Here is a 57671-nt window from a genome sequence, read left to right on the forward strand (position 1 = left end):
GGCTATAGCCAAGCGGTAAGGCAACGGACTTTGACTCCGTCATGCGCTGGTTCGAATCCAGCTAGCCCAGCCATTTTTGCGGAAGTAGTTCAGTGGTAGAATACAACCTTGCCAAGGTTGGGGTCGCGGGTTCGAATCCCGTCTTCCGCTCCATTTAAATTTCATATGGCGGCATAGCCAAGTGGTAAGGCAGAGGTCTGCAAAACCTTTACCACCGGTTCGAATCCGGTTGCCGCCTTTATTATTGTGCCGATGTGGCGGAATTGGCAGACGCGCACGACTCAAAATCGTGTTCCTTCGGGAGTGTCGGTTCGACCCCGACCATCGGTATCGGTGACTTGATAAAAAGGCTCTAACATTATTGTTAGAGTCTTTTTTGTTTTTTAGACATACCTAATGTTACTGGAGCATTAACTAACCTCGGAGATCTTCCTGAATAGAAATAAAGGGAAATAAAAAACTTCTATTTAGGAAGTTTTTTATTTTTGTTGTTAAAAGATGTTATTTGAGTGTTAAACTCGTAATAAACTTAGAAATTCATGTATAATATAATTTGTTGAATGAACAAAATGATAGTGATTTATATTATGTCAGTAATATGAATCAATAATGAACTTTTTACATTTATTTTAAAAAAGTGTTGAATAAACATTATATTTCATATTAATATTTTTATGTAGATTTAAAACGGGAAAGAGAGTGGAAAGTATGGGCCGTAAATGGAACAACATTAAAGACAAAAAAGCATCAAAAGATGCAAATACAAGCCGTATATACGCGAAATTTGGACGTGAAATTTATGTGGCAGCAAAACAAGGTGAACCAGATCCAGAATCAAACCAAACGCTAAGAGTTGTATTAGAGCGTGCGAAAACATACAATGTACCAAGAACCATTATTGATCGTGCGATTGAAAAAGCAAAAGGTGGTTCAGAAGAAAACTACGATGAGCTTCGTTACGAAGGGTTTGGACCAAATGGATCTATGGTAATTGTGGATACACTTACAAATAACGTAAACCGTACTGCAGCAGATGTACGAGCTGCATTTAGCAAAAACAGTGGTAACATGGGCGTAAACGGTTCTGTAGCTTACATGTTTGATGCGACAGCTGTTATTGGTCTTGAAGGTAAAACATCAGATGAAGTTCTTGAAATTTTAATGGAAGCAGATGTAGATGCGCGTGACATTCTTGAAGAAGAAGATTCTGTCATTGTTTATGCTGAACCTGATCAATTCCATTCAGTACAATCTGCACTTAAAGATGCTGGTGTTGAAGAATTTACAGTTGCAGAATTAACAATGCTTGCACAAAGTGATGTAACACTTCCTGAAGATGCTCAAGTACAATTTGAAAAAATGATTGATGCATTAGAAGATTTAGAAGATGTACAGCAAGTTTACCACAACGTAGACTTAGGAGAATAATATAAGACAGAAGACCCTTTCGTTTAACGAAATGGGTCTCTTTTTTATTGAATTAATTAAGATGATAAAGTTTTAAAGGTGTTTTGTTGTAGTTAGGGAATATGGTTATAGATTGTATATGAAATAATCGTATTTCTAGGAGGTATTTATGTGGAGCATAAAACACCAAAGCATATTGTTGCCGTAGCAGGTTATTTGACAAATGAGAAGAATGAGGTACTTTTAACGAAAGTGCACTGGCGAGCCGATACGTGGGAAATGCCTGGAGGACAGGTAGAAGAAGGGGAAGCACTCGATCAAGCTGTTTGTAGGGAGATAATGGAGGAAACGGGTTTAACTGTGAAGCCTATCGGAGTTACAGGGGTTTATTATAACGCTTCTATGCATATTTTAGCTGTTGTTTTTAAAGTGGCATATGTTAGTGGTGAAATAAAAATTCAACCTGAAGAAATAAAAGAAGCCAAATTTGTTGCTTTAAACGAAGAGAACATCGATGAGTATATAACGCGTCCTCATATGAAATCAAGGACACTTGATGCGATGAAAGCAACGCATTTCATTCCATACGAAACATGGGAGGTTCAGCCGTATAATCTTATAGGAAGAATGTAAAGTTTAGGTTAGTTATTTGAGGACATCTCAAATTGCTAACCTTTTCTTTATGTATACTGTTTCAGAAAAAGGTCAAAATGATAAAGTGAAACTTTAATCAGTGGAGGGTGTTCATCCCCCACTGATTATTAGCCCGTACCAATCGGGCTTTTAGGGGGAGTCTTACTGCCCGCAAATAGCGGGATAATACGAAGGATATTCTTGATTTTAGGAACGTTTGTTCTGTATAATGATAATATATCGTATATAATTAGATTGCTAGATGTTTAAAAGTAAAAATTTACAGCTGATATAATAAAAGAATAAAGTATATATTAAGAGGCTTTTATAAGGGACTTAGTGCTGTCTTAAGCTCTTTACTTTGAGTGGTTATTAAGGGAAACACTACGCCTACAAATAATGAGGGAAATAATGTATATTCAACATTTCATATGAGTAGTAGATAAAAAAGGACTGTGATACAATACATTTTTATACCTTACAATGTTGTAAGGTAGGTGTAAGAGAAATCGATGGGATATTCTTTTACAACAAGGTATTCTTAAGTTAAGAGTTATATATGCTGTGTGGAAAAGAGGTGTTCAAGATGAAAGAACGAGTATTATCTAGAGTGAACTATCATCAAAAAGTTGCATTGAATCCAATAACTAAATTTCTTTATAAAGCCATCATTTTATTATTATTGTTAAGTTGTACATTATTATTCATTGGAAATGTAATGATTGAGCGAAGTGATATTAGTAAATTGCAAGTACCCGCTAAGTTAGAGGTGCCAGAATCATTAACACACGCATTTATTGCGACGGAAGATAAAAGATTTTATCATCATAATGGTTTAGACTATATAGCAATTATTCGAGCGTCTATTGAAAATATAAAAGCTGGTGGTGTTGTGCAAGGAGGAAGCACGATTACACAGCAGTTATCTAAAAATGCTTTCTTATCTAATGAACGTACATTTTCTCGTAAGTGGAAAGAGATTTTTTATACGAAAAAAATTGAACGTACATTCACGAAAGATGAGATTTTAAAATTATATGTGAGTAATATTTACTACGGAGAAGGTGCATGGGGAATTGAAAAAGCAGCAAACCTTTACTTCGGTAAAAAGGTGGATCAATTAACGTTGGCTGAGAGTGCAATGATGGCTGCTGTAGTAAAAGCGCCAGCTTATTACTCACCTGCACAAAATTATGATAAAGCAGTAGAGAGACGAAATGTAGTTTTAAGACTAATGGAGAAAGAAGGATATATAAAACATGATGAATATGTGCAAGCAGTTAGTGAGAAATTGGTAATTCGTCATGATATAAAAACAGAGCAGTCCGTGTTAAAAAATGCCCGTGAAAAAGCAGTAAGTTAAAAGAAGTTCCTATAGAGGAGCTTCTTTTTTTGAATAAAATGTGACAAATGGCGACACAATATTGTCACAATTGTTGTGTTTTTGTAATTTATGTGAGCGTGTTCATTGCGTGACCTATGAAAGTATTGATATTATGTGTATTGTGTACAATGATGTATACAGAATATGAATTTAAAGAGGAATGTATATGAAATCATCAAACAAACTCATAGCTCTTGGTATAGTTTTTTCTATCGCAGTATTGATTGTAATCGGGACGATTGTGTATAGCATCATAAATGACAAAAAAGATAAAGGGAATGAGATGTTTGCTTATTCTACGCAACAATCTTTAGGGAAAGATGATGCTCCAGTTAAGGTAGTTGAATTTGGCGACTTTAAATGCCCAGCTTGTCGTACGTGGGATGCAACAGTATTACCACGATTAAAAGAAGAATATATTGATAAAGGCAAAGTACAGTTATATTTCGTTAACTTCCCATTTATCGGAAAAGATTCTGATTTAGGTGCAGCTGCTGGTGAAGCAATTTATAAACAAGATAAAGATTCATTCTGGATTTTCTATGATGAGATTTATCAAAGTCAAAAGAAAGATACGGAAGAATGGATTACAGAAGAATTACTTCTTAAGATTGTGCAAGACAAGCTTCCAAAAATTAATGTAGAGCAATTTAAAAAAGATTTACACAGTAAAGAAATTAAAGAAAAAGTACGTAAAGATTCAGATCGTGCTAAAAAATTAAATGTTCAAGGTGCTCCTTCAGTATATATAAATGGAAATCTTGCAAACCCTGATTTCGATAGTATGAAGAAGGCAATTGATAAAGAATTGAAAAAGTGATGAGTATCTCATCACTTTTTCGACTTTTTTCGATAAAATTCTTGCTTCGTATTTTTTTACATGCTATACTACTTTACATAAGTTATTTCAATATCTTATATTTAGTTCATATTTGCGGGTGTAGTTTAGTGGTAAAACAAGAGCCTTCCAAGCTCTGGTCGAGAGTTCGATTCTCTTCACCCGCTCCAAATTTTATTTAATGTTTTTCTAATAAATTGTGATCAACGCAGTGTTTCGTTTCCAAGATAAACGAGGCATTGCGTTTTTTAATGTTTGAAAATCATAATTGTATGCGAAAATAGAAGTAAAGAATATTATTCCAAAAGTGAATTGCTAACCAATATAGTCGTTACATAAGGGATGGTTCATCGGAGGAGGCGATTAAGAATGGATTTTGAACAATTAAAGCAAGAAGTAATTGCGTATAGTAAAACAATTGGTATAGATAAAATAGGGTTTGCCAGTGCGTCACCATTTGAGGAATTAAAGCAGCGGCTAATCCAGCAACAACAATTAAATTATCAGTCTGGATTCGAAGAGCCTGACATAGAGAAGAGAACTAATCCACAGCTATTGTTACCTGGTGCGAAATCGATTATTGCGATTGCTTTAGCATATCCTTCAAAATTAAAAAATGCACCGTTAAGTAAGCGGGGAGAACGACGTGGGATTTTTTGTCGTGCTTCTTGGGGACAAGATTATCATCTTGTTTTACGAGATCGTTTGCAAAAGTTAGAGGCATATTTAATCGAAAAACTTCCGGATATAGAAGTGAAATCAATGGTTGATACAGGTGAGCTAAGTGATCGAGCTGTTTCAGAGCGTGCAGGTATTGGGTGGAGTGGTAAGAACTGCGCTATTATTACGCCTGAATTTGGTTCGTATGTATACTTAGGAGAAATGATTACGAATGTTCCATTTCCTCCTGATCAGCCAATAGAAGATCAGTGTGGAAGTTGTACGAAATGTATTGATATTTGTCCTACAGGTGCTTTAATACAAGGTGGACAGTTAGACTCGAAGAAATGTATCGCCTTTTTAACACAGACAAAAGGATTTCTGCCTGAAGAATATCGCGATAAAATAGGAAATCGTATATATGGGTGTGATACATGTCAGACTGTTTGTCCGAAAAATAAAGGAATGGATTTTCATAACCATCCTGAAATGGAGCCAGATCCTGAGTTAGTTAAACCGTTATTAACACCGCTTTTAACAATTAGTAATCGTGATTTTAAAGAGAAGTATGGAATTATGTCTGGTTCATGGAGAGGTAAAAAGCCATTGCAACGAAATGCCATTTTAGCACTTGCACATTTTAAAGAAACAGCAGCAATTCCTGATTTAATTGGTGTTATGAAAGATGACCCAAGGCCAGTACTTCGCGGAACAGCAGCATGGGCACTTGGAAAAATTGGTGGAGATGGAGTAGGCGAAGCCATTGAAAAAGCGATGGGACGCGAGAAGGACGAAGAGGTTCTTCATGAAATGAATCGTGGGCTTGAATTGTTAGCGCAGAAAAAAGAGTAGATAATATCTCCCTTTTTCATATTGTAATATGGGAGGGAGACTGAATGGTTGTAAAAGCGAGTGTTGAAAAGCAAGTGCAACAGTTTTTAGCATATATAACAGAGAAACGAACCGATGTGGACGGTATTGCAGAAGATTTATTACAAATGGTACAGAGAAAGAAACAATTGTTTCAAAAACGTAGTGCAGATATAGTGAAAGCGACTGCGGATATTTCTTTCATTAGACAATTAAATAGTAGTGAGCATCAAGAAATTGATTATCAAATACACTTGAAATATTTAATTAAGCATAAAGAATTATTTTATATCGAAGAGGAACAATTAAAACGACGAGTCTGTTTAAGCAATAGCCGTATAATAGATGATTATGCTATTGAAGTGCAAGAAGAGAGTGGAATAGGCGAGACGTTAGAGCGGGAAGTCACGAAAGAAAAATACGGTTCATATCAATATAATCGTTTAGAAGCAGTAAAATATGCAGAGCGCTGGTGGGATGATCGAAATCCTGCGTATCGTAATTTCCCTGATAATTGTACGAATTATATTTCGCAATGTCTTCATACTGGAGAAGTACCAATGAACGGGTATCCTAATATCCGTAAAGGATGGTGGCAAAGAGAAAACCAGTGGAGTTGGAGTTGGGCTGTAGCACACTCGTTTTATTGGTATTTGTCAGGCGCTACAACTGGTCTTCGAGCAGAAGCAGTAGAAAAGCCAGAAGACCTTATTCTTGGTGATGTAATTGTTTATGATTTCGAGGATGATGGTAGGTGGAATCATACGACGATTGTAGTAGCAAAAGATGCAGATGGGATGCCGCTTGTAAATGCACATTCAGCGAATAGCCGTCGGCGTTATTGGAATTATGAAGACTCTAGTAAATACACACCACAAATGAAATATAAATTCTTTCATATTATTAATGGGTAGAGATTTTTCGTTCAAGTGGTATAATACGTAGTAGACAAAAAATAGAGGTGAATATCGCGTGGGAGTACATGTTGTTTTATATCAACCAGAAATTCCAGCAAATACAGGAAATATTGCACGTACTTGTGCAGCAACTGGAACAGAATTACATTTGATTAGACCGCTTGGATTTTCAACGGATGACAAAATGTTAAAGCGTGCAGGATTAGATTATTGGCAGCACGTAAAAATTACGTATTATGATTCAATCGAAGAGTTTTATGAGAAAAATAAAGATGGTGAATTCTTCTATTTAACAAAGTATGGCGAGAAAGCTCATACAGCATTTGATTATAGCAAACGTGAGAAGGATTACTATTTCGTGTTTGGAAGAGAAACAAATGGATTACCAGCTAATGTAATTGAAGAAAACTTCGATCATTGTTTACGTATTCCAATGACGGATAAAGTACGTTCATTAAATTTATCTAATACAGCAGCAATTTTAATTTATGAAGCGTTCCGTCAACAAAATTATCCAGGATTAGATTTAGAAATCGTTTATTAAAAGTCGCCATTTGGCGACTTTTTTATTTAAATAAAAATAATATGTAATCATACATTTTAAAAAAGGTACATATTCATATAGAATGAGATATATGAATAAAAATAGAGAAGACAGGTTGAGATAAATATGAAAGAAAAATATAACAGTCAAAATACCTTTTTAAGTATGATAGATATGGATTTAATAAGACAAGGATTGTTACATGCTATTCAAGATTTAGTATTCATTGTGAAAGTTATTGATGATGAAACTTTTAAATATATATATGTGAATAAAATAGGGATGGATCACGCTAGGCTAAGCGAAGAGTGTTACGGAAAAACTTTTGCAGAAGTACTGCCAGAAGGTACGGCGAGAATATTACAAGGGCAATATGTAAAAGTAATGAGAGAAGCGAGAGCGCATACTTTTTGTGATGTAATCAGTTTACCAACTGGTGATATCCATTATGAATCTTCACTTAATCCAGTATACGATGTGGAGGGAATATGCCAGTTTATTATTTGTATTACTAGGGATATTACAGCACAGGTTGAGGAAAAGGTGGAAATAGAGGAAAAACAAATGTTATTTAAGTCATTACTAGAATATAATAATGATTCCATTATATCTGTAGACTCTATTGGGAGAATTACATATGCAAATCCAGCAACGTATGAAATATTTGGATATAGATATGAAGAGCTAAGTAATCAATTTGTTTTTCAGTTTATAAATAAGGAATATGAAGAAGCTTTTCAAGCTATATTTAAGGGGGCTTTACAGGGAAGGGCAAAACAAGTCGTTGCAAAGAAATATGTTCATAAAGAAGGATATGAGCTTTATATTTCTGTGAGAACTATCCCGATTATTGTGAATGGTGAAATTGTTGGGGTATATATTGTTACGAGAGACGTTACAATGCAAGTATTAAATGAAATGAAAACAGAATATTTGGCTTACTATGATCAGTTAACAGGGCTAATGAATAGAATTTCATGTACAAATAAATTAAATGTTCTTTTAAATGATAATAAAGAGTTTGCTCTTGTTTTTATAGATTTAGATGAATTTCACCTAATTAATGATACATTTGGTCATAAAGAAGGAGATCAAGTATTAAAAAAAGTCACGGAATACTTACGAAACCAACAAATAGAAGGTATGCACTTATTTAGAGAACACGATGATCAATTTGTTATGTTAATAGAAAATATAACGAAAGAATGCGTAGAGGAAGTTGCACAAACTATACTAAAGAAAATTAGTGAGCATTTTGTAATAGAGGAAGAGGATGTTTATTTAAGTGCATCAATTGGGATTGTAATGGCCCCAAAAGATGGAGTGGATGAAAAAATGCTTTTCCAAAGAGTCGACGCAGCTTTGGAGAAAGCAAAAGAAAAAGGAAAAGGGCATTATTATTTTTATTGTAATGGATTAGATTGTGAACGTGAACAAAGGTTTGTAATAGAAAACCAGTTGCATCGTGCTATAGAGAAAAAGGAATTTTTCCTATATTATCAACCTCAAATCAATATTGAAACAGAAACGATAGCGAGTATGGAAGCTCTAATAAGGTGGGAGAATAAGGGGCTGGGTCTCGTCCCACCAAATCAATTTATTCCACTTGCTGAAAGAACAGGGTTTATTATTAAACTTGATGAATGGGTAGTACATCAAGTTTGTAAGCAAATACGTGAATGGTTAAATAAAGGATATGAAGTTGTACCGATTGCAGTTAATATTTCGGCCAGACATTTTCGTTCTATTACATTAATAGAGATGATTACACGAGCTTTAAAAAAGTACAATGTGCCACCTCATTTATTATCAATAGAAGTTACAGAAGGGGCCCTTATACATAAAGATTTATCGAAAAGAGTGTTATTACAGTTAAAAGAACAAAATTTAAAGATTCATTTAGATGATTTTGGAACGGGATATTCATCTTTAAGTTATTTAAAAACATATCCAATTGATACGTTAAAAATTGATCGTTCTTTTATGGAAGGTATATATAAAGATGAAAGAGATACGAATATTACGGCTGCAATTATTCATTTAGCACATACTCTAGGATTAAATGTAATTGCAGAAGGAGTGGAGAAAGCGGAACAAATACAATTTTTAAAGGAGAAGAATGTGAAACTCGTACAGGGTTATTATTATAATCGCCCTTTATCGATATGCGATGTGGAAAATATTTATTTTAAATAATTTAAAAAAACGAGAAAAAAGTGATGTGCTAAAAAGCACATCACTTTTTATGTGTACCTGGTTTATCGTTATAACCGGATGTGAAAATAGCTGTAAGAAATGTAATTGATACACCTAAAATTAATAATAACTTCATACTAATTTCCTCCTTACTTTTTCGGTTGACGAATTCTATTTATTAATCGAAATGTATGTAAGGTTCTTAGAAGAAAAGAATTTAATAAAAATGAATAGCAAGTTAAAAACGTTAATACCTTTATTATACAGAATTTTCTTTGAATTTTGGAGAGAATTTTATAGCGCTATTATATATTTCGTTTTGATTTAAAGAATGTTTAAGGACATCCTAGCATACCTTTTATAATAATCCGATTGAACAAGGAGATGGGGGAGGAGCTATAATGGATATTCTAAAGAAAATTGAACAGCATCGAGAAGCAGAAGAACGTTTACAATGGGAAGGTACGTTTGCGGAGTATTTGGAGCTTGTGAAAGAAAGACCATGGGTGGCTCAAACAGCACACTCTCGCATTTACAATATGATAAAAGATGCTGGTATTGAAGAAGTTGATGGTAGAAGAAAATATAACTTCTTTAGTAATCAACTATTTGGATTAGAGGATGCCTTAGAACGCCTTGTGGAAGAATATTTTCATCCATCTGCAAAACGATTAGATGTTAGAAAACGTATTTTATTATTAATGGGTCCTGTTAGTGGAGGGAAATCAACACTAGTTACGATGTTGAAACGAGGATTAGAAACATATTCACGAACAGATCGTGGAGCGATTTTTGCAATAAAAGGCTGCCCGATGCATGAAGATCCACTTCATTTAATTCCGCATCATTTACGGGATGATTTCTTTGATGAGTATGGAGTAAGAATTGAAGGGAATTTATCACCATTAAATGTTATGCGTCTAGAGCAAGAATACGGATTGAGAATTGAGGATGTAGTTGTAGAGCGTATTTTCTTCTCTGAAGATCGTCGTACAGGGATTGGTACATTTAGTCCGTCTGATCCAAAATCACAAGATATTGCCGATTTAACAGGTAGTCTAGACTTTTCAACAATTGCAGAATATGGTTCAGAATCAGATCCACGTGCGTATCGATTTGATGGAGAATTAAATAAGGCGAACCGAGGTATGATGGAATTCCAAGAAATGTTAAAATGTGATGAGAAATTTTTATGGCATTTATTATCGCTTACGCAAGAAGGGAATTTCAAAGCAGGAAGATTTGCGCTTATTTCAGCAGATGAATTAATTGTAGCGCATACGAATGAAACAGAGTATCGTTCCTTCATAGCAAATAAGAAAAATGAAGCATTGCATTCACGAATTATTGTAATGCCAGTTCCATATAATTTACGGGTGAGTGAAGAGGAACATATTTATGAAAAAATGATTCGTGAAAGTGATGTATCCAATGTCCACATTGCACCACATACACTTCGAGTTGCAGCAATGTTCACTATTTTAACTCGTTTAAAAGATCCGAAGCGTCCGGATATTGATTTAATTAAAAAGATGCGTTTATATGATGGAGAAACGGTAGAAGGTTATAATGCGATTGATGTAGAGGAGCTGCAACGCGAATATCAAGATGAAGGTATGAAGGGTATTGATCCTCGATATGTCATTAACCGAATTTCTTCTACAATTATTCGAAAAGAGGTACCATCTATTAACGCGTTAGATGTACTTAGATCTTTAAAAGATGGGTTGGATCAGCATCCATCGATTAGTAATGAAGATCGAGAGCGTTATATGAATTTCATCTCATTAGCGAGAAAAGAATACGATGAAATTGCTAAGAAAGAAGTACAAAAAGCGTTTGTTTATTCATACGAAGAATCAGCTAAGACACTTATGGATAATTACTTAGATAACGTCGAAGCGTACTGCAATAAATCAAAATTACGTGATCCGTTAACGGGTGAAGAAATGAGCCCGGATGAAAAACTTATGCGTTCGATTGAAGAGCAAATTGGAATTTCAGAAAATGCTAAGAAAGCATTCCGTGAAGAAATTTTAATTCGTATTTCTGCTTATGCACGTAAAGGAAAACGCTTTGATTATAATTCACACGAACGTCTTCGTGAAGCGATTCAGAAAAAACTATTTGCTGATTTAAAAGATATAGTGAAAATTACAACATCAACGAAAACACCGGACGAAAATCAGCTTAAGAAAATCAATGATGTTGTTGCACGCTTAATTGATGAGCATGGCTATAATTCTTCATCTGCAAATGAACTGTTACGCTATGTAGGTAGTTTGTTAAATCGATAGTCTGATAATAAAAACGCTGTCTCTTGTTCTCGGGACAGCGTTTTTTTATCCACTGATATTTGTAAAAAGTGTCATAGCTTGTCCAAATATAATAAATTAAGATGCAATTTCATGAATTTATTGTCAATTATTTTTACAATATGCATATGATAGAGTAACCAACCATTCATACGAAAAAAGCCAACACAATACAATATGTTGCAAAGCGGAGATGTGTGCAACAATGAGTTGTGTTTCTTTCTTATCAACGGCTGAATGTTTCTTTCTATTATGTGAGTGGCAAAATTTTGTTTAAGATGCTCGGAGTATTGTGCGAAAAATAATTGATATGTTTATGGGGTAAGTTTCGATGAACAGTTACTTTTCAAATATTCTAGTTATGCACACTAGAAAACAAAATTATAGATTGCTGTTCATATGAAAGAAAAATACAGTAAGGAGGGAAAGGCATGGGCGAAGAAAATCAACCAAACTATACGATTTCACAGGAAAACTGGTCCCTCCATCGCAAAGGATATGACGACCAACAACGCCATCAGGAAAAAGTACAAGAAGCAATTAAAAATAATTTACCAGACCTTGTAACAGAAGAAAATATTGTTATGTCTAATGGTAGGGATGTTGTGAAAATACCGATTCGTTCTTTAGATGAATATAAGATTAGATATAATTATGATAAAAATAAACATGTAGGGCAAGGAAACGGTGATAGCAAAGTTGGGGATGTCGTTGCGAGAGATGGATCAGGTGGTCAAAAGCAGAAAGGACCAGGAAAAGGGCAAGGAGCGGGAGATGCAGCTGGAGAAGATTATTATGAAGCGGAAGTTTCAATTTTAGAATTAGAGCAAGCGTTTTTCAAAGAGTTAGAGCTACCTAATTTAAAGCGAAAAGAAATGGATGAAAACCGAATTGAGCACATTGAATTTAATGATATTAGAAAAACAGGATTATGGGGAAATATTGATAAGAAACGAACGATGATATCCGCATATAAACGAAATGCAATGCGCGGTAAAGCATCTTTCCATCCGATTCACCAAGAAGATTTAAAGTTCCGTACTTGGAATGAAGTGTTAAAGCCAGATTCGAAAGCTGTTGTATTAGCGATGATGGATACGAGTGGATCGATGGGAATATGGGAGAAGTATATGGCACGTAGCTTCTTCTTTTGGATGACAAGATTTTTACGCACAAAATATGAAACAGTTGATATTGAGTTTATTGCACATCATACGGAAGCGAAAGTCGTCACAGAAGAAGAGTTTTTCTCAAAAGGTGAGAGCGGCGGAACAATATGTTCTTCTGTATATAAAAAAGCACTTGAGTTAATCGATAATAAATATTCACCAGATCGCTATAATATTTATCCATTCCATTTTTCAGACGGTGATAATTTAACTTCGGATAATGCTAGATGCGTAAAGCTTGTGGAAGAGTTGATGAAGAAGTGTAATATGTTTGGTTATGGGGAAGTGAACCAGTACAACCGCCACAGTACGCTTATGTCGGCATATAAAAATATTAAAGATGAGAATTTCAGATATTATATTTTAAAGCAAAAAGCAGATGTATTTCATGCAATGAAAAGCTTTTTTAGAGAAGAATCCGGAGAGAAAATGGCATAACCCCTTAAAAGGGGTTAATTTTTTTGTAAACTTTTTATTTTTTAGTCTACAATGAGAAAAATTATCATTTATTCAAGGAATGATTACATTTTGATTTATATATTTATGAAGGAAATGAAATTATTGAACGATTAAGTGATACAAATAAATTATTTGTAAGTAAAGAGAATGATAAGTTAGAAGGTTATGTATATGTTGAAGTAAATCCGCAGTTTCATGAAGCAAATATAGAATTTATTGCAACTGCTGTAAATAGTAGGAGAAAAGGTGTTGGAGAGTGTTTATTACAAGCTGCAATTCAGTATATTTTCTCCTTCCAAGGGATGGAAGAGATAGAACTATGTTTGAATACGAATAATGAAAGTGCTATGAAATTGTATAAGAAAGTAGGTTTTGAAGAGAAGTCATGTTTACAGCACTATATAATAGAGTAAAAAACCCATTCGTATGAAAATTACATTTTATACGAATGGGTTTTTTTAACTTACTTTTCCACTTTCAGTAATAACGGATTCAGGACTAATTTGAGGCACGAATTCTTCTTTTAAATGCTTGTCATATAGCGTGTGGAGGAAGTTTTCTTTACCTAGTTTTTCAAGCTCTTTATTTACCCAATCATGCAAAAAGTTCGTTCACTATATGGTCAAAATGTATAAAGAAATAATATGAAATATTGCATTTTACATTATTTTATATGGATAATATGTTAACTTCTTGAATGGAATATTTAAATAGGAGGAAATAGTGTGAACAAGAAATCAAAGTTCAATAAAGTGATGCTTAGTATTAGTACAATGGCTCTATCGTTAGGAGCAATTCAAACTCATGTGTCAGCGGAAGAAAAAGTACCATATAACGTGTTGAAATCGAAACCGGTCGGAATTGAAAAAACAGTAGATGAGATTGGACATGCTTCGAAAGTTGATGAAACATTATCGTTTCAAGAACGTTTAAAAGTAGGAGACTTTTCACAACGTCCAGCACCTATTATGAAAAGTTCAGTAAGAAAACAAGTTAAAGAAAACTATTCAATGGCTGATTTAAACAAAATGAGTCATCAAGAGTTAATTGAAACGTTAGGGAGTATTAAGTGGAATCAAATTACAGATTTATTCCAGTTTAATGAAGACGCAAAAGCTTTCTATCAAGACAAAGGAAGAATGCAAGTAATTATAGATGAATTAGCTCATAGAGGTAGTACATTTACGAAAGATGATTCAAAGGGAATTCAAACATTTACTGAAGTATTACGTTCGGCTTTTTACCTTGCATTTTATAATAAAGAATTAAGCGATTTAAATGAAAGAAGCTTTCAGGACAAATGTTTACCAGCGTTAAAAGCTATTGCAAAAAATCCAAATTTTAAGCTTGGAACAAATGAGCAAGATGCAGTAGTATCTGCATACGGTAAATTAATTAGTAATGCTTCAAGTGATGTTGAAACGGTTCAATACGCAACTAGTATTTTAAAGCAGTATAACGATAATTTTGCTGCATATGTTAGTGATCGTATGAAAGGACAAGCAGTATACGATATTATGCAAGGCATCGATTATGATATGCAATCTTATTTATTTGAAACTCGTAAAGAAGCAAAAGATACAATGTGGTATGGGAAAGTAGATGGATTTATTAATGAGATTAATCGCATTGCTCTTCTAAATCAAGTAACATCAGAAAATAAGTGGCTTATAAATAATGGAATTTATTTTGCTAGTCGTTTAGGAAAGTTTCATAGTAATCCAAATAAAGGCTTAGAAGTTGTAACACAAGCAATGTATATGTATCCACGTCTAAGTGAAGCTTATTTTGTTGCGGTAGAACAAATTACAACTAATTATAATGGGAAAGATTATAACGGAAATACGATAGATTTAGAAAAGATACGTGAAGAAGGAAAACAGCAGTACTTACCAAAAACGTATACATTTGATGGTGGATCTATTGTATTTAAAACAGGAGATAAAGTATCAGAAGAAAAAATTAAGAGATTATACTGGGCAGCAAAGGAAGTAAAGGCGCAATATCACCGTGTAATCGGTAATGATAAAGCTTTAGAACAAGGTAATGCAGACGATGTATTAACGATAGTAATCTATAACACTCCAGATGAATATCAGCTAAATAGACAACTGTACGGATATGAAACAAACAACGGTGGAATTTATATTGAAGAGACAGGCACATTCTTTACATATGAGCGTACGCCAGAACAAAGTATTTATAGTTTAGAAGAGTTATTCCGTCATGAGTTTACTCATTATCTTCAAGGAAGATATGAGGTTCCAGGTTTATTTGGAAGAGGAGATATGTATCAAAATGAAAGATTAACTTGGTTCCAAGAAGGGAATGCGGAATTTTTTGCGGGATCTACTCGTACGAATAACGTTGTACCGAGAAAGAGCATAATTAGTGGCTTATCATCTGATCCTGCAAGCCGTTATACAGCAGAGCGTACACTATTTGCTAAATATGGTTCTTGGGATTTCTATAACTACTCGTTCGCATTGCAGTCTTACTTATATACGCATCAATTTGAAACATTTGATAAAATTCAAGATTTAATTCGTGCGAATGACGTGAAAAATTATGATACGTATCGTGAGACTTTGAGTAAAGATTCGAAATTAAATAAAGAGTATCAAGAGTATATGCAGCAGTTAATTGATAATCAAGATAAGTACAATGTGCCGGAAGTAGCAGATGATTATTTAGCTGAACATGCACCAAAAGCATTAACAGCAGTAAAGAAAGAAATTAACGATACGTTGCATATGAAAGATGCAAAAATGACAAAGCATACATCCCAATTCTTCAATACATTTACATTAGAAGGTACGTATACAGGTAATGTAACGAAGGGTGAATCAGAAGATTGGAAAGCAATGAGTAAAAGAGTAAATGAAGCTTTAGAACAATTAGCGCAAAAAGAATGGAGTGGCTACAAAACTGTTACAGCATACTTCGTCAATTATCGTGTGAATGCTTCAAATGAATTTGAATATGATGTAGTCTTCCATGGTATTGCAAAAGATGAAGAAGAAAATAAAGCTCCGACGGTTAATATAAATGGTCCATACAATGGGCTTGTAAAGGAAGGCATTCAATTTAAGAGTGATGATTCAAACGATGAAGATGGAAAAATCGTTTCTTATTTATGGGACTTTGGAGATGGGAATACAAGCACAGAAGTTAATCCATTACATGCATATGAAAAGGCAGGAACATATAAAGCAACATTAACAGTGAAAGATGATAAAGGAAAAGAAAGCAAAAGTGAAACAGCGGTTACGATTAAAGATGGGAGTTTAATAGAATCCGAACCAAACAATCGTCCAGATGAAGCAAATCGTATCGGACTAAATACCACTATTAAAGGTAGTCTTATTGGTGGGGATCATACGGACGTTTATACATTTAATGTGGCATCAGCGAAAGATATCGATATTTCTGTTCTAAATGAATATGGAATTGGGATGACATGGGTGCTTCACCACGAATCAGATATGCAAAATTATGCAGCTTACGGTCAAGCCAATGGAAATCATATAGAAGCAAAATTCAATGCAAAACCGGGCAAATATTACTTGTATGTATATAAATATGATAATGGTGATGGAACGTACTCATTATCAGTAAAATAAGTGTTCTTCCAATGTATGTTTTACTTTACTTTTTGTGGAAAATAATATATTATATAGATATATAATATATCGGTTATTTTCTAGGAGGAGCCTGTCACAATAGGTTTCTCCTGTTCTTTTTTAGAGACCTGTCTTACAGGTTTTTCTTTAAAGGATAAATAACTGAAAATTAAGATTAATAATCTTTGAAAGAGGTGGGGCATACACATAACAAAAAAGGATTGTTTAAGAAAGGGGGATAAGAAATGGTCTTGTTTGGTTATCCACTTGAAACAATTTATTTATACGGATTTATAATTGCTACTATACTCACTGTTATTTATATCTTCTTTGGAGATATATTTGAATCAATATTTAGTTTTGGAGGCGGATCTGTATCCGTTGTTACTTTATTACTTAGTTTTTTCGCCATGTTATGTGGACTTAGTTATATAGGAGAATATTTATTTTCCTTTAATAGCATTATTATTTTTGGGGGCTCATTTGCTATATCCTTTATCGGTGTTTTCATAATGAAAATATTAATTTTAAAACCGATTGCAGAGGCAGAACAAAACACTGTGCAACGTATGGATGAATTCATTGGTTGTAAGGGAGAAGTCATTACGACAATTCCTACAGAAGGGTTTGGTGAAGTATTAATCTCCTCTCAATTTGGAAGTAATGCAATTCTAGCTAAAACAATTGGGAAAAAAGATATTCCACAAGGAACTGAAGTTATTATCGAGGGAGTTCAAGATGGTGTTTTGCTTGTACAGAACATCGCTTATTCTTTAAAGAAACCAAAATTATAAGGGGGAATTTACATGACGATTCCATTAATTATCGGTGGAGTTTTACTCGCAATTTTAATTCTACTCATTTTAGTATTCATTACGAAGTATCGTACAGTTGGCCCAGATGAAGCATTAATCGTTACAGGGAACTGGCTTGGTGGTGGAAAAAATGTTGTTACCACTGATGATGGAAAGAAGATTAAAATTATTCGTGGTGGCGGTACTTTCGTAGTTCCAATTATGCAAAGAGGAGAGCCTCTTAGCTTATTAAACTATAAATTAGAAGTTGGTACGCGTGATACGTATACGAAGCAAGGTGTTCCTGTTACGGTAAATGGTGTTTCTATTATTAAAGTAGGTTCTACCATTGAAGAAGTATCTACAGCAGCTGAGCAATATTTAGGAAAAGAAACAGAAGAGTTAAAAGTTGAAGCGAAGGAAGTTTTAGAAGGGCATCTACGGGCTATCTTATCTTCTATGACAGTGGAAGATGCTTATAGCAATAGAGAGCAATTTGCTCAAAAGGTGCATGAAGTAGCTTCGACTGATTTAAAGAAGATGGGTCTTCGCATCGTTTCCTTTACAATTAAAGAAATAATGGATAAAAACGGGTACTTAGATGCACTTGGTCAGCCACAAATTGCAATGGTTAAGCGTGATGCAACAGTTGCGAATGCAGAACGTGAAAAAGAGGCACGAATTGAAAAAGCTCGTGCTGAGAAAGAAGCGAAAGAAGCTGAATATCAACGTGATGCACAAATCGCTGAAGCTGAAAAACATAAGGAATTAAAAGTGCAATCTTATAAGAGAGACCAAGAACAAGCTCGTGCAGATGCGGATCTTTCTTACGAATTACAACAGGCGAAAGCGCAACAAGGTGTTACAGAAGAGCAAATGCGGGTTAAAATCATTGAGCGTGAAAAGCAAATTGAGTTAGAAGAAAAAGAGATTGCACGTCGTGAAAAGCAATATGATGCAGAAGTAAAGAAAAAGGCAGATGCAGATCGCTATGCTGTTGAACAATCAGCTGAAGCGGAAAAAGTAAAACAAATGAAAAAAGCAGATGCGGATCAATATAAAATTGAAGCAGAAGCAAGAGCACGTGCAGAAGAAGTTCGTGTGGAAGGTTTAGCAAAAGCAGAAATTGAAAAAGCACAAGGTCAGGCGAAGGCAGAAGTACAAAAGGCACAAGGTACAGCGGAAGCAGATGTTATTAGGTTAAAAGGTTTAGCAGAAGCAGAAGCGAAACAAAAAATTGCAGAAGCATTTGAATTATATGGGCAAGCCGCGATTATGGATATGGTCCTTAAAATGCTTCCAAGTTATGCGAAAGAAGTTGCGAGTCCACTTAGCAACATTGATAAAATTACAGTCGTTGATACAGGCGGCGGTGGCAAGAATAGCGGCGCCGGGAAAGTTGCAGGGTATGCGACAGATTTAATGGCAACAATGCAAGAAACTTTAAAAGCTTCTTCTGGTATTGATTTAAAAGAATTACTAGAAGGATTCGCTGGAAAAGGTGCTGTGCAGCAACTATCAAATGATAAACCTGTCGTATCTGTAGTAGAAGATGAGAAAAAAGAAGTAGAAAAAGATAGAGAATAGTAAAATAGGAAGAACCTCTAGTAAATATGATACTAGAGGTTCTTCCGTGAAATATAATATTTCGAATAATACAACATTTTTATATAGTGTTTTAATTATTTAATTTCTATAGAATGAGAAATGTATGCAAAAATTCTTCAAATGTAGAGAAAGATGAGGAAAAGAGATAGAGAGTCTCATCAATGTAATTGTATCGTATAATTTATATAAGGGGATTAAGAGTAAAATAATTGCATTTAAAACGGTATGGAGGGACAGAAATATGTTTCAAGGAAAATTAAGGAGTAGTGGTTTAAAAACAAAGTTATTTGTATCATTTATTATTATTTTAATTCTTCCAAGTATTGTAATTGGTTGGACGTCTTATCAACAGGCAAAGACAAATTTTAATGAAACAATTTTACAATCAGCAAAAGATAACATAAAGATTTTAAATAATGTAATTAATAAAGAGTTAGATAGTAAGAAAGTAGACGTAGCATACTTTACAAAGCTATTTACTGGGGCGAGTTATCAAGCTGATCAGCTTCAAAACGTGCAAAATAAATTAGAAGAATATAATAAATTACATCCAGAAATGGAAGCAATCTACACGGGATCTAGTAATGGACAATTTGTTCAATCACCAGCTATTCAAATGCCAGAAGGATATAATCCTACAGAAAGAGAGTGGTACAAAGAGGCAGTGAAAAAAAGCGGAGAAGTGATTATCACAGCTCCATATAAATCAAAAACGACAGGAAATATTGTTATTACAATAGCAAAACAAAATGAGGATAAAAGTGGCGTCCTCGGTATTGATTTAATTATTAATGATATTGTAAATACTGCAAAAATGGTTAATATCGGTAAACAAGGGTATGCTGCAATTTTTGATCAAGATAAAAATGTGGTAGCACATCCAACGCTGAAGCCGGGGGATAAGGTAGAAGAAAAACTTGAAAAAGAGCTGTACAAACAGGAAATAGGTGATTTTAAATTTTCATTAGATGGTGAGGATCGCAATATCACTTTTAAAACGAATAAGATAACTGGATGGAAAATAGCAGGAATTATGCCTTCAAAAGAAATTATTGAAGCGGCTGAACCTATTTTCTATAAAACAATAACTGTTCTTGGAATTTCATTAATAATTGGTGGAATTGTAATTTACTTCATAATTGCTTCTATAATTAAACCGTTAAAACAACTTGTTATATCAGCAAGGAAAATTAGCGAAGGTGACTTAACGGAATCAATTACTGTTCGTTCGAAGGATGAAATTGGACAGTTAGGAGAAAGTTTTAATGAGATGGCGGCATCATTACATGATGTAATTTCAAATATTAATACTTCAGCTGGTCATGTAGCAGCTTCTTCGGAAGAATTAACAGCTAGCATGAAGCAAGCAAGTGAAGCGACGGAACAAATTACACAAGCAATGGAACAAGTATCGAGTGGAGCAGAAATACAAACGCGGGAAGTTGAAGAAGGAGCGGCTTTGTTAGAAGAAGTTACAGAAGGAATTCAGCGTGTTGCGGATAGCTCTTCATTAGTATCTACAGCATCTATGTACACGAAGCAAAAAGCTGAAGATGGTGGAAAGTTGGTTGAACAAACTGTGAATCAAATGCAATTAATTCATGAATCTGTTTCACAGTCAGACAAAGTCATTTCTTTATTAGATGATAAGTCGAAGCAAATTGGAGCTATTCTAGAAGTGATTCAACATATTGCAGAGCAGACAAACTTATTAGCATTAAATGCTGCAATTGAGGCTGCAAGAGCTGGAGAGCAAGGAAGAGGTTTTGCAATTGTAGCGGATGAAGTGCGGAAATTAGCAGAACAATCGGGACAGTCTTCTACGGAAATTGGCAAGCTAGTGAAAGAGATACAATTTGATATAAAAGAAACTGTAAGCTCTATGAATCAAGTTGGGACAGAGGTACAATCAGGGCTTGTAGTTGCAAATGAAACGAAACAAAGCTTTGTAGAAATATTGAAATCTACAAATGATACAGTTGTACAAATTGATAGTATGGTAGAAGTAGCGAAACGAATGACGATAGATGCAAAACAAGTAAGTGCATCTATTAATGAAATTGCAGCAACGATTGAAGAAAATGCAGCAAGTGTTCAAAATATTGCTGGCTCCTCTGAAGAACAAGTAGCTTCAGTAGAAGAAATAAATTCAGCAGCAGTTCACCTATCGCAAATGGCTGAAGAATTACAAGAGATGATCGGTAAGTTCAAAGTATAATAACAAATATTAAGAAACGAGGTAGTAGTTTTACTTCGTTTCTTTTTTTGTGACGACGATCATGAGATAAATTGAAGAAATATATAGTAATCGTGTTATGATTAAATACGGAAATAAAAGACAGTATTTTCTTTAAATTCTATCTTTATCCCGCTATTTGTGGGCAGTAAGACTCCCACCTCAAAATTCGGCTGTAAAGCAAAGGAGTTAGGTGAGAGATCAACTGCCCGTAAAAGCCCGATTGGTTCAACTAATAATCAGTGGGAGATGAACAAAACCCCCACTGATTAAAGTTTCACTTTATCTATGTTAGGGGAATGGTTTTGAAATTTGAAAAATTAAAACTACAACCGAGAATTACATTAACTATTAGCACGCTTATTCTTGCTGTGCTTCTGTTAACGAGTTATTTATTTTACTATATATTATCTGAAACGGTAGAAGAGCAAATTGGCAAAAGAGCATTGTATGTTGCAAAAACAGTTGCCACTATACCAGAAATTCAAGAAGCTTTCCAAAAGGAAAATCCAAGTTCTATTATTCAGCCAATTGTAGAAAAAATTCGAATCGAAACAGATGCTGATTTCATTGTAGTTGGAAATAAAGATGGCATTCGTTATGCACATCCTAAGCGAGATAGAATAGGAGAAGCAATGGTTGGTGGTGATAATAAAGGCGTATTATTGGAAGGGAAGTCTTATATTTCAAAGGCTACTGGATCATTAGGACCTTCATTACGCGGAAAAGTTCCAATACGTAATCAAGATAATGAAATTATTGGAGTAGTATCTGTTGGTTTTTCGATGGACGATGTTTATCAAGCTGTAGAAGTATATGGTACGCGTGTGTTTTGGATTGCTATAGCTGGTTTATTGTTAGGCATAATCGGCTCTATATATTTAGCAAGAAGCATAAAAAGGATGATGTTTGGGATGGAGCCAGAAGAAATTTCATCCTTATATGAAGAACATAGTACAGTTATTCAATCTGTACGTGAAGGGATTATAGTAATCGATAAAAATGGAATTGTTAGTTTAGTAAATCAAGCGGCATATGACATTCTTTCTTTAGAAAAACAGCAAAATATAATTGGAGAATTTATTTTAAATGTTATTCCTAACTCATCGATACTAGATGTACTTCAAACTGGTGAGGGACAGTTTGATCGTCAATTAAATATAAAGGGAAAGGCTGTTATTGCTAACCGTTTACCTATTAAAGTTAATAATAAAGTAACTGGTGTTGTATCCAGTTTACGTTTGAAATCTGAAATGGACCAATTAACAGCAGAGTTGTCTCAAACGCGGCAATATACAGAAGCATTACGAGCACAAACACATGAATATAATAATTTGTTGTATACGCTTTCGGGTCTTATCCAATTAGAGTCATATGAAGATGCTTTAGAGCTTATTCATAAGGAAACGGCAGTATATCAAGATTTCGTTCAATTTATTATGAAACGAATTCAAAATCCATGGCTAGGTGGAATTTTAATTGGATTTTATAATAGAGCAAGAGAGTTGAAAATTGATTTTGTGTTAGATCGAGAAAGTAGTTTAGAAAAGTTAAGTCCGCATATTGATAGTAATTATGTTGTTTCTATTTTGGGAAATTTAATTACGAATGCATTTGAAGCAATTGAAAAAAATCAAGAGTATGACAAGAAAGTTAGAATGTTTGTAACGGATATTGGAGAAGAAATATTAATTGAAGTGGAAGATTCAGGACACGGGATTCATGATGAAATAATAACAAGCATATTCTATAAAGGTTTTTCGACGAAAGAGGGCGAAAAACGTGGATATGGATTAGCAAAAGTGAAAGAGTTAGTGGAAGATTTAAATGGGAGCATCGCAATCGAAAAAGGGGATTTAGGTGGTGCGTTATTTATCATTGCATTACCGAAAGAGAGAGGCGAATTGTAATGGTTGAGGGGATTGAAGTATTGATTGTAGAAGATGATATTCGGATTGCGGAGATTCATCGTCGTTTTGCTGAAAAAATTGATGGATTTAAAGTGATTGGAACGGCAACGACTGGGGAAGAAGCAAAGGAATGGCTAGAGCTTGTGAAGCCACAGCTTGTTTTATTAGATGTATATTTACCCGATATGCAAGGAACTGAACTCATCACATATATTAGGCATAATTTGCATGATACAGACATTATTATGATTACAGCCGCATCAGAAACAGATGTAGTGCGGCATGCTTTACGAGGTGGGGTAACAGATTATATCGTAAAGCCACTTACGTTTGATCGATTTAAAACAAGTTTAGAAAATTACCAAAAGAAGATCATGAAGTTAAAGGAAAGTGCTCAATTATCTCCAGAACAAATTGAACATCTATGGTCTCAAAGAGGAGTGCAGGCAAATCAAATAGAATATGCCCCAAAAGGGATAGATCCATTAACGTTAGCAAAAATAAAAAAGCATATGCTAACTGTTAATGAAGAGGGAATTACTGCAGAGATGCTAAGCTCAATGGTAGGTGTAAGTCGATCCACAGCGAGGCGCTATTTAGAGTATTTGATTTCTGGAAAGAAAGTGCATGCAGAGCTTATATATGGGAGTGTGGGGAGGCCAGAAAGAAGGTATTTCCGTATTTCTTCATAGGAGACTTTCATAACAATAAAAACAGTAGAGGATTACATTTCCTCTACTGTTTTTTCTAGTGTCATCTTATATTGGAATAATCCCAATTACAATTCCAGTAATCAACATAACCATTGTCGTTCCAACAGCCCAAAGTAAAGTAAAGCGTTGGTGTTCACCAAAATCAACTTTGGCCATTCCGACTAATAAATAAGTGGAAGCGACGAGAGGGCTTAGTAAGTGAACAGGTTGCCCGAGTAACGAAGCGCGTCCCATTTCAGCTGCGCTAACTCCATAAGCAGCTGCGGCTTTTGTTAAAATAGGTAATACCCCGAAGTAAAATGCATCGTTGGACATGAAAAATGTAAACGGCATACTTAGAAGAGCTGTAATAATTGGCAGCTGGGGTCCAAGTGCATCTGGTATGAGAGTAACTACACTTTGAGCCATTGCATCTACCATTTTTGTTCCAGATAGAATACCTGTGAAGATTCCAGCAGCAAATACGAGAGAAACAACTGCTAATACGTTTCCAGCATGAGACGCAATACGTTCTTTCTGTTGTTCTAAGTTTGGATAGTTAATCATAACAGCAATTGCAAAAGCGACTGTAAATAAAACAGGTAACGGCATAACTTCTAGTATGAGACAGACGAGTAAGGCAACAGTTAATAAAAAGTTAATCCATAGCAGCTTAGGGCGTTTATGTACTTCAGCTTCGACTGTTGCAGCTTGCTCATCCATTGTTTGCATTTGTTTTAAATACTGTACATCCATAATTCCTAAACGTTTTCTTTCTTTTTTTCCAAGATAGTAGGCAACGAAAACTACCCAAATTGCACCAGCGATCATTCCTGGTATAAGTGGTGTGAAGAGCTCTGATGCATCAAGACCAAGTGCACTCATAACCCGAGCAGTTGGTCCACCCCAAGGTGTAAGATTTGTCACACCTGCTCCTAACATAACAACGCCAGCTAATATAAGCGGATTCATTCCAAGACGTTTATACAGTGGATACATTGCGGAAACAGTAATCATATATGTTGTTGTTCCGTCCCCATCTAATGAAACGATAATAGTAAGGATAGCCGTACCAACAACAATTTTTAACGGATCACCTTTTACAAATTTTAAGATTTTACTAATGACAGGATCGAATAAACCACTATCAATCATAATTCCGAAATATAAAATGGCGAACATAAGCATAATACCAGTAGGTGCTAGCTTTTTAATCCCCTCTAGCATCATAGGGCCCATATTTGCATAAAAGCCACCAATTAATGCAAAAATAATTGGAATTAATATTAATGCTACTAATGCTGACATACGTTTAGTCATAATCAAAAACATAAAGACAAATACCATTACAAATCCGAGTAATGCTAACATGTAATCTCCCCCTCAAAAATGATTGCGCTTTCAAAATAAAGTAAAAATTCAGATAAAAGGTTTTTTATTTATAATAAAAGTTTCAATTCAAATGGTAAATAATTAAAAAAATAACATCATTAGAAGCATAATCTTTATTTTGATCATTTTGTTCACGAGGGTAATTTTGAATTTTTAAAAAGATAATTTACTTCGTACAAGAATGGTAGAATAAGGTGAAAATAGTGAAGTGTGAAGTAGGGAGTAGATTTTGAATGAAAAGAAGAATAGAAGAAATTTATAGTTCATGTGAAGGAAGAGTAGAGGAGATTTTTATTAATGAATCCTCTTACGTATATGAATGGGAAAAATTAATGATGATCCGAAAACACGATGGTGAGCTTGAAAAAATCGGGATAGGGATCAGTGGAAATATAAGGTTAGTGAATGTAGAGGTTGGACAGGAAATTGATACGGACACATTATTAGTTAAGCTAGAAGATGATTTGTTAATTACTGGTTGTGAATGATGAGAGATGTGTAGAAATAGCTACACATCTTTTTTGTTCCATATATTACAAAAGATATATTGTTTTTTCACAAACCTCACACAACTTTTTGATATGCTCTTAGTTGAGTATAACGAATAGATTTTTAAGAATAATTTATTATTACTAATGGGGAGTATATTGTTCTTTTTAGGGAGGAAATCTGGATGAGAGTAAAGTATGCTGTGCTTGTTATATGTTTATGCTTCTTATTTACAATAGTAGGATGTGGGAAAAAGGACATAGAAGCTATTGCAGTTGATGAGAAAAATGATAAGTGTGATATTTGTCAAATAGGGGTAATGGATAATCAATTCGCAACAGAAATTATTTTAGAGAATGGAAAAGTCTTAAAGTTTGATGATATTGGCTGTATGCATAAATGGATGGATAATAATAAAAATGAGAAGACGAAAGAAAAGTTTGTACGAGACTATAATACGAAAGATTGGGTTCCAATGCAGGACGCAACTTACGTATATGATAAAACAATAACAACACCTATGGCTTATAACGTCATCTCGTTTAAAGATAAAAAAGATGCGGAAAGTTTTGTATCTAAATATAAGGGGAAGGTCCTTTCCGACAAAGAATTATCAGAGCATAAGTGGGAAATGAACAAAGAGATGATGGGGAAACCGAAAAAAGGGAATAGCGGAGGACATTCTCATTAATACGAAGAAGTAGCTAGAGCAAGGACAACCACCCCAAGGTTGTCTTTTTCTATTGCCAGTGAGATGAAAATAGAAAGATAAAAGGTGTAAAATAGTTAGAAGAACAGTTACAATATAAAATAGTGACATCTTTAGGGGAATTAAGGATAAGAAAGATGTACAAGTGTCACCGAAACATGCTAAACTAATTGCTTCATATGTTAATGATGAAGGCGGGCGGCATATCATTCCAAACATGAATTATTTGTTGAGAAAACATGGGCATAAGCGTTCGATGATTCAATTTAAGAAGGAATATAAGGTGCTTATGGATAAATCTATTGAAGAAGAGTTATTGCATGTGATGGAGGAATGGTTAAGAAAACATTATCTTTCATAGGAGCTGTAGTTGTGAGAAAACAAAAAATATTATTATGCATGTTATTAGGACTTTTAATGATGACAGTGGCTTGTGATAAGCAAGAAGATCCTGAATCAAAACCGGTTCAGGTGAAAAATGAAAAAAAGAAGGAAAACCATAAAGAAAAGGAAGAAGCAAAAAAAGAAACAGGTATAAATTTAATGGATAAGCAATTATTACTTTCTGCGACTCTAGGTGATACCGAAACGGCTATGAAGTTGATTAAAGATGGAGCGAATATTAACGTAGAAGGTGATAACGGAGAAACGCCTGTCCTTGCAGCAACGTATCAGAATCATGTAGAGACAGTTAAAGCGTTAATTGATGCGGGAGCTGATATTGAAATTCAAGATGAGAAACAAAGCAGTCCATTTCTTTATGCTAGTAGAGAAGGTTATAAGGATATCGTAAAATTATTAATTAATGCAGGAGCTAATACGAAAGAAACTACTCGGTCAGGTGGAACAGCATTAACTTCTGCATCTGAGCGTGGTCATGTAGAGGTCGTAAAAGAATTATTAGAGCACACAGATATTGATGTGAATTACAAAAATAATCGTGGTGGAACGGCATTATTAGAAGCGATTGTATTGGGAAATGGTAGCGAAAATCATAAAAAGGTAATTCAAATGCTTATTGAGCATGGAGCGGATGTAAATATGGCTAACAGTGAAGGAACTACGCCGCTGCAATATGCTGAAAAAAGAGGGTTTAAAGATATTGCAAATATGTTGAGAGTAGCTGGGGCAAATGAAGTTATACAGCAGCAACCTACAGAGTAATATAAGAGTGAGATAAGAGGCTAAGAAAATAACAGTCATGAAATTATCCCATTTAAATAGACAGAACAAGGAGATCATCCGGCAAGATGGACTCATTGATGTTTATTTAAATGGGATTTTTGTTTTGAGAAGGAGTTCTTTTGTATTTACTCTATGAAGGCTTGTTATAGGAATTTTGTATATGCAGTAACAGAGGAGGATATAGATGAAACTTTCAGAACTTGAATTAATAGCAATTCAGGCAGAGGTTCTATTTGTTCATAATCAAGTAGGAAGAATAAAGAGTGTAAATGAGCATGGAAATCTGAAAGCGCCACGTTTTTTTCTTGGCCGAACTCGGGAGGGGAATATAACGAGATATCATTATAACCTTCATAGTGAAACGGTGAATGAGATTGGGAAATTAATTTCAGAACGTTCAAATCACATAGAGATAGCAAAAATCATTAAAATATTAAATGAGGAAAGAGCGGTGGAGAATATTTGGATGGGACCTGCTTATAGATTTCCTAATGATTTAATAAAACCAATTAGGACGCTACAAATAACAGGGAAGAATAAAGAACTCTTGCGAGAAAGCTTTCCTAATCTAATAGAACAGATGGAATGGAGGAAACCTTATTTTGCAATTGTTGAAAATGAAAAGGTGGTTTCTATATGCTGTAGTGCAAGAAGTACACCAATAGCTTCTGAAGCGAGTGTAGAAACGTTATCTGAGTTTCAAGGAAAAGGATATGGTTCAGATGTTGTTACGGCCTGGGCGATATCAATACAAGAAGAAAAACGCATTCCACTTTACAGCACGGCTTGGGATAATTTTGCTTCGCAAGCAGTGGCAAGAAAACTAAAACTGAGTAACTATGGTATGGATTTACATATCACTTAAATTCTAAACAAAGTTGTTTTCTGTTGGAGTTTATTCGTATATCTTGATTATTGTAAAAGTAATATGGTGAATATTAACATTCGATTAACACCTAATTAACAATCTATCAAAACTGACTTAATAAATACGTAATATAGTAAAGGTAACAAAATAACTAGGGTAGAGAACATTTGAGAACACCCGCTTACATATAACGTGCCACTTTCTTAAGTGTGCTCTATTCCCTAGAGTTCAAATAAGGAGAAAGGTGTTCTATGTAAGTAGGTGTTTTTAGTTTGGATAAAAATAGAAAAGCTAGGTGAAGTCAATATTTAAAGAACCTTATATAGCGATGATAAAGGATTGGAAAGGGTATAAAACATACAAAAAATTACCGAAAACAGTTTTCCTTATGACTGGTTCAATGTTGGAGTTACCAGAGCGTGTATATGAATTACAGAAAAATGGACATGATGTATTTCTTCATTGTGATTTTATACAAGGGCTAAATACGAATACAGAGGAAGCACTTTTGTATATACAAGATGTTATTGGTGCACAAGGTATTATTTCGACAAAGGGGTCGACAATTCGAAATGCCAATAAGATTGTATTGAAAACGATTCAACGTATTTTTATCGTTGATACTTTATCTCTTACAAAATCAATTGAAAATTGTAAAACGACTAAACCGAATGCAGTAGAGATTATGCCTGGTATTATGCCTTCTATTATTAAACAGCTAGCAGAGGAAATAGAATTTCCTATTATTGCAGGCGGACTGATTCAAACTCGAGAAGATGCAGAAATTGCAATTCGTGCAGGAGCAAGTGCGATTTCAACAAGTGATTATGAAGTATGGATACAAGACGAAAAAAGGAGTGCAATCTTGTGATTGAATTGAAAAATGTATTAAAGGTATATAAAAACGCGGAAGAGACAGCGGTTAAGGATGTATCGGTTCACATTAAGAAGGGAGAATTTTTTGTTTTAGTTGGACCTTCGGGATGTGGGAAAAGTACATTATTACGAATGATTGCTGGCTTAGAAGGAATTTCTTCGGGAGATTTAATTATTAATGAGCGTGTTGCAAATGATTTAGAGCCGAAAGATCGTAATCTATCAATGGTATTTCAAAACTATGCGTTATATCCACACTTATCTGTAGAAGAAAATATTTTATTTGGCCTTAAGGTAAGAAAAGTACAGAAAGAAGAGCGGCAAAAACGATTAATGGAAGCTGTTGAAATGGTAGGACTAAAAGAGTATGTGAAAATGAAACCAGGCCAATTATCAGGTGGACAAAGACAGCGTGTTGCGCTTGCTAGGGCGATTGTGAGTCAAGCACCGATTTGCTTAATGGATGAGCCGCTTTCGAATTTAGATGCGAAATTGCGTGCGCAAATGAGGATTGAAATTAGAGAAATTCAGCAACGATTAGGAATTACGATGATTTACGTTACTCACGATCAAATTGAAGCGATGACTATGGGAGACCGCATTATGGTTTTAAATAAAGGAAGTATACAGCAAGTTGGAACACCGCTTGATATATATAACGAACCAGCAAATGAATTTGTTGCAAGTTTTATAGGTTCTCCTTCTATGAATATGAATGATGGGGAAGTGGATAAAGAAAAAGGTGTATTGCATATAGGCCAATTGCAAATTCCGTTATCTATTGGACAGTTAAAGCAATTACCAGAAGGAATTATTCGAATAGGCATGCGTCCTGAGCATATTGCATTGTCTGAGGAAGGACAAGAAGTTACGCTGCAATCTGTAGAAGTATTAGGGAATGAATCTATTTTAAACTTTTCGGTAAATGGGGCAACTTGGAGTGCAAAAGTCATCGGACAGTTACTCTTGAACAAAGGTGACAAAGTAAAATTATTATTCTCGCAAGAAAAACTATGCTTCTTTCAACAGAAAACGAATGAACGATTAAAAGTGGTAGCTGAAGAAGAGCTGAAAGTGGTGGCGAAATAATGATTGAGGTAGGGAAATTACCAGCTCAAACAAAAGTGTCAAAAAAGAAGGCATTATGGGGGAGAACGAAAGATTTAAGAATAGGATTATTATTTTTAGCACCATCTATTTTATTGTTTTCGATTTTTCTTTTCTATCCATTGTTTAGGACGATTTACTATAGTTTTTATTTAACAGATATACACGGAGAAGCTAATCTTTTTGTTGGCTTGGAAAATTATCAATATTTATTTTCTGATCCTGCTTTCTACAAAAGTATAAAGTCAACTTTATTATTTGTTTTATATACAGTACCTACTAGTATTATATTCGCTTTATTTCTTGCATTAATTGCAAATGAGAAAGTAAGAGGTATTGGATTATTTCGGGTGCTCTTTTCCTCAACGATGGGCATATCAGTAGCTGCGAGTGCAGTGATTTGGCTATTTTTATTTCATCCAAGTGTAGGGTTATTTAATAACATATTAGCCTCTATGAATCTCCCTGCGATTGCATGGTTAACGAGTCCGGACTGGGCATTGTTTTCTGTATCGGTTACAACGGTTTGGGTGAATACAGGATTTGCATTTTTAGTTATATTAGGTGGTTTACAAAATGTTGATACGTCTTTATATGAGAGTGCATCTATAGATGGTGCGAGCTATTTATATAAGCTTCGCCGCGTTACATTACCGATGTTATCACCAACGTTATTTTTTATTGTAACAGTAACTTTAATTAGTGCATTTCAAAGCTTTGGACAAATCGATATTTTGACGCACGGTGGACCGAACGATGCAACGAATTTAATTGTGTACTCGATTTATAAAGAAGCATTTGTGAATCATCAATTTGGAACAGCAAGTGCACAAGCGATGGTATTATTTGTTTTCATTTTCATTGCTACATTACTTCAATTCAAGTTTGCAGAGAGAAAGGTGCATTATAAATGATTGTTAAACAGTGGAAACAAAACTTCCTATTATACATACTGCTCATTATTAGTGCAGTGATGGTGTTTTTTCCTGTACTCTATGCGTTTTTAATAAGCTTTATGACACCAGATGATATTCAAATGAGAAGGTTATTTCCGACTCAATTTACTTTTGATAATTTCATTAATATCTTTCAAAAAGTACCGCTTTTTACGTACTTATATAACAGTTTAATTGTATCGACAGTTGTTATGATTGGACAACTTATCGTATCAAGCTTAGCTGCTTATGCTTTTGTCTTTCTTCAGTTTAAAGGAAGAAACTTTATTTTCTTCCTGTTTATTTCAACGATGCTTATTCCGTGGGAAGCAACGATGGTACCAAACTTTTTAACGATTCAAAATTTCGGATGGATCAATAGCTTTGCTGGGATGACAGTACCGTTTTTTGCAACAGCCTTCGGTATTTTCTTACTACGTCAGCATTTTATGACACTTCCGAATGAACTGAAAGAAGCTGCTTTTATTGAAGGGATTGGAAATTTAAGGTTTTTATTCAGCGTTGTAATTCCATATTGTAAAACGAGTTTTATTACGCTTGGAGTATATAGCTTTTTAACAACATGGAATATGTATTTATGGCCGCTCTTAGTGACCACTGATGAAAAAGTAAGAACAGTTCAAATTGGTGTGAAGCAGCTCCAGTCTCAAGAAGTTGCAACTGATTGGGGAAGTGTAATGGCTGGTGTTACTGTTATCGTCATTCCAACGTTGATTTTACTATTTTTAGGGCAAAAGCAATTGCAACAAGGATTAACAAAAGGTGCAATTAAATAAGCATACATAAGAAAAGGTGGGATTGAGATGAGTTTATTGAAAAAAAGTGCCGCTCTTTTGATGGCAGCCACAATGGCGTTAACCGGAGCAGCTTGTTCAAGTAGTAAAACAGAGGGGAAATCTGAAGCACAGGCAAAAGTAGCTCCAGTTGAAAAAAATGGTGATAAAACTGTAATTCGCTTCTGGCATGCGATGGGTGGAAAAACACAGGGTGTGCTAGATGGGCTTGTTGCAGACTATAATAAGTCACAGAATAAATACGAGATAAAGGCAGAGTTCCAAGGAACATACGAAGAGTCTTTAACGAAGTTTAAAACGATATCTGCAACGAAAGAAGCGCCAGCTCTTGTTCAATCAAGTGAAATTACAACGAAATATATGATTGATAGCAAAAAGATTACGCCTATTGATACCTGGATTAAAAAAGATAAGTACGATACATCAAAATTAGAAAAAGCAATTACGAATTATTACTCAGTTGATGGGAAAATGTATTCTATGCCATTTAATTCATCTACACCAGTATTAATTTATAATAAAGATGCTTTCGCAAAGGCTGGGTTAGATCCAGAGAAAGCTCCGAAAACATATGCAGAATTAAAAGAAGCAGCTAAAAAGTTAACGATTAAAGAAGGCGGAAATGTAAAACAATATGGATTCTCTATGCTGAACTATGGATGGTTCTTTGAAGAATTATTAGCGACACAAGGCGGTCTATATGTGGATAATGAGAATGGGCGAAAAGATGCAGCAACGAAAGCGGCATTTAACGGAAAAGAAGGGCAAAAAGTATTTGGGATGTTAGATGAATTGAATAAGGCTGGTGCATTAGGAAAGTATGGAGCAAGTTGGGATGATATTCGTGCCGCATTCCAATCTGGACAAGTTGCTATGTATTTAGATTCTTCAGCTGGTGTTCGTGATTTAATTGATGCATCTAAGTTTAACGTTGGTGTTGCATATATTCCATATCCAGAAGATACGAAACAAAATGGTGTTGTTATTGGCGGAGCGTCATTATGGATGACGAATATGGTTTCAGAAGAAGCGCAGCAAGGTGCTTGGGACTTTATGAAATATTTAACGAAACCAGACGTACAAGCGAAATGGCATACAGCAACAGGGTATTTCTCAATTAATCCAGATGCATATAATGAACCGTTAGTAAAAGAACAATATGAAAAGTATCCACAGTTAAAAGTAACGGTAGATCAACTGCAAGCAACGAAGCAATCTTCAGCAACGCAAGGGGCATTAATTAGTGTATTCCCAGAATCACGAGATGCAGTTGTGAAAGCACTAGAAGCAATGTATGACGGGAAAAATAGTAAAGAAGCGTTAGATGAGGCTGCAAAAGCAACAGATAGAGCCATTAGTATTTCAGCTCGTACGAGTCAAAAATAAAAGAAAGCCGTGTCCTTCTTAAGGATACGGCTTTCTTTATAGGGAGATAAGGGATCAAAGAAATGATGAAGTCTTATCTCTTTTATATGAGCAAAGGGTCTAGAACGAATCTTGTCCTTTTCATTATTTATTTAACTCCATTGCAACTTGTTTGCCATTTACGAAAACCTCTGCCACCGCTACTACAACTTCCATCACTTTTTTCATATCTCATCTCTCCTTGTTTTTTGTTTCATTTCTTACTTTTAGTATAAGGAAATGCAGTAATTACAACTATCGAATTGGATGACAAGAGACTTACATTGTTGTAAGGATAATAGTTTTATTTGTAATAAATGCTATTTTGGATTAGGATTCAGAAATTTCTGTTGTTTTAATCTATAATTAGAAAGAGAGTGGTTTAGAAAGAGGGGGAAGAAATGAGGAGAATACTTGTTATTAGTGATATTCATGGAGAAATAGAAAAGTTCGAGCAGTTATTGGAAGAAACTCAATATAATGCAAAGCAGGATCAACTAATTTTATTAGGTGATTATGTAGATCGTGGTCCAAATGCGCGTGCTGTCATTGAAAAGGTAAAAGGGTTAAAAGAAGAGGGAGCTTTCGTTTTAAAGGGAAATCATGAAGATATGATGATTAAAGCGTTAACGACAGATGAGGAGCGCTCGTGGAATCATTGGGTAAAAAGAAATGGTGGAGATAAAACATTATATAGCTATGGGTTTGTAGAAGAAGATATTGAGGTTAATGAGGAAGACTTCCAAAAGCCAATTTTACAATCTCATATATTAGAGGAACATGTAAAGTTTATTCAAGAATTAGATCATTACATTGAAACAGAAGAGTATATATTTGTACATGCTGGTGTTGAGCCGCTGAAACGAGTTTCTGAATCTGAACCATACACTTTAATGTGGATACGTAATGAGTTTCATAGTGGGTATAGTGGCGAAAAGGTTGTTATATTTGGACATACAGAAACAAAGACGCTTCATGGTAATGATGATTGTGGAGTGTATTTTGGTAGTAATCGTATTATAGGTATTGATGGCGGGGCTGTGTATGGTGGGCAGTTGAATTGTTTGGAGTTGCCGAGTAAAAAGGTATATGTAGTAAAAGATTGAAAGAAATAAGGATTTCCTTATTTCTTTCAATCTTTTATTAAGGCAAAGTTAAGAAATGGACTTTATAATAAATCTTCAAAATTCTATCGAATCCAAATTCTTAGATGGAAATAGTTAAAAAAGCGATTGTATAATGTGGCTACTTTCTTTCGTTATTAAGAGAAGTGATGTAATAATAAAGGAAAAGCGAATTGAAATATATTGTGGAAGGTGAGAAAGGCCGATGCGCTTACTTGTAGTAGAAGATAATGCTTCTTTATTGGAGTCTATAGTACAAATTTTACGTGATGAATTTGAAGTGGACATGGCAATGAATGGGGAAGATGGTTTGTTTTTGGCATTACAAAATATATATGATGCAATTTTACTTGATGTCATGATGCCAGAAATGGATGGATTTGAAGTTATTCAAAAAATACGAGATGAGAAGATTGAAACGCCAGTTTTATTTTTAACAGCAAAAGATTCTTTGGAGGATCGAGTAAAAGGTTTAGATTTTGGCGGAGATGATTATCTCGTTAAGCCATTTCAAGCACCGGAATTAAAAGCGAGAATTCGTGCTTTATTACGACGAAGTGGTAGTTTAACAACAAAGCAGACAATTCGTTATAAAGGAATCGAACTGTTTGGAAAAGATAAAGATGCACAAGTAGATGGACAAGCAATTAAGTTGACTTTAAAACAGTATGAACTTCTAGAGTACCTCATTCAAAATAGCGGTAAGATTTTAATGCGTGAACAAATTTTTGATCGTGTTTGGGGATTTGATTCAGATACGACAGTAGCGATTGTAGAAGTGTATGTTCATCACTTACGTAAAAAATTAGAGCCATTCGGTTATCAGAAAGATATTCAAACTGTTCGTGGTATTGGATATATATTGAAAGAACAATGAAAAAGGGAAGTATGTTTCAAAAGACACGCATTCGTCTGACTATATTAAATTCGTTAGTGTTTATTATATTAATTGGGATATTGGGAAGTTTAGTTTATTCATATACATATGACCAAATCTACAAGGGAGTAGATGGATCGATAAGAGACTTTATTATGAAGATAACGAGAGAGAAGCGCCAAGGTCCCGCTCAATTTGAATTAAATAAAGATTTACGTATAGGGGATTCAAGGGCCACTTTTTTGGTATGGAATGAAAATAATCAGTTGCAAGATATAGACCAAAGATCTCGAGATCGCAGCTTTTTTGAAGAGAACCAAACAAGTTTATTTCCAAAAAAAGTTGGAGATTTCTATGATATAGAAATTAAAGGGAGAAGTTATAGAACTGGAGCAGCTCATGTAACTACACAGTTTGGAGAGAATTTTACACTTCAAATATTGCGTGAAACAACAACTGAAAAAGAAGTACTTCGCACATTATTGTTAATTCTTATAATCGGTTGTGGGATAGGAAGCCTATGTGCAATAGGAATCGGCTTTTTCCTAGCGGGTAGAGCACTCATACCGATTCAAAAGTCATGGGAGAAACAGCAGGAATTCGTTTCTGATGCATCACATGAATTAAGGACGCCACTTGCGGTTATCCAATCAAAAACAGATGTATTATTCCAGTCACCATCTGCAACGATAGAAGAAAAGGCGATGGATATTTCTACAATTTCAAAGGAATGTAGACGGTTATCGAAGCTAGTTGCTAATTTATTATTGTTAGCACGTTCGGATTCTAATCAAATCGAGATGGATAAGAAAACATTTGAACTAGATAAATTGTTAGAAGAAATAGTAGATCCATATAAAGAAATTGCTTCTTATCAAGAAAAAGAGATGATATTAAAAGTAGAACGTAACATATCGTTTATTGGCGATAGAGAGAGAATCCATCAAATGATGGTCATACTGTTAGATAATGCGATGAAGTATACGAATGAAGGTGGACATATTCAAATTAATTGTACGCAAACGAGTAGTTCAATTCGTATACGGGTGAAGGATAACGGGATAGGAGTTAAGGAAGAGGATAGTCCAAAATTATTTGATCGTTTTTATCAAGGTGATAAAGCGAGAAGTGCATCAGAAGGCGCTGGATTAGGTCTTTCAATCGCTAATTGGATTGTAGAAAAACATTACGGAAAAATATCGGTAGAGAGCAAATGGGGAGAAGGTACTTGTTTTGAAGTGATTTTCCCGAAAAATCAAAGGTTATAAGTGAGAAGGCGATCTTGTTTTTTACAAGGTCGTCTTTTTTTAAGGGAAAGTTAAGGAACAACTTGTATCATGTATTACATCATGGAAACTTGTAATAGAAAGAGACGCTGAAGTAGATATTTTTGAATGAATTAGATGAATCATACTGTTATTTCTAACAGTGATGAAGTTGATGTATAGTATTAAAAAAATTATGGGAAAGATGGAAACAGAAAGCGTGAGAAGGAGGAAGAATTCTTGAAAAAGAAGATGATGATGGTATGCGCTATTGGAGTAATGAGTTTAAGTATATTAGGAGGCGCCTCTTCTTCTGGAACGACAAAAGGAAAGACAGATTACACGCAGCGCAGTAAAGAACAGTTAAACGATGGGAAAATACATGCGATGCATACAGAAGAAAAGGCGGAAAAACTAGGCATTGAAACGAATGGAAAAGAACAAATTACGTTAGAAAAAGAAATTCATGAAACGGAAGTAGGAAGAGAAGCGGAACAATTAGGTATTTCAACAGAAGGAAAAGATGTTGGAATTCTTTCGGAAGAAATTTATGAAACAAAAGTGAAGCAGGAAGCATTGAAACTAGGAATATCAATAGAGAATACATCGATTGTGGATTTAATAAATCAAATTAATACAATCAAAATTAATAATGAAGCAGATAAACTAGGGGTTTCAATAGAAGGAAAAGAAATGCAAGATATTGCGGAAGAAATTTATGGAACGAAAGTAAGAGAAGAAGCGGAAAAGCTCGGTATTTCTAAAAAAGGAAAAGGGATAGAAGATCTAGCACAAGAAGTGTATGAACAAAAAGTGCAGGAAGAAGCAAAAAAATATCATATTGATCTATACGGCAAAGATATATATCAAGTATTAAGAGAAATTAATGAACAAAAAGTGGTGCAAATGGCAGATGAGCTTAATATGGATAGAACGAATATGAATATTCAAGATTTAGCAGAAAAAATAAAACGAGAACAACCTGAAAAGGGAAAAGAACTAAACTTTGTACCGATGATTCAAACAGATGCAGATGCGTTTTATTCTTATTTAACGAATTAAAGAGGGCGTGGGAATAGGAGCATGATACGAAATTGGAAAGTGTGTATGTATGTGATTATATTCGGGGTGGTAATATGGGGCATATATACGAATGGGTTTACAAAGTATGCCGAGAAAGTAAAGAGAGTAACAGTATCCACTACAAAAAGTCAGAAACAAACAATATCTACTAATAATCAAGGTGATGAAAAAATCGTCTTATCAAATGTGCCTTTAATTCAGCAATTACCAGAGCTAGAGAGAGGATGCGAGGTGACGAGCTTAGCGATGATGTTACAATACGCAGGTGTTTCTGTAGATAAGATGAAATTGGCAGATGAAATAAAGAAAGTTGATTTTGAGGATAATGGTACACGTGGAAATCCGAATGAAGGGTTTGTAGGGGATATTTATACATTTTCTGAATCAGGATATGGTGTATATCACGAACCGCTCTTTCAATTAGCGAAAAAATATTTACCTAATAAAGCTGTGGATTTAACAGGGAAAAGTATAGAAGAAATTTATAAGAGTGTAAAAGCGGGGCAACCGGTAGTAATGATTACGAATGCAACATATGCACCATTAGGTGAGGATGAATTTGCTACATGGGAAACAGATAGTGGCGATGTTTCGATTACTTATAGTGAACATTGTATTGTACTTGTTGGATACGATAAGGAGTCCGTATATATTCAAGATCCTCTTAATGATAGTCCAGATGTAAGTGTGCCGAGAGAAAACTTTGAAAAGGCGTGGGTACAGATGGGAAGTCAAGCAATTAGTTATGTGAAAAGTTCAAAATGAATTAAGGGAATTATATAAATAAAAGGTTATACAGATTATAAAGAAGGTTTTGTGAGCAGTGTTTTAAAGAAGCAAAGATAATAAGAAGAAAGAGAACTTCTATGTATGGAGGTTCTCTTATTTTGTAATTTAAACTTTTAAGAATAACTACATATGTAAAAAATGCATAATCAACAAAAAAATACATGTTATTATTATATTTTGTTTCCAAAATTAATCGAGTAGCAGAAACAATGAAAGGTTTAGCTGGCGATGAAAATGAAGTAACAAATGCCATTGATGAGATTGCAAAAGCTACAGAAGAACAAGTCAATTAAAGGGAATAAGTTAGTTTAGTCACTCAAAACTTAGCAGAGATGACAGAAGAATTATAAGAAATGATTAGTAAATTTAAAGTATAATAACAGGAAATAAGTAAGGTGGAAATGAGATCACCTTACTTATTTTTCTATACAGCAATTAGGGGAGTCATTAACGGGATGAAAAAAAGAAAAAGACTATGGAATTTATGGAAAACGATTACATTATTAGTGTGTACAGTTGTAATTTTTTCTTTGCTCGTAACAGATATTTTGATTAGCCATAATGTTGAACGAACGACAGAAGATAGCCAAGCAGAGAAGGCAAAAACGATTGCACGTATTGTGGCGAATGATTCTATTGTAATTGATGGGTTGGCGGGGAAAGTAGATACCGCCTTGATTCAAGTGTATACAAATAAGATATTAAAGAGTACGGATGTTCAATTTATTGTGGTTATGGATATGAATGGAATCCGAAAATCTCACCCCAATCCTCAAAAAATAGGTCATCATTTTATTGGGGGAGATGAAGGGCCCGTATTGAAGGGGAATGAACATGTATCATTGGCAGAAGGAACTTTAGGGATTTCTATGAGAGTATTTGTGCCAGTTTTTTCTGAAACAGGGGAACAACTTGGAGCGGTTGCGGTTGGAATTTCAGCAGATAATGTAAAAGAGCGAGTTAAGGAAAGTAGACATATTATTTATATCGGTGTTGGAGTTGGAGTATTAGTTGGTGTTATAGGGGCGATATTGCTAGCTAGACATATAAAGAAAAGTTTATTTGGTCTTGAGCCGCATAGGATAGCGAAAATTCTTGAAGAAAGAAATACGATGTTGCTTTCGGTGAAAGAAGGTATTATTGCTGTAGATAAAGAGGCGAACGTAACTTTAATCAATAATGAGGCAAAACGGTTATTTAAGAAAAGTGGACTTGAAGAAGACTTTATTGGTAAAGATGTTGAATTGTACATGCCAAATTCACGTATAAAAGAAGTATTGCAAACTGGAGAGGTACAATTAAACGAAGAACAAAATATTTATGGAATTACGATTGTTACTAATCGTGTTCCTTTATATGTAAAAGGAGAAATAGTTGGCGCGATTGCAACATTTCGTGATAAAACAGAAATTAGAAAATTAGCAGAAGAATTAACTGGTATTAGGTTATATGCGGAAGCATTACGGGCGCAATCTCATGAATTTATGAATAAAATGCATGTCGTATTAGGGCTTACACATATGAAACAGTATGAAGAATTGCAGAAATATGTAAGTAGTATGGTATCAGAGCATCAATATGAAATTGGTGGGGTTATGAAAAGAATTAAAAGTCCAGTATTTGCTGGTTTTTTATTAGGTAAGCTTAGCTATGCTAGAGAGAAAAATATAAAGTTAATTATAAAAGAAGATTCTTACTTACCAGAAATATATGATGAACGTATCATTCATGAACTAATCACCGTTGTCGGAAATTTAATTGATAATGCATTAGACGCGGTGACGAATTGTGAGAAGAAGCAAGTTGAAGTTGGAATACAATATGGGGATACATTAATCATTACAGTACAAGATACAGGGAAAGGCATACAAGAAGATGAAATGGATGCATTATTTATAAAAGGTTATTCCACAAAGGGTGATAATCGGGGGTATGGTTTGTACCTTGTAAAGGAAAGCATACAGCGAATAAATGGGGAAATTCATATTCATTCATTGGTAGGAGAGGGAACAACGATAACAATTGAAATACCTAAAAGTAGGGATGAGAGATAAGATGATCAAAGTTTTGATTGTAGAAGATGATCCGATGGTTGCAATGTTAAATACGCATTATTTAGAGCAAGTGGGAGGGTTTGAGCTTGTTCATGCAGTTAAATCAGTAAAAGAGGCGATAGAAGTATTAGAGAAATCACGAGTAGAATTAGTATTACTTGATATCTTTATGCCTGAGGAGACTGGATTTGAGCTTTTAATGTATATTCGGAATCAAGAAAAAGAAATTGATATTATGATGATTTCAGCTGTGCATGATATGGGGAGTATAAAAAAAGCATTACAATATGGAGTGGTAGATTATTTAATTAAACCATTTACATTTGAACGCTTTAAGGAAGCATTAACTGTGTATCGAGAAAAATTTACTTTTATGAAAGAACAACAAAAAATTAGTCAATCGGAATTGGATTCGCTAATTTTACAAAAAGAAAAAAGAGAGTCCTTTGACTATAAAGAGCTTCCAAAAGGATTAACAAAGCAAACGCTACAATTAATTTGGAAGAAAATCGAATCGCTTAAGGGACAAGCATTTACAACAGATGAAATGGCGCAATTAGTAGGAGTTTCAAGGGTTTCTATTCGAAAATATGTAATGTTTTTGACTGAAATTGGAGTATTAGAGAATGAAATGGTGTATCAAAATGTGGGAAGACCGGTGAGTAAATTAAGATGTATTGATCAAAATAAAATAAATTTTTACGTATAAGCGACTTATAATAAGTCGCTTATACTTTTTTTAATTACAAAAGTAGTTACAAAACTTACAAAAACTATTTTTACTATTGAAAGCGTTTTAATATTGTTATTAAGAAAACAAGGGGGTGCCATATGGGAATACAAAAGAATGTGGAAGCGGTATCATTTTCTGAGGGAAATGAATTGAGAAGTGAATCTTTCGCTTCTAAAATTATGAATGTTAAAATCGGTGTTATACCTTTACCGTTATATGTAGTATTGGCTGCTATTATTTATGGAGCATCTGTATATAATAAATTGCCAGCAGATATGATTGGTGGATTTGCAGTTATTATGATTATGGGTATTTTCTTAGGAGACATTGGGATGAGAATTCCAATTTTAAAAAATATCGGTGGTCCAGCAATTCTTTCATTATTTATTCCATCATTACTTGTATTTTTTAACTGGATGAATCCAGCTTCAATGGAAGCTGCGACTATGTTAATGAAAAAATCGAACTTTTTATATTTATATATTTCTTGCTTAGTAGTAGGAAGTATTTTAGGAATGAATCGCAAAGTGTTAGTACAAGGTTTCGTTCGTATGTTTATTCCTTTAGTAGTAGGAACGTTAGCTTCTATAGCAGTAGGCTTATTAGTTGGTTCACTATTTGGGTTTGAAATGAAGAAGACTTTCTTCTTTATTATCGTCCCTATTGTGAGTGGCGGTATTGGCGAAGGGATTTTACCATTGTCGTTAGCTTACAGTGATATTTTAAATGAATCATCAGCAACATTTGTATCACAGCTTATTCCTGCGGCTATTATCGGAAATATGTTTGCGATCGTGAGCGCAGGCTATATGAAACGTTTAGGTGAGAAGAAACCTGAGCTTAGTGGTAACGGTGTATTAGTAAAAACAGATAATCAAGCAGAGCTATTAAAAGAGCAAAATGCAGAAAAACCAATTGATTTCTCATTAATGGGAGCAGGGTTATTGATTGCATGTACATTCTTTATTTTCGGAGGATTCGCTTCTAAATTTATCGGTATTCCTGGGGCAATCATTATGATTTTTTCAGCGGCAATTGTGAAGTATTTTAATTTAATGCCAGCAAAAATGGAGCAAGGTGCATTCCATTTATATAAATTTATTTCAAAGAATTTAACCTGGCCGTTAATGGTCGGTTTAGGATTGCTATATATTCCGTTAAAAGATGTAGCAGCAGTTCTTTCTGTAGGATATGTTGTTGTGTGTGCATCGGTTGTTCTTACAATGGTAACAACAGGTTTTCTTGTAGGGAAAGTGATGAAAATGTATCCAGTTGAATCAGCGATTGTAACTGGATGTCATAGTGGTTTAGGTGGAACTGGAGATGTTGCTATTTTATCAGCCTCAAACCGTATGGAATTAATGCCGTTTGCGCAAATTTCAACGCGTTTAGGCGGGGCAGCAATGGTTGTAACAGCGACAATTTTATTAAAAATGTTTTCATGATCAAACAAGCTAGCTATATTCATATAGCTAGCTTGTCAAATTAAGGGGAGATTATAAGTATGTTAGAAAATCAAATTAATGAAAGATCATTGTTATTGCATAAAGAGTTAGTAGGGAAAATTGAGATTACAAGTAAAGTAGAAGTGAATTCAGCGGATGATTTAAGCCTGACTTATACACCAGGCGTAGCAGAGTCTTGTAAAGCAATTGCAGCAGATGAAGAAACAGTGTATGACTATACAGCAAGAGGGAATATGGTTGCAGTCGTTTCAGATGGAACAGCAGTACTTGGCTTAGGGAATATTGGACCGAAAGCGGCTATGCCTGTTATGGAAGGGAAAAGTATTTTATTTAAGAAGTTTGCGAATGTAGATGCTTTCCCGCTATGTTTAGGGACGACTGATGTGGATGAAATCGTTACCCTTGTAAAAAATTTGGAGCCTACATTTGCAGGTATTAATTTAGAAGATATTGCAGCACCACGTTGCTTTGAAATTGAAAAACGATTAAAAGAAGAAACTAATATTCCTGTATTTCATGATGATCAACATGGGACGGCTATTGTCGTTTTAGCAGCTGTTATTAATGCATTAAAAGTCGTAAGTAAACAAATGGATAATGTGAAAATTGTTATTAACGGTGCGGGTTCGGCAGGAATTGCAATTGGAAAATTATTGTTAAAAGCTGGTGCAAAGCACATTACGTTAGTTAGTTTAGAAGGTATTGTTTGTGAAGGTGAAACATGGATGAACGAAGCACAAATCGAAGTTTCGAAAAAGACAAATCGAGAATATGTACGTGGAACATTAAAGGAAGCGATTCATCAGGCTGATATTTTCATTGGTGTATCAGCTCCTAACGTATTAACCAAAGAGCTTGTACAGTCGATGAATGAGAAAGCAATTGTATTTGCAATGGCGAATCCAATTCCAGAAATCTTCCCTGAGGATGCACTAGAGGCTGGGGCAGCTGTAGTAGGAACTGGGCGTTCTGACTACTCGAATCAAGTAAATAATGTATTGGCGTTTCCTGGTATATTCCGTGGTGCGTTAGATGTGCGCGCGACGGATATTACAGAAGAGATGAAATTAGCGGCAGCATATGGAATCGCTAACATTATTACGGATGAAGAGCGTAATGCGAATTATGTCATTCCAAATCCATTAGATAAAAGAGTTGTTCCAAGTGTTGCAGAAGCAGTAGCAAAAGCAGCCATTGATTCAGGAGTGGCACAAATTACGAAAATGCCAAGTTATTAATAGTAAAAAGCAGTGCCTTTAAGGCACTGCTTTTTTGAGATAAGAAATCAAAATAATGAAGAAGAAGTGTAGAGTTATTCATGTCCCCTCATTATTTATTTAATTCCATTGCAACTTGTTTACCATTTACTAAAACCTCAGTTACTGCTACGATCACTTCTATCATTTTTCTCATCTCTCGTCTCTCATCTCTCCTCGTTTCATTTCTTACTTTAAGTATAAGAGAAGAGAGAGAGTTCAACTATCGAAGTACGTGACGTCTAAATTACATTGTTGTAAGGAAGTGTTGCAGTTTTGTCACTTTACTCGGCATTGATTACAAACTGATTATAATATTTTTCGTTCACATATATATTTAATACCCATAATCCAGATGAAGGTAATGATATTACGAGAGGGAGTTCTTTTATTGTAGTATCGACTATATTGGAAGTAGTCCAAGTTTGTTTGGAAGTTTCTTTTTGAAAGAGGATTGGTGTTGGAATTGTAGTACCTTGTTTTAACGCGATAATAGATAGTTTTCCGGTTGGCATTTCAGGATCTAGAAAGAACCACATTATTTCATTTTGTTCATTTGCGATGATGGGGCTATCAGCCATTGCGATTTTTCCTTCAATGCCCTTTAAAGGCATTTTTCCATCTACGAAGGATGGCGCTTCTTCCCAATTTACATCTTTTAAAACGCTAAGATGAAAAAAGGAAGGTGCGTTAGTTTGAGAGGATGCCGTTGCTATTACTTCTTTTTTAGGCGCTTTTGAATCGGATTGCGGTTGCGCACAGCCAGTAATGAGGAAGGAGAAAAGTAGCATAGTTCCGATTTTTTTCATGGTGCCACACTCCTATTTTTTATTGTTAGTGTAATTGTATTTGCTAGAAGGCGGGACAATTCCTTTAAATCATAAAAAGAGGTCGTAAGTTTTGTGCGACCTCTTTTGACATTATCTATACTTGTTCAGTTGTAAAGGTTTGCTCCCTCTCTTTTTGAGGCATCGTTAAAAAAATAACAGAAAGAACGATACATACACCGCCTAATAATTGATATGCTCCAAAAGATTCATTAAGCCAAGTAATTGAAACGATGGCAGCTACAAGTGGTTCAATGCTAGATAAAATACTTGTTTCGGTTGCTGCTAAGTATTTAAGACTACCGATATAAAGAAGGAAAGAAAGAGTGCCACTTATAATGATAAGAATAAGCATAGAAAAAGTTTGGAGTGTGAAGGTTTGTGAAAGCTGATTCCATCCAAACGAATGATTGCAAATAAGCAATGCAATCCCTCCAATTAACATTCCCCATCCAATTACTATTGTTGTTCCACATTCCTTAATAAGAGAAGCCGGATGAAGGGTATAAAATGCAAATCCAACTGCTGTTAATAGGCCAAAAATAATGGCTGCTTTAGATAAAACAATATTTTCAATTGAGCCGTTTGTAATAATAAAGTATGTCCCTGTTAGAGCAGTTATAATTGCGAGTATTTGCATAGAAGCAGGTAATTTCTTTTGCTCAAACGCAACGTAAATTGTAATAAGAACGGGACCTAGAAACTGAAATAGTGTTGCCGTGACGGCATTACTAATATGAACTGTTTCGATAAAAGCGTACTGGGCACCAAGCATGCCAAGAATAGAGAAAATGAAAAGCTGTATAAAGTGTTTAGGCTGTTTCCAAATGTAAAATATGTTTTGTTTTTTAATAAGCAAGAAGGATAAAATGAATATTCCTGCGAGTAACAGGCGAATTGTTAAAAAATCAATTGATGATACGTTAGTATGTTGAAATAGCCACTGAATCATGGGACCAGATAATCCCCATAAAGTAGCTCCTGTAATAATCATCATAAGTCCAATGCGTCTACTATTGTTCATTATCATGCATCTCCTCTCTAGTATTTGATTTTTTATGTGTGACATGATAAAAGGAATTATATATAACTTCTGGTACTGTAAAAAGTATCAGATTTTAGTTTTATTAAGGGGTCAGATATTATGTTAGAATTAACGCCTAATTTAAATATGAATAGTAAAAAGGCATTGTACGTGCAATTGTATGAGTATATAAAAAAAGAAATTAAAGATGGAACGATTCCGGCTTTTACGAAGTTACCAGCTAAGCGAAAGTTAGCAACACATTTACAAGTAAGTAAAAATACAGTAGAGGCGGCTTACGAGCAATTACTTGCAGAAGGTTATATTGAGTCAATTTCGAGAAAAGGTTACTTTGTGTGTGAAATTGAGCAAATGGTTTCTGTAGAAGGAAGCGAAGAGAGAATAGGGGAGGTACCATTTCAGGAAAAGAATTATAAATTTGATTTGACACAAACAGGAGTCGATACGAATACTTTTCCGTTCACTATGTACCGCAAACTTATAAATGATGTATGGCAGCCACATAATAATGATTTGCTCTTTCTTGGGCACCCTCAAGGGGAAGTGAGCTTAAGAGAAGAAATTGCGAACTATTTGTATGAATCTAGAGGTGTGCGTTGTTCAGCTAGTCAAATCGTATTAGGAGCGGGAACACAAATATTAGTGAAGTTACTATTTCAATTGTTAAAGGGAAGCAATTATGCCGTTGAAAACCCAGGGTATCATAGGAAAATGGTTGTTTTTGAACAGGGAGAAAAAAGAGTTCAAATGTTATCTTTAGATAGGGATGGAATTTGTATTGCAGATTTAGAAAATAGTGATGCAAATGTTGTATTTGTAACTCCTTCTCATCAGTTCCCGTATGGAATGATTATGCCTATCACGAGACGGATGCAGCTTTTACAATGGGCGAAGAAAGAAGAAGGTAGGTATATTATTGAAGATGATTACGATAGTGAATTTCGCTATTCAGGAAAGCCAATACCGGCACTGCAAGGGCTAGATGCGGATGGGAAAGTTATTTATATGGGTACACTATCTAAAGCATTGTTGCCATCGTTACGGATGAGCTATATGGTATTACCAAAGAATTTAATTAAAAAGTATCAAAAGGAATATTTGTTTTATACACAAAGTGTTTCAAGAATGGACCAAGAAGTGATTAGAAGGTTTTTAAATGAAGGACATTGGGAAAAACATATTCATAAAATGCGTGTCGTCTATCGAAAGAAGAGAGATCGGCTTGTTTTTGAAATAGAAAAGTATTTTTCTAATCGTGTTGAAGTGATAGGGGAAGATTCGGGATTACACATTTTATTAAAAGTGCATAATGGAATGCGAGAAGAAGAATTAATTAAAGAAGCAGCAAAATATAGTATTAAATTATATCCTGTTTCTACGTACTATAAAGACGGTACTGCACCTGAAAATATAGTTTTACTTGGGTTTGCGATTTTATCAGAAGAAGAAATTGCGAAAGCGATTCAATTATTAAATACGGCATGGTTTACAAGAAAGTAAAAAAACATCCTCATACATGAGAGGATGTTTTTTATTATTTATTTTCATCTAGGAATAAGACCATATGCTCTTCATCCCAATATTGGCCGTTATATTTTAATGAGCGTTCTTGCACACCAAAAGTTTTAAAGCCTAATGACTCATAAAGTTTTTTTGCACCATCGTTGCCAACAACAACATCAAGCATAACTTGTTCTACTTCTAAAGATTTAGCAAGTTCAAGACATTCTTTAATAAGTGCTTTTCCTGCTCCAAGTCCGCGTGCTTTTGGAGACACGTATACTGAACCAATCTTTGCTTTATGTTCTTGTTTTACATATGGTTTCGTTTCCAATGTTGCAACTCCGATTAATTTTCCATCTTTAAATGCACCTAGTGTATAGTTTTCATCTTGTGCTAATTTTTGCGCTTTATATTCAATAGCACACTCTTTATTAATAATATCTTCATAAGAAGAGCTGAAAGCTTCAGGGTTTTGCTTTAATCCTTCTACGCGAAGTTCTAAGTAAATTTCCGCTTCGTCTTTTGTTAATACATGGATATCCAATTATATCACCCTCCAAATCTTTGACAAATGTACCTTTATTTTATATTGAAATAAGAATAATTTCAAAAGCTTAGCTTATAATGGCTAGTTTTATGAACAAAATAACACCAGTAGTGTTTACTACTACTGGTGATTTCACGCATATATTATTCAAATGGTAGCTCAATTATAAATTCTGTTCCAACGTTTAATTCACTTGTAACTAGAATAGAACCGTTATGAAGTTCTACAATTTCTTTTGCAACAGCTAGTCCGATACCTTTTCCACCTGTAGCTCGTGTCCTAGATTTATCGACACGGTAAAAGCGATCGAAAATATGTAGGATATCTTCTTCAGGAATACCTTCTCCTTCATCTTGTACACTTATTGTAAAAGTATCCATATTTGTTCGTACACGAATTGTTATGGAAGTGTTTTCTGGTGAATGTTGATAGGCGTTATGCAGTAAATTTAACATAACTTGTTCCATACGTCTTTCATCTATGCAAACTTCTAGGCCATCGTTACAGTATACATGGATTTTCATCTGTTTGTTTGTTAATGTTGTTTTTGTTTTTTCAACCATTCGCTCTAAAAATGGACTAAGGAGCATAGTTTGTTTTTTTATAACGAATTGGTGCTGCTCTAATTGTACAAGTATGAATAAATCTTGTATGAGATCCGTTATACTATCCGTTTCATCTTCGATAATCTGTAAATATTCTTCACGTTCTTCCTTCGTTAAAGAGTCTCTCTGTGCCACTTTCGCATAGCCTTTCATGTAGGTCAATGGAGTTAATAGTTCATGGGCAACGCTAGCGAGAAATTCATTTCGTTCTTTTTTCATATACGTAAGTTCACTAGATAAATCTTCAATGGTCTTAGCTAAACTTCCGAGTTCATCATTACGTTTAATTCCTAATTGAATTGGTTTATTCAATTTCGGCATTTTTTCTGTTGCTCTTTTCATTTTTATAAGAGGATCTGTAACAACTCGAGAAAAAACAAAGACAGAAATAGTTGTTAAAATAAGCGTTAAAATACTAACGATGATGAATTGATTCATAAGTCTAAGTAACATCTTTTCTAAGAAGGATGTTTTTAAGAACATGTGTAAGTTACCATTAAAGTCTTCTGTTTTAATCGGGCTTACTGTTGAGATGAATTTTGATTTTTTCCAGTTCTTCTCTACTATTAAGCCATCTCTTTCAACAGGTTGTGTATTGCAATGAAGTTGTTTTTGTATATCTTGTGTTACAGTCGCTGAGGAAGACATGATTTTTCCATTACTATCAGTTATAACAATAACTATTTCAGAATTAGTAAGTGCCTCTGTTTCCATTAAATCTTCAGCGGCATGTTCAATAGCGAAAGCAGGGGGTTCAGGGCGATTGAGACGTTCAGCATATTTTTTTCTCTCAGTGTATTTGTCGTATTTGCTCCATTTTGCACGCCGTTCAATCGTATCGCGATAGCGATTTCCTTTCTCTAAAAGAGAAAGGGTCTCTTCCTCAACCCGCATTTTTGAAAGGCTTTTATAAAAAGATACGAAAGCAATTGTTTCAATACATAAAGCTAATATTAAAAAGTATGTCCCAATTTTAAGGGAAAGTTTGCTCATTTTCTCACCATGCCTTATTTCATATAAAGGGCCAGTGGTTTACTATTATTGTCCACTGACCAAATTAATTATTCACATTTCCATTTGTAACCGACCTTATAGACGGTTTCTAAGTAATCTTCAACTGGAAATCCTTTTTTGCGTAATTTATCACGGATATTACGAATATGTGAATCGATGGTTCTGTATTCGATGTCTGTTTGATAGCCCCAGATTTTTTCGATTAAATCGTCTCGGCTGTAAGCGCGGTTTGTATTTTGTAAAAACAGTCCGAGTAATGAAAATTCAATAGGAGTTAGGGAGATTTTTTCATCATAAACTGTAACAGTATGTTTCGTTTTATCCCACTCAATTCCATTGAAACTAACAAAGCCATCTTTCTTTGTGCGGCGTAATATGGCCTCAATTCGTGCAACCAGTACATGCTCATCAAATGGTTTTGTAATATAATCATCTGCTCCCATCGTCAGGCCTTTAATCATATCATAATTTTGGTTGCGAGCCGTTAGCATAATAATTGGAACGTTGGAAAGTTGACGAATTTGATAGCAAGTATCCCAGCCATCCATATTTGGCATCATAACATCTAATAAAATAATATCGAAGTCCTTTTGTTCAATTAATTCTAGCGCTTCAAGGCCAGATGTAGCCTTCATACAAAAATAGCCACGAGGGCTTAAGAGAAGATCTAGTAATCGTAACATACGTTCTTCATCGTCTACTAATAAAATTTTCACCATAATCTTGTGCACCCCAAACTATTCATTCTACTTGTATAGTTTACATGAAAATAATAAAAAACTCTTTTTATGTGATTGAATGGAAGTTTGATTTTTTCTTTCAGGGCAATTGACATAAAAAATGCACTAGTTTTGCACAACTCTTTTTTATAATAGAAAACGTAGCGACACAAAATACCCTATGTTGCGACATAACGTCATGTCATTTTATTTATAAAATGACAATTCCATTCTATTGTGTATGTGGGATAGAGAAGGTTTTCGTATTCACCTCGCATCGGATAAGAAAAAATTCCTATCTCACACTTTTTTTATTATAAAGGGGATTGTACACATGAGTAAAAAAGTAGAACGTTTACAAAAAGAAAAGCAAGATCGTAATGCGATTGTAATGTGTGTTGCGGTATCTATGCTTATTATGATAAGTTGTGTAAATAAATTTTTCGGGATTTTATAATAGAAAAAAAGCTTATTGCCTCTTAAGAAGCAATAAGCTTTTATTATGCGTTCTATATAATAAACCAAGGTAGAATTGCTAACCCAGAAGTTACGATTGCTGTAGCAAATATTAAAACGATAGCTTGTTTGTTTTGTTTCATATCATATTCTCCTCTACACATCAATTGAATGCTGTTCGTTCACTTTATCCCGCTATTTGCGGCCCCGATTGGTGTGGGCTAATAATTAGTGGATGATGGACAAAACCCTCACTAATTAAAGTTTCACTTTATATTTTTAGTATAACGAATGGAAAGGATTGGAACGATCGATAAAGGTGACATGAAAATTACATTATTGTAATAAAAAAAGCATCTTTATTAAAAAGATGCTTTTGAAAAGTTGACGTATTAATCATTTAAGAATAAAACCATATGCTCTTCATCCCAATATTGTCCGTTATGCTTTAAGGAACGTTCCTGCACACCGTAAGTTTGGAAGCCGAGAGACTCATATAATTTTTTTGCAGCTGTGTTATTGGCAACGACATCGAGCATGAGTTGTTCTACGTGTAATTTATCGGCATTTTCAATAATTGCTTTAATTAAAGCTCGTCCTGCTCCGAGTCCACGTGCTTTTGGGGAAACAAAAACGGAGCCGATTTTCGCTTTATGTTCTTGTTTAATAAATGGTTTTGTTTCTAAAGTAGCAATACCGATTAAATCATTATCTTTGAAGACACCTAGAGTATACTTGTCCGGATTGCTTAATCGTTTTGCCATGGCAGCGACAGGGTCCTCATGTTTCAGAACATCTTCGTAAGAAGAGCTAAAAGCTTCAGGATTTTTTGTTAAACCTTCCATACAAACTTTTAAATATATTTCTGCGTCCTCTGTTGTTAATAAGCGAATTTCCATAATTGTAACCTCCTTGGTTGATCCAAATTTAATTCATTATCTTCATAAGAGTGAGTATAGTTTTACTTTGTAAATGCACGCTGTGATTATTCTTTCTTAATTTGTAAAAGAATGAAAAGATTATGCTACTATGTTTTCATTTCTGTTTATGTAATGAAATTATATATTAACTTCATTAACTATTCAAGTATTTAATATATTGTATTTTTATAACTAAAATAACTCCTATGTAAAGGAGTCATTTTGTATTTCGTATTTAATTTTTTGCTTTATACCCATCAATTCGTTCTGGATGTGTATAAATATTGCAAGATTCATTTCGAATAAATCCTACTACGGTAATACCTAAATCATGGGCAAGTTGCAGTGCCAGTTTAGTTGGAGCCGATTTAGATAGAACAATTTCGCATCCTATTTTTGAAACCTTTAGCAAAATTTCAGATGAGATACGTCCGCTAAACGCAATGATTTTCCCTTGAACAGATATATTGTTTCGTAAACAATGACCGTATATTTTATCTAGCGCATTATGTCTTCCGATATCCATTCTTGATAAAAGAATGTTTTTTCGATCGCATAGAGCGGTATTGTGCACACCACCCGTTTGGCGAAATGTAGTTGAAGATTGCTGTAAGGAAGTCATTAGGTGAAAACATTCTTCCGGAGTAATAGTTATATGTATATCATGTAACTTTTTTGCTTTTGCGGCATCATTGACGAAAACAAAACCTTGTCTACTTTTTCCACAACAAGAAGTTACGTACCGCTTATTATATAAAGTTTGATAGAGCGGATTAATTTTTGATGATTTTACATGGACAATTCCGCTTTCTTTTTGAATCCATAACTCTTCAATATCTTTATAAGAAGAAATAATTCCTTCTGAAATTAAAAAACCGATTACCATATCTTCAATATAATTAGGAGTGCATACGACTGTTACGTATTCTTCGCTATTTAATTTAATTGTAATAGGAGATTCCGTAACAATCTCATCGGTTTGTTTTGAAAATGTACCAGATTGATAGCGTACAATTGTGTACGTTTCTTGAGTAGGCTCCATATTAAATTCCCCTTTATATGTATTTTTCTCCATATTTATCATAAAACATCGAAAAAATAAAAGCATCCACTAGAAGGTAGCAGATTATTTTGGTTATAATTGTATATTTACGATATAATAGATTTGTAGAGTAGTGACATTTATAAGCTTACGTAGTTATACCTTATAACATCTAGAATCGACTTCAAAAGGAAAGTATTTCAACAGGGCGTTTCAAAAATATGTACAGCAACGCAGTTTTGAAAACGGATTCATAACTGTGTTGTACAGTTAGTTGTAAGGAGAGGGGAAACTATGACAGAACAGAAAGTCCGTGTAACCGTTGATGGTAAAGAATTTTTCGCATCAGGTGAAAAGACGATACTTCAATTATTTAACGAAAGTAATTTAGAACATCCTCAAATTTGTCATGTACCAGAGGTAGATCCTATTCAAACTTGTGATACATGTATTGTAGAAGTGAATGGAAGTTTAATGCGTGCTTGTTCAACGAAGTTGGAAGATGGTATGCATATTGAGAGACAATCAACACGTGCGAAAGAAGCACAAACTGAAGCAATGGATCGTATATTAGAAAATCATTTATTGTACTGCACAGTATGCGATAACAATAATGGTAACTGTAAAGTGCATAATACGGTACATATGATGGGAATTGAAGAACAAAAGTATCCATATGAGCCGAAAGTGAGCGCGTGCGAAGTGGATATGTCCCATCCATTTTATCGGTACGATCCCAATCAATGTATTGCTTGTGGACAGTGTGTAGAAGTATGCCAAAACTTACAAGTGAATGAAACTTTATCAATTGATTGGAGTTTAGATCGTCCGCGTGTTATTTGGGACAATGGCGTGAGTATAAATGACTCATCTTGCGTGAGCTGTGGACAATGTGTAACAGTTTGTCCATGTAATGCATTAATGGAGAAAACAATGCTAGGAGAAGCTGGATTCATGACTGGCTTAAAACCAGATGTACTAGATCCAATGATTGATTTTGTTAAAGATGTAGAGCCAGGATATAGTAGTATTTTAGCTGTTTCAGAAGTAGAGTCTGCAATGCGTAAGACGAAAATTAATAAAACAAAAACAGTTTGTACATTTTGTGGCGTAGGTTGTTCGTTTGAGGTATGGACGAAAGACCGCCAAATTTTAAAAGTACAGCCTGTATCAGATGCACCAGTAAATGGTATTTCTACATGCGTAAAAGGTAAATTCGGATGGGACTTTGTAAACAGTGAAGATCGTATTACAAAGCCGTTAATTCGCCAAGGGGATATGTTTGTTGAGGCTTCATGGGAAGAGGCTATTGAAGTTGTTGCATCTAACATGCAGCACATTAAATCAGAATATGGTAGCGATGCATTTGGATTTATTTCTTCTTCTAAAGTAACAAATGAAGAAAACTATCTTATGCAAAAACTAGCTCGTCAAATATATGGAACAAATAATGTAGATAACTGTTCACGCTATTGTCAGTCCCCAGCGACAGATGGTTTATTTAAAACTGTCGGTATGGGCGGAGATGCTGGGACGGTGAAAGATATTGCTGAGGCAGGTCTTGTTATTATTGTTGGCGCAAATCCAACAGAAGGACATCCTGTACTTGCAACGAGAGTGAAACGTGCTCATAAATTACATGAACAAAAACTAATTGTAGCAGACCTTCGTAAACATGAGATGGCAGAACGTGCGGATTTATTTATTCATCCGCGCCAAGGAACGGATTACGTATGGCTTGCTGGGATAACGAAATATATTATTGATCAAGATTGGCATGATAAAAAATTCTTAGCTGAAAATGTGAAAAACTTTGATGAATATAGCAAAATGCTAGAAAAGTATACGATTGATTATACAGAAGAAATTACGGGGATTTCTAAAGAGAATCTGAAAGAGATGGCTCGTATGGTATATGAAGCAGATGGTACTTGTGTACTTTGGGGTATGGGAGTAACTCAAAATACAGGAGGAAGTACAACTTCAGCTGCAATTTCAAATTTACTTCTCGTTACGGGTAACTATCGTCGTCCTGGTGCAGGTGCGTATCCATTACGCGGGCATAATAACGTACAAGGTGCTTGTGATATGGCGACATTACCGAACTGGCTGCCAGGTTATCAAGCAGTTTCAGATGATGTGCATCGTGCAAAATTTGAAAAAGCATACGGTACTACTATTCCGAAAGAACCAGGATTAAATAATATTGCAATGTTACTTGCAGCTGAAGAAGGAAAATTGCGTGGTATGTATGTCATGGGCGAAGAAATGGCTTTAGTAGATTCGAACGCTAACCATGTGCAACATATTTTAGCGAACTTAGACTTCCTCGTTGTTCAAGATATGTTCTTATCGAAAACAGCTCGTTTTGCTGATGTTATTTTACCAGCAGCACCAAGCTTAGAAAAAGAAGGAACGTTTACGAATACAGAGCGCCGTATTCAAAGGTTGTATGAAGTATTGAAGCCACTTGGTGATTCTAAGCCTGATTGGTGGATTTTACAAAAAGTAGCTCGTGCACTTGGTGGGGACTGGAACTATGAAAGTCCAAGTGAAATTATGGATGAAATTGCATCGCTTGCCCCGTTATATTCACAAGCAACGTATGATCGTTTAGAAGGATGGAATAGTTTATGCTGGGGTAGCCACGATGGTAGTGATACACCACTATTATATGTAGACGGATTTAACTTCCCAGACAAACTAGCACGCTTATCACTAGATGAATGGGTACCGCCAGTGGTAGCGCCAGATGAGTATGATTTACTATTAAATAATGGCCGTATGTTAGAGCATTTCCATGAAGGGAATATGACGAATAAGTCGGCTGGAATTTTATCTAAAGTGTCTGAAGTATTTGTTGAGATTTCGCCTGAACTTGCTAAAGAGCGCAATGTGAAAGATGGTGGTCTTGTAGAATTAGCATCGCCGTTCGGAAAGATTAAAGTACAAGCGCTTGTTACAGACCGCGTAACTGGAAATGAGTTATATTTACCAATGCATGCGACAGTAAATGAAGAGGCTATTAATATTTTAACAGGAACAGCGACAGACATTTATACATGTACACCAGCTTATAAACAAACGATGGTGAAACTGCGCGTATTACGTGAAAAAGGAAATCGTCCATTACCATCTTCAAACCCAAGAGACAAAAAACGTCATCCGCAAAATGGTGTTGAAATTCAGCAAAAGTGGCAAAGAAAACAATACGTATCACTTGTGGATCAAAATTAGGGGGCGGAGATAGTGGCGAAAGAAATTACGTTAATTCAAAAGAAAGTTGTAACAGAAGAAGAGCAGAAACAACAGTTAGCAGATGAATTGTTAACAGAGTTAGCTCATAACCGTGAGGCAGTAGAAGAGACGATGCAGTTGTTAGTGCAGCTACAAAAAGCGGGGATTTTAGATGCGGCGATTAGTTTACTTGCTGCAAAAGAAGATGTTTCAAAAATAGCTGTTGAACAATTAAATCGTGAACCAGTAAAAAACGCATTAAATAATATGATGGGAGCCGGAGAAGCGTTGTCTTCAGTGGACCCAGAAATAACGAAACAAATAGCATCTAGTTTAGTCACTGGATTACAATTTGCAACGGATGAATTAAATAGTGGGAAAAAAACAAAGGTAATGGATTTCTTTAAGGTATTAAAAGATCCAGATATCAATAGAGCAATTACATTTGGTTTTAGCTTTTTAAAAGCATTCGGGCAAGGGCTAGAGAAAAAATAGAGGGAATGAAAAAAAGTGATGGGAAGTGGCCATCACTTTTTTTCATTGTATGTATAAGAGTGTTCATGTTAAGCGGAATATATTATTATTAAAAAGATGGATTGGAACTGGAAATGTGGAATCCATCTCAAATATCGTTTTAGAATGTGGAGGAATATATGCAACACCGTAAAAGACTATCTATACCAGGGGTAATGAGACATTCCTTTCAAACAGTAAAATTCGCTTTTTGGAATGTGTTAACATTCCAACTCGTTTATAAATTGTTAGCAGCGATTGTGTTTATCCCACTCTTCGGTATTATTTTTAATAAGTTATTGTACTTTGGTGGTTATGCAAATGCGACAAATGATGAGTTATTAGCATTTTTGAAAACACCATACGGAATTTTGGCGATTGTAATTTTATCCATACTAGCATTGTTTCTGATTTTTACAGAGTTTGCAGTGCTTATTATTATTTCATACTTCGCTCATAAAAGACAAAAGGTGAAATTACGCCCGATCTTGTATAAAACGGTAACGTATTTGCCATCTCTTTTCACATATTGCTTACCGGGATTTATTTTATATGCTGTCG

The 57671-nt window shown here is 34.7% G+C and carries 49 protein-coding genes, 4 tRNA genes and 2 pseudogenes (1 of these 55 running past the window's edge); 47 read left to right on the forward strand and 8 right to left on the reverse strand.

Annotated elements, in window-relative coordinates; genetic code table 11:
- The first annotated feature begins 78 nt into the window (after positions 1 to 78).
- The 22 genes and pseudogenes from BAU28_RS01520 to BAU28_RS01625 all read left to right on the forward strand — a co-directional run bounded on the left by BAU28_RS01520 (position 79) and on the right by BAU28_RS01625 (position 24255).
- Positions 79 to 153: transfer RNA gene (locus tag BAU28_RS01520), tRNA-Gly, on the forward strand.
- A 14-nt stretch (positions 154 to 167) separates the two neighbouring features.
- Positions 168 to 238: transfer RNA gene (locus BAU28_RS01525), tRNA-Cys, on the forward strand.
- Positions 239 to 248: 10 nt separating this feature from the next.
- Positions 249 to 330, forward strand: a tRNA-Leu gene (locus tag BAU28_RS01530).
- A 378-nt stretch (positions 331 to 708) separates the two neighbouring features.
- Entirely contained in the window at positions 709 to 1428 is a 720-nt protein-coding gene (locus tag BAU28_RS01535; RefSeq protein WP_002174764.1) for a YebC/PmpR family DNA-binding transcriptional regulator, read from the forward strand.
- Between the two features lie 150 nt (positions 1429 to 1578).
- Positions 1579 to 2040, forward strand: coding sequence for an NUDIX hydrolase (locus BAU28_RS01540; RefSeq protein WP_071717510.1), 462 nt, complete (start codon positions 1579 to 1581; stop codon positions 2038 to 2040).
- A 586-nt stretch (positions 2041 to 2626) separates the two neighbouring features.
- Entirely contained in the window at positions 2627 to 3403 is a 777-nt protein-coding gene (locus tag BAU28_RS01545; protein WP_071717511.1) for a transglycosylase domain-containing protein, read from the forward strand.
- 187 nt (positions 3404 to 3590) lie between these two features.
- Positions 3591 to 4244, forward strand: coding sequence for a DsbA family protein (locus tag BAU28_RS01550; protein ID WP_071717512.1), 654 nt, complete (start codon positions 3591 to 3593; stop codon positions 4242 to 4244).
- Between the two features lie 114 nt (positions 4245 to 4358).
- Positions 4359 to 4432, forward strand: a tRNA-Gly gene (locus BAU28_RS01555).
- 199 nt (positions 4433 to 4631) lie between these two features.
- Positions 4632 to 5774, forward strand: a complete 1143-nt coding sequence (queG, locus tag BAU28_RS01560) for a tRNA epoxyqueuosine(34) reductase QueG (RefSeq protein WP_002174768.1) — start codon at positions 4632 to 4634, stop codon at positions 5772 to 5774.
- 44 nt (positions 5775 to 5818) lie between these two features.
- Positions 5819 to 6706 carry an amidase domain-containing protein gene (locus tag BAU28_RS01565; RefSeq protein ID WP_071717513.1) on the forward strand — a complete coding sequence of 296 codons (888 nt, stop codon included), beginning with the start codon at positions 5819 to 5821 and terminating at the stop codon, positions 6704 to 6706.
- A gap of 58 nt (positions 6707 to 6764) precedes the next feature.
- Positions 6765 to 7253 (forward strand): tRNA (uridine(34)/cytosine(34)/5-carboxymethylaminomethyluridine(34)-2'-O)-methyltransferase TrmL, encoded by a 489-nt coding sequence (gene trmL / locus BAU28_RS01570; protein WP_000538147.1) that lies wholly within the window; start codon positions 6765 to 6767, stop codon positions 7251 to 7253.
- Positions 7254 to 7379: 126 nt separating this feature from the next.
- Positions 7380 to 9449: a sensor domain-containing protein gene (locus tag BAU28_RS01575; protein WP_071717514.1), complete on the forward strand. Its 2070-nt coding sequence runs from the start codon at positions 7380 to 7382 to the stop codon at positions 9447 to 9449.
- A 401-nt stretch (positions 9450 to 9850) separates the two neighbouring features.
- Positions 9851 to 11746, forward strand: coding sequence for a PrkA family serine protein kinase (locus BAU28_RS01580; RefSeq protein ID WP_025149731.1), 1896 nt, complete (start codon positions 9851 to 9853; stop codon positions 11744 to 11746).
- Between the two features lie 449 nt (positions 11747 to 12195).
- Positions 12196 to 13371, forward strand: a complete 1176-nt coding sequence (gene yhbH / locus BAU28_RS01585; RefSeq protein WP_002174772.1) for a sporulation protein YhbH — start codon at positions 12196 to 12198, stop codon at positions 13369 to 13371.
- Positions 13372 to 13475: 104 nt separating this feature from the next.
- Positions 13476 to 13805: pseudogene (locus tag BAU28_RS01590) on the forward strand (GNAT family N-acetyltransferase); the annotation flags it as partial.
- Positions 13806 to 14117: 312 nt separating this feature from the next.
- Positions 14118 to 17015: a collagenase ColA gene (gene colA / locus BAU28_RS01595; RefSeq protein WP_071717515.1), complete on the forward strand. Its 2898-nt coding sequence runs from the start codon at positions 14118 to 14120 to the stop codon at positions 17013 to 17015.
- Positions 17016 to 17260: 245 nt separating this feature from the next.
- The gene (locus tag BAU28_RS01600; RefSeq protein ID WP_048370623.1) at positions 17261 to 17809 is read left to right on the forward strand and encodes an NfeD family protein; all 549 of its coding nucleotides are present in this window, start codon (positions 17261 to 17263) and stop codon (positions 17807 to 17809) included.
- Positions 17810 to 17821: 12 nt separating this feature from the next.
- The gene (locus tag BAU28_RS01605) at positions 17822 to 19396 is read left to right on the forward strand and encodes a flotillin family protein (RefSeq protein ID WP_071717516.1); all 1575 of its coding nucleotides are present in this window, start codon (positions 17822 to 17824) and stop codon (positions 19394 to 19396) included.
- 262 nt (positions 19397 to 19658) lie between these two features.
- Positions 19659 to 20696: pseudogene (locus BAU28_RS31500) on the forward strand (HAMP domain-containing protein); the annotation flags it as partial.
- A gap of 120 nt (positions 20697 to 20816) precedes the next feature.
- Entirely contained in the window at positions 20817 to 21635 is an 819-nt protein-coding gene (locus BAU28_RS31505) for a methyl-accepting chemotaxis protein (RefSeq protein ID WP_420866062.1), read from the forward strand.
- Between the two features lie 323 nt (positions 21636 to 21958).
- Positions 21959 to 23563 (forward strand): ATP-binding protein, encoded by a 1605-nt coding sequence (locus BAU28_RS01620; RefSeq protein ID WP_025149736.1) that lies wholly within the window; start codon positions 21959 to 21961, stop codon positions 23561 to 23563.
- A complete protein-coding gene (locus tag BAU28_RS01625; protein ID WP_071717518.1) occupies positions 23563 to 24255 on the forward strand; it encodes a response regulator in 693 nt (230 codons plus the stop codon). Before BAU28_RS01620 ends, BAU28_RS01625 begins: the two co-directional genes overlap by 1 nt.
- 66 nt (positions 24256 to 24321) lie before the next feature.
- Here the strand turns inward: BAU28_RS01625 and BAU28_RS01630 are convergent, their stop codons facing one another.
- Complete coding sequence (locus tag BAU28_RS01630; protein WP_002174779.1) at positions 24322 to 25626, reverse strand: CitMHS family transporter; 1305 nt, start codon at positions 25624 to 25626, stop codon at positions 24322 to 24324.
- Between the two features lie 254 nt (positions 25627 to 25880).
- Between BAU28_RS01630 and BAU28_RS01635 the strand changes: the two genes are divergently transcribed.
- From BAU28_RS01635 to BAU28_RS01725, 20 genes are all read left to right on the forward strand, one after another.
- The gene (locus tag BAU28_RS01635) at positions 25881 to 26135 is read left to right on the forward strand and encodes a hypothetical protein (protein WP_071717519.1); all 255 of its coding nucleotides are present in this window, start codon (positions 25881 to 25883) and stop codon (positions 26133 to 26135) included.
- A 185-nt stretch (positions 26136 to 26320) separates the two neighbouring features.
- Entirely contained in the window at positions 26321 to 26827 is a 507-nt protein-coding gene (locus tag BAU28_RS01640; RefSeq protein ID WP_071717520.1) for a nitrous oxide reductase accessory protein NosL, read from the forward strand.
- 163 nt (positions 26828 to 26990) lie between these two features.
- The gene (locus BAU28_RS01645) at positions 26991 to 27206 is read left to right on the forward strand and encodes a hypothetical protein (RefSeq protein WP_071717521.1); all 216 of its coding nucleotides are present in this window, start codon (positions 26991 to 26993) and stop codon (positions 27204 to 27206) included.
- Positions 27179 to 28009 (forward strand): ankyrin repeat domain-containing protein, encoded by an 831-nt coding sequence (locus tag BAU28_RS01650; RefSeq protein WP_116500264.1) that lies wholly within the window; start codon positions 27179 to 27181, stop codon positions 28007 to 28009. The genes BAU28_RS01645 and BAU28_RS01650 overlap by 28 nt, the downstream gene beginning before the upstream one ends.
- Positions 28010 to 28214: 205 nt before the next feature.
- Positions 28215 to 28895 carry a GNAT family N-acetyltransferase gene (locus tag BAU28_RS01655; protein WP_071717522.1) on the forward strand — a complete coding sequence of 227 codons (681 nt, stop codon included), beginning with the start codon at positions 28215 to 28217 and terminating at the stop codon, positions 28893 to 28895.
- A 307-nt stretch (positions 28896 to 29202) separates the two neighbouring features.
- The gene (locus BAU28_RS01660; protein ID WP_071717612.1) at positions 29203 to 29769 is read left to right on the forward strand and encodes a glycerol-3-phosphate responsive antiterminator; all 567 of its coding nucleotides are present in this window, start codon (positions 29203 to 29205) and stop codon (positions 29767 to 29769) included.
- Positions 29766 to 30863: an ABC transporter ATP-binding protein gene (locus tag BAU28_RS01665; protein WP_071717523.1), complete on the forward strand. Its 1098-nt coding sequence runs from the start codon at positions 29766 to 29768 to the stop codon at positions 30861 to 30863. The genes BAU28_RS01660 and BAU28_RS01665 overlap by 4 nt, the downstream gene beginning before the upstream one ends.
- On the forward strand, positions 30863 to 31795 hold the full coding sequence (locus BAU28_RS01670) for a carbohydrate ABC transporter permease (RefSeq protein ID WP_025149746.1): 933 nt from the start codon (positions 30863 to 30865) through the stop codon (positions 31793 to 31795). Before BAU28_RS01665 ends, BAU28_RS01670 begins: the two co-directional genes overlap by 1 nt.
- Positions 31792 to 32613: a carbohydrate ABC transporter permease gene (locus BAU28_RS01675; protein ID WP_002174787.1), complete on the forward strand. Its 822-nt coding sequence runs from the start codon at positions 31792 to 31794 to the stop codon at positions 32611 to 32613. Before BAU28_RS01670 ends, BAU28_RS01675 begins: the two co-directional genes overlap by 4 nt.
- A gap of 27 nt (positions 32614 to 32640) precedes the next feature.
- The gene (locus BAU28_RS01680; RefSeq protein ID WP_071717524.1) at positions 32641 to 34017 is read left to right on the forward strand and encodes an ABC transporter substrate-binding protein; all 1377 of its coding nucleotides are present in this window, start codon (positions 32641 to 32643) and stop codon (positions 34015 to 34017) included.
- Between the two features lie 419 nt (positions 34018 to 34436).
- Positions 34437 to 35141 (forward strand): metallophosphoesterase family protein, encoded by a 705-nt coding sequence (locus BAU28_RS01685; protein ID WP_071717525.1) that lies wholly within the window; start codon positions 34437 to 34439, stop codon positions 35139 to 35141.
- 223 nt (positions 35142 to 35364) lie between these two features.
- Positions 35365 to 36036, forward strand: a complete 672-nt coding sequence (locus BAU28_RS01690; RefSeq protein WP_071717526.1) for a response regulator transcription factor — start codon at positions 35365 to 35367, stop codon at positions 36034 to 36036.
- Entirely contained in the window at positions 36033 to 37304 is a 1272-nt protein-coding gene (locus BAU28_RS01695) for a sensor histidine kinase (RefSeq protein ID WP_071717527.1), read from the forward strand. The genes BAU28_RS01690 and BAU28_RS01695 overlap by 4 nt, the downstream gene beginning before the upstream one ends.
- A 237-nt stretch (positions 37305 to 37541) precedes the next feature.
- Positions 37542 to 38363: a transporter gene (locus BAU28_RS01700; RefSeq protein WP_071717528.1), complete on the forward strand. Its 822-nt coding sequence runs from the start codon at positions 37542 to 37544 to the stop codon at positions 38361 to 38363.
- Between the two features lie 21 nt (positions 38364 to 38384).
- A complete protein-coding gene (locus BAU28_RS01705) occupies positions 38385 to 39149 on the forward strand; it encodes a C39 family peptidase (RefSeq protein ID WP_083594470.1) in 765 nt (254 codons plus the stop codon).
- A 185-nt stretch (positions 39150 to 39334) separates the two neighbouring features.
- Positions 39335 to 39466 carry a hypothetical protein gene (locus BAU28_RS31260; protein ID WP_269431810.1) on the forward strand — a complete coding sequence of 44 codons (132 nt, stop codon included), beginning with the start codon at positions 39335 to 39337 and terminating at the stop codon, positions 39464 to 39466.
- Positions 39467 to 39628: 162 nt separating this feature from the next.
- Positions 39629 to 41227: a sensor histidine kinase gene (locus BAU28_RS01710; protein WP_071717529.1), complete on the forward strand. Its 1599-nt coding sequence runs from the start codon at positions 39629 to 39631 to the stop codon at positions 41225 to 41227.
- 1 nt (position 41228) lies between these two features.
- Positions 41229 to 41936 (forward strand): response regulator, encoded by a 708-nt coding sequence (locus BAU28_RS01715; RefSeq protein WP_048370654.1) that lies wholly within the window; start codon positions 41229 to 41231, stop codon positions 41934 to 41936.
- A gap of 122 nt (positions 41937 to 42058) precedes the next feature.
- Positions 42059 to 43405, forward strand: coding sequence for a 2-hydroxycarboxylate transporter family protein (locus BAU28_RS01720; protein ID WP_071717530.1), 1347 nt, complete (start codon positions 42059 to 42061; stop codon positions 43403 to 43405).
- A 59-nt stretch (positions 43406 to 43464) separates the two neighbouring features.
- Entirely contained in the window at positions 43465 to 44664 is a 1200-nt protein-coding gene (locus tag BAU28_RS01725; protein ID WP_071717531.1) for an NAD(P)-dependent malic enzyme, read from the forward strand.
- A 302-nt stretch (positions 44665 to 44966) separates the two neighbouring features.
- Here the strand turns inward: BAU28_RS01725 and BAU28_RS01730 are convergent, their stop codons facing one another.
- Together BAU28_RS01730 and BAU28_RS01735 are read right to left on the reverse strand one after the other, a co-directional pair.
- A complete protein-coding gene (locus BAU28_RS01730) occupies positions 44967 to 45491 on the reverse strand; it encodes a DUF4871 domain-containing protein (RefSeq protein WP_071717532.1) in 525 nt (174 codons plus the stop codon).
- Positions 45492 to 45606: 115 nt separating this feature from the next.
- A complete protein-coding gene (locus tag BAU28_RS01735; protein WP_071717533.1) occupies positions 45607 to 46533 on the reverse strand; it encodes a DMT family transporter in 927 nt (308 codons plus the stop codon).
- 120 nt (positions 46534 to 46653) lie between these two features.
- Here BAU28_RS01735 and pdxR point away from each other — a divergent pair, with 120 nt between their 5' ends.
- Positions 46654 to 48054, forward strand: coding sequence for a MocR-like pyridoxine biosynthesis transcription factor PdxR (pdxR, locus tag BAU28_RS01740; RefSeq protein WP_071717534.1), 1401 nt, complete (start codon positions 46654 to 46656; stop codon positions 48052 to 48054).
- A 34-nt stretch (positions 48055 to 48088) separates the two neighbouring features.
- Here pdxR and BAU28_RS01745 read toward each other — a convergent pair whose 3' ends face one another.
- The 3 genes from BAU28_RS01745 to BAU28_RS01755 form a co-directional block, all read right to left on the reverse strand.
- The gene (locus BAU28_RS01745) at positions 48089 to 48601 is read right to left on the reverse strand and encodes a GNAT family N-acetyltransferase (RefSeq protein WP_000351212.1); all 513 of its coding nucleotides are present in this window, start codon (positions 48599 to 48601) and stop codon (positions 48089 to 48091) included.
- A 146-nt stretch (positions 48602 to 48747) separates the two neighbouring features.
- Positions 48748 to 50202 carry a HAMP domain-containing sensor histidine kinase gene (locus tag BAU28_RS01750; RefSeq protein ID WP_071717535.1) on the reverse strand — a complete coding sequence of 485 codons (1455 nt, stop codon included), beginning with the start codon at positions 50200 to 50202 and terminating at the stop codon, positions 48748 to 48750.
- Positions 50203 to 50270: 68 nt separating this feature from the next.
- Complete coding sequence (locus tag BAU28_RS01755; protein WP_071717536.1) at positions 50271 to 50942, reverse strand: response regulator transcription factor; 672 nt, start codon at positions 50940 to 50942, stop codon at positions 50271 to 50273.
- A 334-nt stretch (positions 50943 to 51276) separates the two neighbouring features.
- Here BAU28_RS01755 and BAU28_RS31265 point away from each other — a divergent pair, with 334 nt between their 5' ends.
- Entirely contained in the window at positions 51277 to 51399 is a 123-nt protein-coding gene (locus BAU28_RS31265) for a hypothetical protein (RefSeq protein ID WP_002029704.1), read from the forward strand.
- 391 nt (positions 51400 to 51790) lie between these two features.
- Here the strand turns inward: BAU28_RS31265 and BAU28_RS01765 are convergent, their stop codons facing one another.
- Positions 51791 to 52297: a GNAT family N-acetyltransferase gene (locus BAU28_RS01765; protein WP_002174808.1), complete on the reverse strand. Its 507-nt coding sequence runs from the start codon at positions 52295 to 52297 to the stop codon at positions 51791 to 51793.
- 256 nt (positions 52298 to 52553) lie between these two features.
- Positions 52554 to 53360, reverse strand: coding sequence for a formate dehydrogenase accessory sulfurtransferase FdhD (fdhD, locus tag BAU28_RS01770; protein ID WP_002174809.1), 807 nt, complete (start codon positions 53358 to 53360; stop codon positions 52554 to 52556).
- 294 nt (positions 53361 to 53654) lie between these two features.
- Here fdhD and fdhF point away from each other — a divergent pair, with 294 nt between their 5' ends.
- The 3 genes from fdhF to BAU28_RS01785 form a co-directional block, all read left to right on the forward strand.
- A complete protein-coding gene (fdhF, locus tag BAU28_RS01775) occupies positions 53655 to 56597 on the forward strand; it encodes a formate dehydrogenase subunit alpha (protein WP_048370669.1) in 2943 nt (980 codons plus the stop codon).
- 12 nt (positions 56598 to 56609) lie between these two features.
- Positions 56610 to 57092: a helical membrane plugin domain-containing protein gene (locus tag BAU28_RS01780; RefSeq protein WP_025149763.1), complete on the forward strand. Its 483-nt coding sequence runs from the start codon at positions 56610 to 56612 to the stop codon at positions 57090 to 57092.
- A 158-nt stretch (positions 57093 to 57250) separates the two neighbouring features.
- Positions 57251 to 57671, forward strand: partial view of a glycerophosphoryl diester phosphodiesterase membrane domain-containing protein gene (locus BAU28_RS01785; protein ID WP_071717537.1) — the 5' end (the start) only. Its footprint extends 1451 nt past the window's final position; the window shows 421 of its 1872 coding nt (coding positions 1-421); its start codon is at positions 57251 to 57253; its stop codon lies off the right edge, out of view.

The organism is Bacillus paramycoides (genome assembly GCF_001884235.1).
GTDB lineage: Bacteria > Bacillota > Bacilli > Bacillales > Bacillaceae_G > Bacillus_A > Bacillus_A paramycoides.

What these genes read in the sequence shown, in the direction of transcription:
- BAU28_RS01535 (WP_002174764.1), top strand. Translation starts at nt 709, where the DNA reads ATGGGCCGTAAATGGAACAACATTAAAGACAAAAAAGCATCAAAAGAT.
- BAU28_RS01545 (WP_071717511.1), top strand. Translation starts at nt 2,627, where the DNA reads ATGAAAGAACGAGTATTATCTAGAGTGAACTATCATCAAAAAGTTGCA.
- BAU28_RS01550 (WP_071717512.1), top strand. Translation starts at nt 3,591, where the DNA reads ATGAAATCATCAAACAAACTCATAGCTCTTGGTATAGTTTTTTCTATC.
- queG (WP_002174768.1), top strand. Translation starts at nt 4,632, where the DNA reads ATGGATTTTGAACAATTAAAGCAAGAAGTAATTGCGTATAGTAAAACA.
- BAU28_RS01565 (WP_071717513.1), top strand. Translation starts at nt 5,819, where the DNA reads ATGGTTGTAAAAGCGAGTGTTGAAAAGCAAGTGCAACAGTTTTTAGCA.
- BAU28_RS01575 (WP_071717514.1), top strand. Translation starts at nt 7,380, where the DNA reads ATGAAAGAAAAATATAACAGTCAAAATACCTTTTTAAGTATGATAGAT.
- BAU28_RS01580 (WP_025149731.1), top strand. Translation starts at nt 9,851, where the DNA reads ATGGATATTCTAAAGAAAATTGAACAGCATCGAGAAGCAGAAGAACGT.
- yhbH (WP_002174772.1), top strand. Translation starts at nt 12,196, where the DNA reads ATGGGCGAAGAAAATCAACCAAACTATACGATTTCACAGGAAAACTGG.
- BAU28_RS01600 (WP_048370623.1), top strand. Translation starts at nt 17,261, where the DNA reads ATGGTCTTGTTTGGTTATCCACTTGAAACAATTTATTTATACGGATTT.
- BAU28_RS01605 (WP_071717516.1), top strand. Translation starts at nt 17,822, where the DNA reads ATGACGATTCCATTAATTATCGGTGGAGTTTTACTCGCAATTTTAATT.
- BAU28_RS31505 (WP_420866062.1), top strand. Translation starts at nt 20,817, where the DNA reads ATGGAACAAGTATCGAGTGGAGCAGAAATACAAACGCGGGAAGTTGAA.
- BAU28_RS01625 (WP_071717518.1), top strand. Translation starts at nt 23,563, where the DNA reads ATGGTTGAGGGGATTGAAGTATTGATTGTAGAAGATGATATTCGGATT.
- BAU28_RS01630 (WP_002174779.1), bottom strand. Translation starts at nt 25,626, where the DNA reads ATGTTAGCATTACTCGGATTTGTAATGGTATTTGTCTTTATGTTTTTG.
- BAU28_RS01635 (WP_071717519.1), top strand. Translation starts at nt 25,881, where the DNA reads ATGAAAAGAAGAATAGAAGAAATTTATAGTTCATGTGAAGGAAGAGTA.
- BAU28_RS01640 (WP_071717520.1), top strand. Translation starts at nt 26,321, where the DNA reads ATGAGAGTAAAGTATGCTGTGCTTGTTATATGTTTATGCTTCTTATTT.
- BAU28_RS01650 (WP_116500264.1), top strand. Translation starts at nt 27,179, where the DNA reads ATGGTTAAGAAAACATTATCTTTCATAGGAGCTGTAGTTGTGAGAAAA.
- BAU28_RS01655 (WP_071717522.1), top strand. Translation starts at nt 28,215, where the DNA reads ATGAAACTTTCAGAACTTGAATTAATAGCAATTCAGGCAGAGGTTCTA.
- BAU28_RS01670 (WP_025149746.1), top strand. Translation starts at nt 30,863, where the DNA reads ATGATTGAGGTAGGGAAATTACCAGCTCAAACAAAAGTGTCAAAAAAG.
- BAU28_RS01675 (WP_002174787.1), top strand. Translation starts at nt 31,792, where the DNA reads ATGATTGTTAAACAGTGGAAACAAAACTTCCTATTATACATACTGCTC.
- BAU28_RS01680 (WP_071717524.1), top strand. Translation starts at nt 32,641, where the DNA reads ATGAGTTTATTGAAAAAAAGTGCCGCTCTTTTGATGGCAGCCACAATG.
- BAU28_RS01685 (WP_071717525.1), top strand. Translation starts at nt 34,437, where the DNA reads ATGAGGAGAATACTTGTTATTAGTGATATTCATGGAGAAATAGAAAAG.
- BAU28_RS01690 (WP_071717526.1), top strand. Translation starts at nt 35,365, where the DNA reads ATGCGCTTACTTGTAGTAGAAGATAATGCTTCTTTATTGGAGTCTATA.
- BAU28_RS01695 (WP_071717527.1), top strand. Translation starts at nt 36,033, where the DNA reads ATGAAAAAGGGAAGTATGTTTCAAAAGACACGCATTCGTCTGACTATA.
- BAU28_RS01705 (WP_083594470.1), top strand. Translation starts at nt 38,385, where the DNA reads ATGATACGAAATTGGAAAGTGTGTATGTATGTGATTATATTCGGGGTG.
- BAU28_RS31260 (WP_269431810.1), top strand. Translation starts at nt 39,335, where the DNA reads ATGTTATTATTATATTTTGTTTCCAAAATTAATCGAGTAGCAGAAACA.
- BAU28_RS01710 (WP_071717529.1), top strand. Translation starts at nt 39,629, where the DNA reads ATGAAAAAAAGAAAAAGACTATGGAATTTATGGAAAACGATTACATTA.
- BAU28_RS01715 (WP_048370654.1), top strand. Translation starts at nt 41,229, where the DNA reads ATGATCAAAGTTTTGATTGTAGAAGATGATCCGATGGTTGCAATGTTA.
- BAU28_RS01720 (WP_071717530.1), top strand. Translation starts at nt 42,059, where the DNA reads ATGGGAATACAAAAGAATGTGGAAGCGGTATCATTTTCTGAGGGAAAT.
- BAU28_RS01725 (WP_071717531.1), top strand. Translation starts at nt 43,465, where the DNA reads ATGTTAGAAAATCAAATTAATGAAAGATCATTGTTATTGCATAAAGAG.
- BAU28_RS01730 (WP_071717532.1), bottom strand. Translation starts at nt 45,491, where the DNA reads ATGAAAAAAATCGGAACTATGCTACTTTTCTCCTTCCTCATTACTGGC.
- BAU28_RS01735 (WP_071717533.1), bottom strand. Translation starts at nt 46,533, where the DNA reads ATGAACAATAGTAGACGCATTGGACTTATGATGATTATTACAGGAGCT.
- pdxR (WP_071717534.1), top strand. Translation starts at nt 46,654, where the DNA reads ATGTTAGAATTAACGCCTAATTTAAATATGAATAGTAAAAAGGCATTG.
- BAU28_RS01750 (WP_071717535.1), bottom strand. Translation starts at nt 50,202, where the DNA reads ATGAGCAAACTTTCCCTTAAAATTGGGACATACTTTTTAATATTAGCT.
- BAU28_RS01755 (WP_071717536.1), bottom strand. Translation starts at nt 50,942, where the DNA reads ATGGTGAAAATTTTATTAGTAGACGATGAAGAACGTATGTTACGATTA.
- BAU28_RS31265 (WP_002029704.1), top strand. Translation starts at nt 51,277, where the DNA reads ATGAGTAAAAAAGTAGAACGTTTACAAAAAGAAAAGCAAGATCGTAAT.
- BAU28_RS01765 (WP_002174808.1), bottom strand. Translation starts at nt 52,297, where the DNA reads ATGGAAATTCGCTTATTAACAACAGAGGACGCAGAAATATATTTAAAA.
- fdhD (WP_002174809.1), bottom strand. Translation starts at nt 53,360, where the DNA reads ATGGAGCCTACTCAAGAAACGTACACAATTGTACGCTATCAATCTGGT.
- fdhF (WP_048370669.1), top strand. Translation starts at nt 53,655, where the DNA reads ATGACAGAACAGAAAGTCCGTGTAACCGTTGATGGTAAAGAATTTTTC.